Source organism: Vibrio sp. 10N.286.51.B11 (assembly GCF_041469245.1).
Lineage (GTDB): Bacteria > Pseudomonadota > Gammaproteobacteria > Enterobacterales > Vibrionaceae > Vibrio > Vibrio crassostreae_C.
In genome coordinates this window covers 100,862-158,532 of sequence record NZ_JBFRKI010000038.1, presented here as the reverse complement: position 1 = coordinate 158,532, position 57,671 = coordinate 100,862, and the positions used below count along the sequence as shown (strand labels likewise).

The window sequence follows — 57,671 nt, the reverse complement described above, 5'->3', positions numbered from 1 at the left end:
CGAGAAGCAAATGTCTCTGCTTTACATCACTCACGATATCGCAACCGCTCGTTACATCGCTGAAGACCTTTCGGTGATGTACGTGGGACACATGGTGGAATGGGGCGATACCGATGACGTGATTGCTAACCCTCAGCACCCATACACCCAATTGCTTGTTTCGGCCGTTCCAGATCCTAAGAAGTCGATCCACGAGCAACTTGCAGGCAACAAAGGTGAGATTCCTCTGTGGACACCAGTATCAGCAGGCTGCCCATTTGCAGGCCGATGTACTCACGCAATGGATAAGTGCAAAGAGCAGCTACCAGGGGTTACGCAGCTCGCTGATAACCACTTTGTGCGCTGTTACCTACACGAAAGCTAAGCAATAAAACCCAAGTTAGGGTCTTCGGACCCTAACTATTTATATCCAAAACATTCAAGTACCTAGCCAATAGAAACTAGGACTGTCGGAGAATATTGATGCTGTTATTGACCAACCATATTGGCTATGAGTCCACAGGCCCGAAGCAAGCTATCCTACAAACTAAGAAAGCTCGCCTATCAAGCACTACGGCTCTACTCGTCTGTGCTGACAACCATATGACTGTCGGAAATTTTGATGTGGTTAAACAAGGCCGCGTAGCAAATTGGCATCAAGGGCAATTCTTCACTATTGATTTCAGTTCAGTCACTGAATCTGGTCGCTACTACCTACGTTTTGACAACCTGCGTTCAGAAGTATTTGAGATTGGTAGCAACCTATTAATGAACCACACGTTTTCTGATGTGCTTCATTACTTTAAGTCACAACGCTGTGGCGGGATTTTCGACAAAAAAGATCGACAAGCACAAATTCTAGGTACCGACCGATACGTCGATGTCCACGGTGGATGGTATGACGCATCAGGTGATGTCAGTAAGTATTTTAGCCACCTGTCTTATGGTAACTACCTAAACCCACAACAAATTCCGATGGTCGTTTGGAACATGCTAAAAAGCGTACGCTTGACTGGCCATAACCCAGACTTCCCGAAATTCTCCATGACTCGTCTAACGGAAGAGGCTCTGTTCGGTGCCGACTTCTTAGTGCGTATGCAAGACGCTGACGGATACTTCTATATGACGGTATTCGACAAATGGAGCAAAGATATCAACCAACGCGATATCTGCGCTTATGCGACTCAAGAAGGTCATAAATCAACGGACTTACAAGCGGGCTACCGACAAGGTGCAGGTGTTGCTATCGCAGCATTAGCCGCAGCTTCTGAGCTTGAAATCTCTGGCAGCTACCCGAGCCACACATACCTTGAAACGGCTGTTAAGGGTTACTGGCATCTAAAAGAGTACAACCTCCAGTATCTAAACGATGGTGAAGAGAACATCATCGATGAGTATTGCGCCCTACTCGCAGCCAATGAGCTGTATCGCGTAACACAAGACCAGCAATACCTATCAGAAGCAAGAACTTGGGCGACTCGTTTAATCTCTCGTCAGCAATCCGATGATTCATTTGAGCACTTCTGGTCGGCAAACTCTGATGGCTCTCGTCCATACTTTCACGCAGCTGAAGCCGGTCTTCCGGTGATTGCACTATGTGAATACATCAACAACGAAACCGATGCTGAACTAAAAGAACAGGCTCGCACAGTTGTTGAACAAGCTTGTCAGTTCGAAATCAACATCACCGACAAAGTCACCAACCCATTTGGCTATCCAAGACAATACGTAAAATCTATCGATGGTGATAAACGTGATGCCTTCTTCGTCGCTCAACAGAACGAAACCGGTTACTGGTGGCAAGGCGAGAACGCACGCCTTGGCTCACTCGCAACCATGGCTTACCTAGTTCAACCGCACATTAAAGATAGCGAGCTTCAAGAGCGCTTAATCCAGCTTTCACAAAATAGCCTTGATTGGATCTTGGGCCTCAACCCATATCACATGTGCATGCTCGATGGTCATGGCCATAACAACCCAGACTACCTACCTCAGCTTGGTTTCTTCAATGCGAAAGGCGGTATCTGTAATGGCATCACGGCTGGTTTTGAAGATGAACAAGACATTGCGTTCAACCCTCCAGCACAAAAAGATGACATGCTTCAAAACTGGCGCTGGGGCGAACAATGGATCCCTCACGGCGCTTGGTTCCTATTAGCCACAGCGGCACAGTTCAGCTTCCTAGCTCAGCGTAAGGAGCAATAATAATGACTCTTTACTACGTAGGTATTGATGGTGGTGGTACTTCTTGTCGTGCTCGTATTCGTGACGACCAAGGCAAATTGATTGGTGAAGCGAAAAGTGGCAGTGCCAACATCCTTTTGGGTGTTGATGTTGCGATGAGCTCAATTATTGATGCCATTACAAAAGCAGCACAACAAGGGCAACTCAACTCAGACCATTTTTCAAATATGCATGTTGGCCTAGCACTGGCTGGCGCTGAGCAAAAATCAGCATGGTTCGACTTCATGGCTCAACCACACCCTTTCGCAAGCATGACACTAAATACCGACGCTTATGGCGCTTGCATTGGTGCTCACAATGGCCAAAACGGCGCAATCATGATCGGTGGTACGGGTTCTTGCGGTATCTTCCTAAAAGACGGTGAGCAATATGTGGTTGGCGGTCGTGAATTTCCGATTTCAGATCAAGGCGGCGGCGCAGTCATGGGCTTACGTTTGATTCAACAAGTCTTGCTTGCAGAAGACGGTATTCGCAACAAAACCCCGCTGACTCTACATGTGATGAATCACTTTAATAATGATGTGGATGCCATTGTCGAATGGTCAAAAGGTGCTATTCCAAAGGATTACGGTCAATTCTCACCAGTTATTTTTCAACTCGCTAATGAAGGTGACGAACTGGCTATCGAGATGCTCAAGCAAACCGCCGCTGATATCGAAATGTTTGTACTAGCACTGCATCACAAAGGTGCGGACAAGGTATGCCTGATGGGAAGTATCGCAGAGCGAATTCTCAACTGGCTATCACCACCAGTACAGCAATGGATCGTTAAACCTCAATTCGACGCTATCGAAGGCGCATTGATGTTTGCCGGGAAACCACAACACAACTTGTATCAACAGGCTTAGCAGGGAAGTTATATGAATTATCGCATCGACTTAGCTGTTCTTTCTGAACAAAAAAATAACTGCCGATTTGGCCTTACGGTACATAACTTAAGTGACCTCGACGTAACAGATTGGTCTCTGCACTTTGCATTTGATCGATTCATCCTTCCAGAAAGTTTATCGCAAGGTGAACTGACTCAAGTTGGAAGCTTTTGTTCGTTCAAACCAAGTTCGTCAGTGTTAAAGGCGAACAACCATTACTACCTTGAATTCAGCATTCAAAGCGCCCCATTCCGTTTTTATTCTGACGGTCTAAACGATGCCTTTATCCAAACGCATCACCAAGGCGAAACCTCGGTACTGCCAGTCGCGATATCACCTATTGTTCTGGCGTCACCATACCGTGAACGCAATCAGATACCTGAAGTGAACGCTGCTGAGGTGGCATTAATTCCTCAGCCTAATCAGATCGAATTTCAGCAAGGTAGTTTCGCGCTAAGTAACTTCGCGCTAAATAACGACTGCAAAATTGAGGTTCAATCTCACCTTGCAGAGAAGGCCAGCGCTTGGTTACAACAAGAGTTACTGATTACGTTCGAGCTAGCGATTTCAACAGAACTCTCACCAGAAGCGAGCGGAGACATTCTACTTCGTAGCAACCCAACTTTAGATGAAGCCGAGTACAAGCTAACAATCACAACTCAACAAGTGGTCGTAGAATCAGGCAGTCAATCAGGCTTCACTCATGCAGTAGCTAGCTTAATCCAATTAGTTCAACAACAAAATGCTGAACGCTTCTCTGTGCCATGTTGCAAAATCGCCGACCAACCTCGTTTCAAATACCGCGGCATGATGTTGGACTGTGCACGTCACTTCCACTCGGTGGAGCAAGTGAAACGTTTAATCAACCAGTTGGCGCACTACAAATTCAACGTTTTTCATTGGCACCTAACCGATGATGAAGGTTGGAGGATCGAGATAAAGAGCCTACCTCAACTCACTGAAATCGGTGCTTGGCGAGGTCCTGACCATGCATTAGAGCCACAATATACCCATATTGCTGAAAACTACGGCGGCTTCTACACCCAGCAACAGATTCGCGAAGTGATTGAATACGCAGAACAACGCAGCATCACGGTTATCCCTGAGATCGATATCCCGGGACACTGCCGTGCAGCAATCAAATCACTGCCTGATATGTTGGTAGAGCAAGCAGACACTACTCAATACAAGAGCATTCAGCACTACAACGACAATGTGTTAAATCCAGGTTTACCGGGCACTTACCAGTTCTTAGATGCGGTTATTGAAGAAGTCGCAGAGCTATTCCCTAGCGAATTGATTCACATGGGCGCAGACGAAGTACCACCGGACGTATGGACTAACAGCCCTGCAGCTCAAGCGCTGATGAAAGAACATCAATACCAAGACAGCAAAGATTTGCAAGGTCACCTATTCCGCTATGCCGAGAATAAGCTTAAGCAACTCGGCAAACGCATGGTGGGCTGGGAAGAAGCTCAGCACGGCGACAAGGTGAGCAAAGAGACCATCATCTATTCATGGCTCAGTGAAGAAGCGGCTGTGAACTGCGCTCGCCAAGGCTTTGATGTGGTATTGCAACCTGCACAATTTACCTATCTCGACATGACCCAAGATTATGCACCGGAAGAGCCGGGCGTAGATTGGGCTGCCGTTATCCCATTAGAACAAGCTTATACCTACGAAGCGCTTGCTGAGATATCCGACACCGACCCAATTCGTAAGCGGATCCGCGGAATTCAGTGTGCTCTATGGTGTGAGATCGTCACCAACCAAAAGCGTATGGATTACATGGTATTTCCAAGAATTAGCGCTTTAGCTGAAGGATGTTGGACACATAAAAACAACCGAAACTGGCTAGATTACCTGTCTCGCCTAAAGGGTCACTTGCCGCTACTCGACAGACTCAATGTTGACTATCGCAACCCTTGGAAAGCTCAATAAAACAAAACCAAAGCAACACTCACATCGAGCGCTTGCTAACTCAAATTAAGGTGCTCAGTCAGATAAGACTCAGCATCACTATTTAAAAATTAGCTGCATAGATGCAGTTTGTTAAAAAGGAAATGACAATGAAATACGGCTATTTCGATAACGACAATCGCGAATACGTCATCACTCGCCCTGATGTACCAGCACCTTGGACCAACTACCTAGGTACTGAAAAGTTTTGTACCGTGATTTCGCACAATGCGGGCGGTTACTCGTTCTACAACTCTCCGGAATACAACCGTGTTACTAAGTTCCGTCCAAACGGCACCTTTGACCGTCCTGGACACTATGTTTACTTGCGTGATGATGAGACGGGTGATTACTGGTCTATCTCTTGGCAACCAGTGGCCAAGAGCCTAGATGAAGCGAACTACGAGGTTCGTCACGGCCTGTCATACTCAAAGTTCAAATGTGAATACAGCGGCATTACCGCAACCAAGACGCTATTCGTACCTAAGGGTGAAGATGCAGAAGTTTGGGACGTTGTATTAAAGAACAACACTGACAAGCCACGTACTATCAGCACTTTCTCGTTTGTTGAGTTCTCTTTCAGCCATATTCAATCAGACAATCAAAACCATCAGATGTCTTTGTACTCTGCGGGCACGTCTTACCAAGAAGGTGTTCTGGAATACGACCTGTACTACAACACTAACGACTTTGAAGGCTTCTACTACCTAGCTTCAACTTTCTCACCAGACAGCTACGATGGCCAACGTGACAACTTCCTTGGTATGTACCGTGATGAAGCAAATCCAATTGCGGTTGAAAACGGTAAGTGTTCTAACAGCGCTCAAACTTGTTACAACCATTGTGGTTCTCTGCACAAGCAATTTACGATTCAACCCGGTGAAGAAGTTCGCTTTGCGTATGTACTCGGTATCGGTAAAGGCAACGGTGAACGCCTACGTGAGAAGTACCAAGACACAGCAAACGTAGACGCCGCTTTCCAAGGCATCAAAGATCACTGGGACGAGCGTTGCAACAAATTCCAAGTTAAGTCGCCAAACGAAGGCTTAGACACAATGATCAACACGTGGACGCTATACCAAGCGGAAACCTGTGTGGTTTGGTCACGCTTTGCATCATTCATCGAAGTTGGCGGTCGTACTGGTCTTGGTTACCGTGATACGGCTCAAGATGCTATTTCAGTACCCCATGCCAACCCACAAATGACCAAGAAACGTATTATCGACCTGCTTCGCGGCCAAGTGAAAGCGGGCTACGGTCTACACTTGTTCGATCCTGACTGGTTCGATCCAGAGAAAGCCGACGTTGAGCCATCAAAATCACCAACAGTTGTTCCAACACCGTCAGATGACGACAAGATCCACGGCATTGAAGATACATGTTCTGATGATCACCTATGGATCGTTCCAACCATCATCAAGTACGTGATGGAAACCGGTGAGCACGACTTCTTCGATGAAGTGATTCCATACGCAGACGGTGGCGAGGCGACAGTTTATGAACACATGAAAGCGGCACTGAACTTCTCTGCTGAATACGTGGGTCAAACGGGTATCTGTAAAGGCCTTCGTGCTGACTGGAATGACTGTTTGAACCTAGGTGGTGGTGAATCTTCAATGGTTTCATTCCTACACTTCTGGGCGCTACAAGAATTCCTAGATCTTGCTAAGTTCCGCAATAACGATGCTGACGTTGCGAAATACACTGAAATGGCTGCTAACGTTCGCGAGGCGTGTGAAACGCACCTTTGGGATGACGAGGGTGGCTGGTACATCCGTGGTCTGACTAAAAATGGCGACAAGATCGGTACCGCTCAACAAGCTGAAGGTCGTGTGCACCTTGAGTCAAACACGCTCGCGGTTTTATCTGGTGCTGTTTCTCAAGAACGTGGCGAGAAAGCGATGGACGCTGTTGATGAGAACCTTTTCTCTGAATACGGCCTACACCTAAACTCTCCTTCATTCGCAACACCAAACGATGATATCGGCTTCGTAACTCGCGTTTACCAAGGTGTAAAAGAGAACGGTGCAATCTTCTCTCACCCTAACCCATGGGCTTGGGTAGCAGAAGCGAAACTAGGTCGTGGTGACCGTGCTATGAAATTCTACGACGCACTGAACCCGTACAACCAAAACGACATGATTGAAACACGTTACGCAGAACCATACTCGTACGTGCAGTTCATCATGGGTAAAGATCACCAAGACCACGGCCGTGCAAACCACCCTTGGTTAACGGGTACGTCGGGTTGGGCTTACTTCGCGGTAACCAACTTCATTCTTGGTGTTCGTACAGGCTTTGAAGGCTTAACGGTTGATCCTTGTATCCCGACTGATTGGCCAAAGTTCGAGGTTACTCGTCAATGGCGTGGCGCAACTTACAACATCACAGTGCAAAACCCGAATGCAGTAAGCAAAGGCGTTGCCTCTATCACTATCAATGGTGAGTCAGTTGAAGGCGCAATCCCAGTACAAGCAGAAGGCAGCGTGAACGATGTTGTCGTTGTTCTAGGCTAGTCACGCAATTTAACGAACAGCTCTTGTCTCAAGTCTTTACGGGCTTGAGACAATGAGACTAAAAGGATTTTCTAATGATTAAATTTGGTACAGGTGGCTGGCGCGCTTTCATTGGTGAAGAGTTCACTAGAGAAAACGTCCGTTTGGTAGCGCAAGCGCTCGCTAACATCATTAACAACGAAGATGCAGCCAAGAATGGGTTTGTGATCGGCTATGACCGTCGTTTCCTTTCCGATAAAGCCGCATGTTGGTTTGCAGAAGTACTTGCGGCGAACAACATCAAAGTAAGCTTCATCGATAAGTTTGTTCCAACACCTATCGTGATGTTCCAAGCAAAAGAGATGGGATGCACCTACTCGGCGTGTATTACCGCCTCTCACAACCCAGCCGATTACAATGGCATCAAGGTATTCATTGAAGGTGGCCGTGATGCTGATGAGATCATCACAGAGAAGATCGAACAGCAAATCGCAACACTGACCAACGAAGATATTATTCGTGTCGATTTCGAGCAAGCGTTGAATGACAAAGAGATCGAAATCATCAACCCGATGAACGCCTTTGTTGATTCCATCATTAATGCCATCGATATTGAATCGATTAAGAAAGCGAATCTACGCGTGCTGATCGACCCAATGTTTGGTGTGGCGAAAAACGCTCTGCAAACGGTTCTTATCAACGGTCGTTGTGATGTCGACGTAATCAACGATGGTAAAAACCCAGACTTCGGTGGCCTAATGCCTTCTCCTAGCGCAGCAACGCTCTATCGCTTGAAGCACTTAGTTGCAGCAGAAGGCTATGACATTGGTATTGGTACTGATGGCGATGCCGACCGTTTGGGAATCATCGATGAGAAAGGTCACTTCATTCACCCTAACGAAGTACTACTCCTACTTTACTACTACTTGCTGGAATACAAAGGTTGGAAGGGCTCTGTCGTTCGTAACATCGCAACCACACATCTACTGGATAAAGTCGCGGCGGATCATGGTGAGAAGAGCTTTGAGGTTCCTGTAGGCTTTAAGCACATCAGCTCACAAATGGAGGCCGATGACTCTCTGATTGGCGGCGAAAGTTCGGGGGGTTTAACCATTCGTGGTCATATCAAAGGTAAGGATGGCGTATTTGCTTCAAGCTTACTGGTTGAGATGATCAGTGTGACAGGCAAGAAGCTGTCTGAATTACTTGATGAGATTTACTCTAAATATGGCTATGCCTACACCGCAGAAGGCGATTATAAGTTTAAACCTTCAGAGAAAGAAGCGCTCTACACTAAGATCTACGTCGAGAAGCAACTGCCTGAATTTGAATACGAAATTGAAAGAGTCAGCTATGAAGATGGTGCCAAGGTGTACTTCAAGAATGGCGGCTGGGTCATTGCTCGCTTCTCAGGAACAGAGCCGTTACTACGAATCTTCGCAGAAATGGAAGATAAAGACACTGCAGAACGTGTTCTTCAAAAAGTGAAAGACTTCCTCTCTCTATAGGCTTATAGAGTGCAGCAGTTTTGTATGGGACTTAACAAATCACTGCCTTGTTAAAGCCTATAAGTGAAGAACTCTTGCCCAGTACTTTGATTAAAGTGCTGGGCTTTTTTATCGCGATTCTTGTAACGATTAGTATCGCGTTATATCTCTTTAAAAAGCCAATACGCCTTTTGTATCGACTTTTACGTTGACCGGCATACCCACTTCAAGTGCTTCTGACGAGGTTGCTAATAACTTCTGACCATGCGCTTCGATTACATAACGACAGTGATCACCCATAAATTGCTGTTCTAGCACCGAAATAGCACTATCTTGCTCGTAACTTGCTTGGATATGCTGGGGCCTTAGCAGAAGCTCACATGTATTGCCGAACTCAATCTCCGTTTGCGGTTTGGCTTCAACCATACCCAAACTGGTTTCAAATTCATGCTCCGAAATACGCTGTGCCTTTAAGTAGCTACCGCCACCCAAGAAATCAGCAACGAACTTACTCGAAGGGTGGAAATACAACTCAGATGCCGAACCATACTGTTCAATCACACCATGGTTCATCACAGCCATCTTATCTGCAAAAGCAAATGCCTCTTCGCGACTGTGAGTCACAAAAATAGCGGTCACACCCTGCTTCTTAAAGATCTTACGAATTTGAGAAATCAGCTCATGACGAACTTGAGTGTCAATGTTCGAGAATGGTTCATCTAACAGCAGTAAGTCAGGCTTGTATGCCAAAGATCGGGCAATCGCAACACGCTGCTGTTGACCACCAGAAAGTTGATGCGGGTATCGTTCACCATACTCATCTAAATGAACCAACTCTAACATCTCTTGAACTTTCTCTTTCTTTTGCTGCTCTGAGAGTTCTTTTAGTCCAAAGCCAACGTTCTGGTTGACCGTCAAGTGCGGGAACAGAGCGTAGTCTTGGAAAATCATACCGATATTTCGTTGCTCCGGTGGCAACCAATTATCGCCATCATCGATGGTTTGACAGTTCAAACTCATTACGCCACTACTCAATGGAAGCAGGCCAGCAATCGCCTTAAGTAAGGTGGTTTTCCCGCAACCACTTGCACCAAGAAGACAAACAATTTCACCATGCTCAACTTCTAACGAGAGCGCTTCCAAGATGGTTTGCGACTCATACTTACAAGTCAGATCTTTAATTGATAATGCACAACTCATTAGTGTTTCTGCTCCAAAGAACGGTTTACGATGATCAGAGGAATTAAACCTACTAACACCAGTAATACAGCAGGCATCGCCGCCAATTCGAGGTGCTCATCTGAGGCATAGTTATAAACATAGGTCGCTAATGTTTCGAAGTTGAAAGGACGCAGCAGCAATGCCGCATTTAGCTCTTTCATTGATTCGATAAACACCAGTAAACCGGCGATCAGCGCGCCGCGTTTAATCAAAGGTAAATGAACACGACGTAACATCTGGTTGGTATTGCAACCCATGGTTTTAGAAGCCATATCCAATGAAGGAGATACTTTACTCAAGCTACTTTCAATACTGCCAATCGCCACTGCTGAAAAACGCACCACCATTGCAAAGATAAGCGCAAACATGGAACCAGAGAAAATCAGCCCCGGACGTCCCCACTCCATCACTTTGGCAATATCATTGACTAAGTGATCCATGAACAACACAGGCACCATCACACCAATCGCCAACACAGTGCCTGGAACAGCATAGCCCATCGAAGCAATACGCATGTAAGCCTGATTTTTCTTACTCGGGCTGACACGTTGATTAAAGTTCACAATCATCGCAATGATAACGCCAATAATCGCCGCGATTACTGACACATAAAGACTGTTAACAGCATACTCTCTGAATTCAGGCGTCCAACTTTGTGCAAAGTATTTGTAGGCATAGATCATCAACTGACCCAGAGGGAATAAGAATGCAACGCACACTAATCCCCAGCACCAAAACAGTGCCAACCACTTCTTCCAACCGGATAGGTCGTAACGAAAGTCTTCACGACTGCTGAATTGATTCTGGAACAGTTTCTGTTTACGACGACTGTAGCGCTCTGAACTCAACAGCAAGATCACGATGACTAGCATAATTGCCGATATTTTCGCAGCAGCCGTTAAACTTGAATAACCTAACCAGGTATCGTAAACCGCTGTCGTTAAAGTGTTGACTGCAAAGTAACTCACGGTACCAAAATCACCGATAGTTTCCATCGCAACAAGCGATAGACCTACCGCCATTGATGGGCGAACAAGTGGCAACGAGATACGACGAAAGCTTTCCCAAGGTGAGCATTTTAGCAACCGAGCGGATTGCAGTAAGGAGACGTTTTGCTCCATAAATGCGGCGCGGCACAGCAAGTAAACATAAGGATAGAGAACGAGAGACAGAACAATAATAGCACCAGATAAGGTTCTAATATCCGGGAACCAATACTCACCGGGTCCCCACCCAGTAAGATCTCGCAGTAGAACTTGAACAGGCCCAGCAAAGTCGAACCAATCGGTGAATATATACCCAACAATATAGCCTGGCATTGCTAATGGCAGTACTAGCGCCCATTGCAAAACCCGCTCTCCCGGAACACGGCACATTGCCATAATCCAAGCAGACGGAATACCAAAAACCAAAGACAGGAATAAGGTTCCCATGACTAAAACCACCGTATTGTAAGCATAGGTGGGCATTACTGTGGACATCAGATGAGAAAATAGCTCATCTGTTTCTCCAACAGCCGTCGTAAAAATCGCTAAGATCGGTAAAACCAGTAATACAGCAATAATGCCGCTACTGGTGTTCCATAAATAATTCTTTTCTTTCATCGCCTAACTACAAAGAGGCTTAATGAAACACAAATGCATTTGCAAATACATCTCATGTCCTTTTAATGGTGGGGTTATTTATACCCATATACTGTAATGACTTCAAGGTGAGATGCTAATAACTCAAGGGATCGACGGCGAGCTTTGTATCAAAAAGTGATTTTCCAAAACAAACAACCCCAAGTGACCGAAAATGGCGACTTGAGGTTGTCATTTTACTTGGGCCGAAGCCTACAGTAATAAATTAAAGATCGAACTTAACTTCGTCTAATAGTTTAATTGCTGCTGCGTGGTGGTCAGCAATTTGGTCTAGAGAAATTGTATCTGCTTTGAATTCACCCCATGAAGCAACAAGCTCAGAAGGTTTAACATCAGCTTTCACTGGGTATTCATAGTTCACTTCTGCATACATGCTTTGTGCTGTGTTACCCGATAGGAATTCCATTAGCTTAACGGCATTCTCTTCGTTTGGAGAGTATTTAGCCATTGCCATACCAGAGATATTCACGTGAGTACCCGTTGTCTCTTGGTTAGGGAAGTTAATGTAAACAGCGTCAGCCCAAGCTTTTTGCTCTTTATCGTTAACCATCTTGCCTAGGTAGTAGCTGTTACCAAGAGCAACATCACATAGGCCTTCTTTAATCGCTTTAACTTGTGCGCGATCGTTACCTTGAGGCTTGCGTGCTAGGTTAGCTTTTACGCCTTCTAGCCACTCTTTCGTTTCAGCTTCACCTTTGTGAGCAATCATCGAAGATACTAGAGAAACATTGTATGGGTGCTTACCGCTACGCGTACAGATCTTACCTTTAAATTCAGGCTTAGTTAGATCTTCGTAAGTAAACTCCTCACCTAGACGACCAACACGGTCACGTGAAGAATAAACGCTACGTGTACGTGTTGTTAGAGCGAACCACTCATTGTTTGTATCTTGGTATTGAGCAGGAATATTCTTTTCAAGAACTTCGCTTTCAACAGACTGAACTAAACCTTGTTTAGTTAGCTCAGATAGACGGCTGATGTCTACAGTTAACACTACGTCTGCAGGGCTGTATTCGCCTTCTTGAGCTAACTTTTCTGCTAAACCTTTTTTAGCAAACTTAACGTTTACTTTAATGCCAGTCTCTTTTGTGAATTCCTTGAACATTGGTTCAACTAGGAAAGGTTGACGGTAAGAGTATACGTTTACTTCTTCCGCAGCCATTGCTGTCGGGGCAATTACACCACACGCTAGAGCTGAAAGTGTTAGCAGTTTCTTCATTGTAAAATCCTTTATATCGAAATGATAATGTCTATCAGTTGGGTTATTATATTCATCATTAACATTATTACAATGACGACCAACAAAAAATCCGTCTACTCAGACCATTCAAACTCTCACTTTTGTAACAAACCATTTCAACTTTGTGTCTTGTCGTTCCTCTTAAACAATGAGCCTAACTTCAACGTTCGTGTTTATATATTGTGCAACCGTAAATACAACAAAGCCCCGCAACAAGAGTTGCGGGGCTTTCTTTGTCCAACCTAACCCATTCAGATTAGGCGACGACTGTTGATTATTTTACTGATACAAACTCAGGGTAAGCGCCGACACCACAATCGTGCATGTCCATACCTTCAAGTTCTTCATCTTCCGTTACTCGGATACCGATTGTTGCTTTAAGCACCGCCCATACTGCTAGGCTAGCACCGAATACCCATGCAAAGATGACTGCTGCACCCATTAGCTGAGCACCAAACGTTGCATCAGCGTTGCTTAGTGGCACAGCCATTAGACCGAAGAAACCACATACACCGTGTACAGAGATAGCACCTACTGGATCATCAATCTTAGCTTTGTCTAGAGCGATGATGCTGAATACAACCAATGCACCAGATACCGAACCAATCGCTACAGCAAATAGAGGTGATGGTGATAGAGGGTCTGCAGTGATTGCTACTAGGCCAGCTAACGCGCCGTTAAGAATCATTGTTAGGTCTGCTTTACCCCAAGTTGTTTTACATACTAGTAGTGCTGCAATTGCGCCTGCTGCTGCTGCTGCGTTGGTGTTAAGGAAGATTTGACCTACTGCTGTTGCGTTCTCAAAATCCGAAACCATCAGTTGAGAACCGCCGTTGAAACCGAACCAACCGAACCAAAGGATAAATGTACCTAGCGTTGCAAGTGGCATGTTTGAACCAGGAATCGGGTAGATTTCACCGTTCTTACCGTATTTACCTTTACGAGCACCGAGTAGTAGAACACCAGCTAACGCTGCTGCTGCACCAGCCATGTGTACGATACCTGAACCTGCGAAGTCACTGAAGCCCGCTTCTGATAGGAAACCACCGCCCCAAGTCCAATAACCTTCAACAGGGTAAATGAACGCTGTTAGTACTACAGAGAAGATTAGGAATGACCAAAGCTTCATACGCTCAGCAACCGCACCAGATACTACAGACATTGCTGTTGCAACGAATACTACCTGGAAGAAGAAGTCTGATTCTAGAGAGTGGTCTGCGCCTTCACCTTGTGTACCAATTAGAGTACCAAATGATGGCAACCAACCGCCTTCACCGTTGTCGACATACATGATGTTGTAACCAACCACTAAGAAAGCAGTACAAGCAATTGCGTACAAACAGATGTTCTTAGTTAAAATTTCTGTGGTGTTCTTTGAACGAACTAGGCCAGCTTCTAACATCGCGAAGCCTGCTGCCATCCACATTACCAACGCACCTGAAATGAGGAAGAAAAAAGTGTCTAGTGCGTAACGCAGTTCCGTTACTGTTGTTGTAAGTTCCATATTAAAGTCTCCAGTCCTTGTAATTCTTTAAAGTGCTTCAGCATCCATTTCACCAGTACGAATTCGTACGGCTTGGCTTAGGTCATACACAAAAATTTTGCCGTCGCCGATTTTTCCGGTGTGTGCCGCTTGGCTAATCGCTTCAACAACTCGGTCAACATTCTCAGCTTGGGTAGCAATCTCTAGCTTCACCTTTGGTAGGAAATCCACTTGGTACTCTGCACCACGATATAATTCAGTGTGTCCCTTCTGACGACCAAAGCCTTTCACTTCAGAAACAGTCATACCTTCAATACCCACATCAGAGAGCGCTTCGCGTACATCGTCTAATTTGAATGGCTTAACAATGGCATTTATTAATTTCATATTCGTTCCTTAAATTCTTACTTAATCCGTTAATTCTCTTATTACAATCCAAGTAGCGTGCCAAAAAGTTAAGTGCTTGATTTTAAATAAGATGAAGATAATAAGGTCGTAATAACGAAAAAGGCCGCACCAACATGGTGCAGCCTTTTCACTATCTTAATGCGCGATGCTCTTATTGCTCCAGTTTTGGGCAACGGAGCCTTCAAAGCTCTGAATGACTAACAAATAGGTCTTAGGACTAGTAACCTAAAAAATCCATCCAGCGTTCGATGAGCAGTTCGAAATCGTCGATTCCACAGCTTGCTTGGCTTTCACAGTTATAGAAGTCGAACTCACTGCCCTCTTCCATCTCTTGCTCATGCGCTAACACGTTTTCTTGAATCGTTACTTCGTCTTCATTAATCGCAAGGCTAATCTCTTTGCCAAGCAACGTCACTTCATTGCTCAAGTCCTGTCGAGATTGCTCAATCAACGCCATCACATGATCTAATTTTTGCTTATCTTTACCGATCTCTTCTTGAAGCCAACGGCCAACAATCTCATGGCCCATGCTGCATTTCACATAGTATTCACCCATTAGAGTGTTTCTAGTAAATTCAAACTCCATAACTCAACCTATACTGCATTAATACTCAAGCGATACTATTTCTGAGTATACCATTGTCTTGTCAGAAACGAGCGTATTGACGAATTTATCGTTACGATCCAACCTACACAGTCAATGAAGAGGAGGGCTCTATGCAGTTGAACGAAATGATTGCCAAACAAATTGTCGAACGAACCATGAAGATCATCCCACACTCGATTAATGTGATGGATAATAAAGGTCGCATTATTGGATCCAGTGATCCTACTCGCTTATACCAAAAACATGAAGGAGCGGTACTTGCCATCACCGAATCACGAGTCGTTAATATTGACGAAGCCACTGCCGAACACCTAAAAGGGGTTAAGCCTGGAGTTAATTTACCGATTCTATTTCAGGATAATGTCATTGGGGCGATTGGGGTTTCTGGGACACTGCAACAAGTTCATCATTTTGGTGAGCTGGTGAAGATGACCGCTGAGCTTATTGTTGAACAAGCTGTACTTATGTCTCAAGTAGAGTGGAATAAGAGGCATCGTGAAGAATTGGTATTGCAATTAATCCGAGGTAGCACGCTTAATGACATGCAACTGCAATCCATCGCACAGCGTCTGGATCTCGACCTTGCACAACCGCGGATTGCCGCCATCGTCAAGGTGTTACCGATAGGAGACACTGCGCCTTCATTGGAAAACTTACAGCAATTAGTACATTTACTTGAATATCCCGAGCGCGATAATTTAGTCGGTATCTTGTCTGTTTCACAAAACGAAGTGGTGGTACTCAAGCCTATAACCCTGATAGGGAACAGCTGGTCCAAGGATGCAGAAGCCAAGCGCGTGAAATTGCTACTCAAAAGAATAAAGAAAGAAGCTAAGTTTCAAATCAAGATTGCGCTTGGGGATTACTTTACCGGACTTTCTGGTTTAGCAAGCTCATATGATACCGCTGAGCTCACTATGCGCAGTGTCGGTAACCGCCCCGGAGACATGTTTTTCTATCAAGACTATCGACTGCCGGCCATTATGAGTAGCCTGTTACAAGATCCATGGATTCGTGAGCAACTGGAGCAGTCTTACCTACATCTTCAACAACAGGACAGTAAAGGGATACTGATCAAAACTTTGAAGACATATTTAAAGCAGAACTGTGATTCAGCTCTCACCTGTAACGAACTACATATCCATCGCAATACGCTACGCTATCGAACAGACAAGATAAACCAAATAACATCATTAAATATCAACAATATAGACGATCTATTTCAACTCTACATTGCAATAAATCTATTCCACTGGTCGAGCTAAAAAATGTGCAACTGCACAATTTAAAAGGACCGATTTGAGCACTTATTTGTAGAGAATGACAAAGACTTACCAACCCTATATCTTTATATTTGCCGAAAATGACACATCGTTATCTGGGAAATAGAACATGATTGAAGTTTCAACTCTTGGCGCACTTTCAGCATTGATTGTTGCTATCGCGCTCATTCTTAAAAAAGTGCCACCCACCTACGGCATGATCATCGGTGCTTTGGTTGGCGGCGTGGTTGGCGGCGTTTCTCTCACCGAAACCGTTGAGTTAATGATAGGTGGTGCCCAAGGGATCGTCACTTCAGTGATGCGAATTCTCGCCGCTGGTGTGTTGGCCGGCGTACTAATTGAATCAGGGGCGGCTACCTCGATTGCAGAATCCATCATCAAAAAAGTAGGCGAAACTCGCGCCTTACTTGCTCTTGCCATTGCGACCATGATTTTAACCGCTGTTGGCGTTTTCGTTGATGTGGCCGTTATCACGGTTTCTCCTATTGCACTGGCTATTGCTCGCCGCGCAGACCTTTCTAAAACCGCGATCCTTTTGGCGATGGTGGGCGGCGGTAAAGCAGGTAATGTCATGTCGCCTAACCCAAATGCCATTGCGGCGGCTGATGCGTTCAATGTTCCGTTAACCTCTGTGATGGCTGCAGGCGTGATTCCGGGTCTATTTGGGCTGCTTTTCGCCTACTTCTTGGCAAAGCGCCTCGTCAATAAAGGTTCAAAAGTAGCGGAAAGTGAAGTGGTCAAAGCGGATCAAAGTTCACTGCCAAGCTTTTCTTCTTCAATCGTTGCACCGTTAGTGGCTATTGCCCTACTCGCGCTGCGACCACTCGCTGATATCAATGTTGATCCTCTAATTGCATTACCCTTGGGTGGATTGCTGGGTGCACTGGCTATGGGTCGCTTCAAACAAGCCAATAGCTTTGCGGTTTCAGGCTTGTCACGTATGGCACCGGTTGCTGTAATGCTACTGGGCACAGGAACCATTGCAGGCATCATTGCTAACTCAGGACTAAAAGCTGATCTGATTGAAGTGCTGACGATGTCTGGGCTGCCTTCTTACTTACTTGCTCCGTTTTCTGGCGCACTGATGGCACTATCAACCGCATCGACAACTGCCGGAACAGTAGTGGCATCGAATGTATTTGCCAGCACCATTCTTGAGCTAGGTGTTCCAGCTCTCGCAGGCGCAGCAATGATCCACTCTGGTGCGACAGTACTTGACCATATGCCACATGGTAGCTTCTTCCATGCCACGGGTGGTGCGGTACATATGAGTATTCATGAACGTCTAAAACTCATCCCTTATGAGTCAGCGGTCGGTCTTGTTATCGCCTTCGTCTCAGTAATGATCTTCGGTGTATTTGGTCTGTTTGTTTAAGTTTAAAGGTATCAAAATGAAAATTGTAATTGCTCCTGACTCATATAAAGAAAGCCTATCAGCAATGGGCGTTGCTCAAGCGATTGAAGATGGCTTTAAACAGCTAATACCAAACGCCGAATACGTAAAATTACCAATGGCTGATGGTGGTGAAGGCACAGTACAATCTCTGGTGGATGCGACCAATGGCTCTATCATCCAACATCCAGTGATTGGTCCATTAGGTGAAATTGTCGAAGGCTTCTACGGTATGTTCGGTGACGGTAAAACTGCCATTATTGAAATGGCGGCCGCTTCCGGCCTAGATTTAGTCTCTCCAGAACAACGTAATCCACTAAAAACCACTACCTATGGTACGGGTGAGTTGATCAAAGCCGTATTAGATAAAGGTGTTGAGCATATTATTATTGGCATTGGTGGTAGTGCGACCAATGATGGTGGCTTAGGAATGGCTCAAGCGCTAGGCATTCGTATGCTAGATGCAGAGGGTCACGAGCTGGTGTTTGGTGGTGGTGAACTGTCAAAACTGACAACCATTGATCTCACCAACCTCGACCCACGCCTACAAAACGTACGCTTAGAGGTCGCTTGTGATGTCGATAATCCATTATGCGGACCAAAAGGGGCATCACAGGTATTCGGTCCGCAAAAAGGCGCAACACCAGAAATGGTTGAGCTGTTAGATGCTAACCTTGCTCATTATGCCAGTATCATGAAAAACCAGTTAGGCGTCGATGTCATTGATCTCCCTGGTGCTGGCGCGGCAGGCGGTCTAGGCGCGGCACTTGTTGGCCTGTTAAATGCGGAGCTTCGCCCTGGTATTAACATCGTAATGGACGCCGTCAATTTAGATGAAATAGTCTCAGATGCTGATCTTGTGATTACAGGAGAGGGGCGCATTGATAGCCAAACCATTCATGGCAAAACACCGATTGGTGTCGCTCGCACAGCCAAAAAACATAAACTGCCTGTCATCGGTATTGCCGGCTGTCTAGCCAGTGATTGTGGTGTGGTTCATGAGCATGGTATCGACGCGGTATTTGCGGTAGTGAACCGTTCAGTAGACTTGCCGACAGCTTTGGCTGAAGCGGCTGAAAATATTGAACTTACTGCTCGCAATGTTGCAGCAATGTATACGATTAAGCACTAATCGAGCTCTCTGTAAGCTAAAAGCAATTTTCGCTGTATGCTAAAAGCAATTAAGGCCGCTATTCACAGCGGCCTTAATTATATTTACAACAAAATCAGACGTTACGCAGGCTCTTGGAAGATAACCGTGTCTGCTTTTTCCGTGTACTGACCCATTTTATGGAAGTTCAGGTAACGGTATGTATCAGCAGCGGTTGCATTAATCTTCTCAGCGTACTCTAAGTACTCTTCTTTCGTTGGGATGCGACCTAGAATCGCGCCAACAGCAGAAAGCTCAGCAGAAGCCAGATAAACGTTCGCGCCATTACCTAAGCGGTTCGGGAAATTACGCGTTGACGTCGACATAACCGTCGAAGCATCAGCAACACGAGCTTGGTTACCCATACATAGTGAACAGCCAGGAGTTTCGATACGTACCCCAGCACGACCGAAGATGCCGTAGTAGCCTTCTTCTGTCAGTTGGTCTTTATCCATCTTCGTTGGCGGAGCCACCCATAGGCGAGTATTTAGCGAGCCGTTAAACTCTTCTAGCATCTTACCTGCAGCACGGAAGTGACCGATGTTCGTCATACAAGAACCGATGAACACTTCTTGAATCTCAGTACCTTGAACGTCCGAAAGAAGACGAGCATCATCTGGATCGTTTGGTGCACATAGGATTGGTTGATCGATGTCAGCAAGATCAATCTCGATAACGTGCGCGTATTCCGCATCTGAATCAGCAGATAGCAACTCAGGGTTCTCTAGCCACTCTTCCATTGCTGTAATACGACGCTCAATCGTACGAACATCACCGTAACCTTCAGCGATCATCCACTTCAGCATCACGATGTTCGAGTTCAAGTACTCAGAGATAGACTCTTCAGAAAGCTTAACGGTACAACCTGCAGCAGAACGCTCAGCAGATGCATCAGAAAGCTCAAATGCTTGCTCAACAGATAAGTGCTCAACACCTTCAATTTCTAGTACACGACCAGAGAATTCGTTGATCTTACCGGCTTTCTCTACCGTTAGTAGGCCTTGCTTGATGCCGTAAAGAGGAATGGCATGTACTAGGTCACGTAGCGTGATACCCGGTTGCATTTCACCTTTAAAGCGAACCAAGATAGATTCAGGCATATCAAGAGGCATAACGCCTGTTGCTGCAGCAAATGCTACCAAGCCAGAACCCGCAGGGAATGAAATACCTAGAGGGAAACGAGTATGCGAGTCACCACCTGTACCTACAGTATCAGGAAGAAGCATACGGTTTAGCCATGAGTGGATAACGCCATCACCCGGACGAAGTGAAACACCCGCACGATTCATGATGAAATCAGGTAGCGTATGGTGAGTGTTTACATCGACTGGTTTAGGGTATGCCGATGTGTGACAGAAAGACTGCATTACAAGGTCTGCAGAGAAACCAAGACACGCCAGATCTTTAAGCTCATCACGAGTCATAGGACCGGTCGTATCTTGAGAACCGACTGTCGTCATTTTAGGTTCACAGTACTGACCAGCACGAACACCTTCAACGCCACATGCTTTACCAACCATCTTCTGAGCTAGCGTGTAGCCTTTATCAGATGCAGATGGATCGATTGGTTTAGCAAACAGATCCGTTTCAGCTAGACCTAGAGCGTCACGAGCACGACCCGTTAGACCACGACCGATGATCAGTGGAATACGGCCACCAGCACGCACTTCATCAAGAAGTACTTTGCTTAGCTCAAAGTTTGAAATCACAGAACCGTTCTTGTGAACAACACCTTCGTACGGGTAGATATCAATGATATCGCCCATGTTCATGTCTTGTACGTTCAGTTCAATGGGTAGTGCGCCTGAATCTTCCATTGTGTTGTAGAAGATTGGTGCAATTTTACCACCAAGACAAACACCGCCAGTACGCTTGTTTGGTACGAATGGGATATCTTCACCCATGAACCAAAGTACTGAGTTTGTTGCCGATTTACGTGAAGAACCTGTACCAACAACATCACCAACGTAAGCCAGTGGAATGCCATCTTTTTGCATTTCTTCAATTTGTTTGATTGGACCAACGCTACCCTGTTCATCAGGAGTAATGCCATCACGTTCCATCTTCAGCATCGCTTTCGCGTGTACTGGGATGTCAGGACGTGACCATGCATCAGGCGCTGGAGATAGGTCATCGGTGTTCGTTTCACCAGTGACTTTAAATACTTTTACTGTGATTTTTTCTGCTACTTTATCTTTCGCTGTAAACCATTCAGCATCAGCCCAAGATTGAAGTACTTGTTGTGCAGCAGCATTGCCAGCTTTCGCTTTCTCTTCTACGTCATAGAACGCATCGAACATCAGTAGAGTATGAGATAGCGCTTTAACAGCGATTGGAGCAAGCTCAGCATCGTCTAGTAGAGATACTAGAGATTCGATGTTGTAACCGCCTTGCATGGTACCAAGCAGTTCTGCAGCTTTTGCTTTGCTTACTAGTGGCGAAGCTACTTCACCTTTAGTGATAGCCGTAAGGAAGCCAGCTTTTACGTAAGCAGCTTCATCTACACCCGGTGGAATGCGATTTTCTAGTAGGTCAAGAATGATTTCTTCTTCACCTTGAGGTGGATTCTTCAGAAGTTCAACTAGGCCAGCTACCTGCTCAGCATCTAGTGGTTTTGGAACAACTCCTTCGGCAGCACGTTCTTCGACGTGTTTACGGTAGGCTTCAAGCACGACTTTTTTCCTCTCATTGCGGTTCACTTCTTCCCTTCATAATTGTTAGTAAAATAAAGAAGTGAACATCCTTGGAAACTTGGCTCTCCATTGCCATTTTTGTCATTCAATTTGTATTGATGAGCGGCGTCATAGAGGCCAAACTGTGGGCGGTAGAATAGCAAATTTAACGTTAAATTAAAATCTTATCATTTTGACCAACATAGCAAGTTAAGACGAAAGTCCCACTATTTTTGCCTAATTACGCACTTAAATGGCGACTCTGCGCATGATTATTTGTAGGACGTACCTACAATCAGATACACCGAATCGAAATTATCTTCGGTTCGGCCATAAGCTAAAATGATCGGCCCGATTGGAGAATCAACACCCGCGAAAACAGAACCCGCGGTGTACATTGGCGCTTCATCAATACTCAAATCATTGTTCGACCAAACACCACCATGCTCAATGGATGCGCCCACGTAGAATGGTGATTTAAAAAGGCCGAAGTCATTTTCAAACCACTTATAACGATAAATAAGGCTGGTGTAAGCCAAGTTCTGACCAATCATACTATTCCTTGGAATACCTGACAGGTTTAAGAAGCCACCAAGCTCTTTGGGATCAATAGGGAAAATCGAATTTTTGCTCTCTACAATACCGTAATCCAGCTTTGCGACTAAAGTATGCTTCTCAATACTCTTTGCTGCCATGAAATTGGCCGAAAACTCATAAACCGTATCACTCTCAGACGTTAAATCCGATTCACCAAGAGAGCTGTCATTATCAAAATCATCATGAGAAACGAGGTACTCTAAATCGACAAAGTAACCCTTGGTCGGTAAGCTGAAATTATCCAAAGTATCCAGTCGGTAACCCATGAAGCCACCAATACGCTTGTAGCCACCACTGCCCAATGAAGGTAACGAAGAAACCTCAACATCCCCATCTGTATAACGAACACCAAATGTCAGCTCCTGCCACAAGGTTGGTTGATAGCCTAATGCCAATTCACCGACATATTCACTATACGTCATAGGGAGATAATCTTTCGTTACGTCCAGTGTCGGTTCTTCAATATCATCAATATCTGCGGGTAGGTTTCTGTTCTCTTTGCTGTAAACAACCGATGCCGAAGTAAACAGCTTTTGACTCGAAAAGAATGGCGAGTATAGTTCCGCTTCAATTCGCTTGTCCGTTCCCATCTCGATATTGGTTCTTAGCTCTGCACCATGCTTATTAATATCAGTAAAGTTGGCTGAGACACCGAGCGAGTATTGGCTTGTAGTAGAGAAATCATCTTCAAGAAAGAATCGAAAGTTGAGGTAGTTTGGCCCCCAAGATTTTTCGTTCACATCGACCAGCAGTTGCTCCTCGCCATCTACCGTGTCAAATTCATAAGTCACCAACTCGAATCTATCTAGCGCATAGAGGTCTTGTACTTTAGATTCAATTTCACTGGTCTTCAGAATCTCACCTGAATCAAGGTTTAAACGGTTTTCGATCAGCTTATCGGAATAGTGGGTATTGTTATTGATAACAACTCGGTCAACGACGGTCTTATCGCCGTGTTTTAGCTGTCTGCGCGCTTTTTGTTTGTCCTCGATATAATGCTGATAATCGGCATTTGAGAGCGATAGCTTAGAAAGTTCATCAGTATGCTGCTTAGCAGCTTCATAGCCCGCGAGGAAAGCCGATGGCATTTTATCAAATTCTGTCGTCTCCATTTCCCCAACATCTGGGCGCAGGAAGACATCATCGTCTGTTAAAGTTTCAGCTTGCTCTTGGGTGCTGCGTTGAACAAGATAATTAGAGAGTTGGTCAGCTGCGGCTAGAAAATTCGTGAAATCATCTTTGCCTTTGTAGTTGGTACTGATATCCACCGCAATGACGATGTCTGCACCCATCGCTCTGGCTACGTCGACGGGCATGTTATTGGTGACACCACCATCAACCAGCATTCGACCATCGAGGTCATAAGGGGGAAGCGCGCCGGGAACTGACATACTCGCCATCATGGCATCAACAAGGTGGCCATGATCGATGACCACCTCTTCAAGTTCGATAATGTCAGTTGCGACTGAACGGTATGGGATAGCAAGATGGTCGAAAGAATCGAATGAGGATAGATTACCCGTGGTCTCACGCAGAATACGCAACATATTCTGGCCTTGCACCACCCCTTTCCTTGCTTTGATTTCGCCCCAACCTAAGCCGAGATCGGTGTTCAGTTGGTAGCGGTCTTCATATTCTTTGTCACGTACACGGCGATCACTACGGTTAACGCGATCACGATAACCGCGATTCCAATCAACCGTATAAATAAAGCTCTCGATCTCGTCTGCGCTCATCCCTGTCGCATAAAGACCACCAACGTATGAGCCCATACTGGTACCGGTAATGTAATCAACCGGGATTTGCATCTCTTCTAGAGCTTTAAGCACACCAATGTGAGCTGCACCTTTTGCCCCACCACCAGCAAGAACGACAGCAACGGTTGGCCTTTTATGAGCTTGTTCAGCCTGCTGAGATTGATCAATCTGTGTCGCGGTGGATGCAAACAGCTGAAAACTGATCACAGTACCGACAACACCTAAGCCACTCACTAACCAACGAGAAATCATTATTTTAACTGTCCTTGTCATTCTTTCTTGTTACGACTTTACCACTGGAAAAGCTTCTTTAGCCACTGTTTTGGTTGACTTTCACAGCCCTTTTTAATGTTTCCACCCTCATCCCAAAGTGGCAGTTTAACTGCACCATCACAATCAAACTCTAAAGCCCCTTCAGAAGTTCGAGTAAAGTTAGCGGTGACAATTCCTGTCGGCCAAGGCAGTAATAACTGCTCGGGTGTTCTCTGTTTGAGATAATCGGCATAAACACGTAACGCACCACTCGAACCAGTAAGCTTAGTCGGCTTATTATCATCACGTCCTAGCCAGATGGTCGTCACTTCACGGCCATCTACGCCCACGAACCAACTGTCTCGGCTGTCATTACTAGTGCCAGTTTTACCAGCTAACCCTGCCCATGCAAACTGACCTTGTAGGAAACGGCCCGTGCCTTCCGACACGCCACGTTTCATTGCATAGGTTGTAAGCCAAGCGGCTTGCTGGTCAACGCTTTGTGATACACGAGGGATCGACTGATACAGAACCTCGCCATCGTTATCAACAACTGAGCGAAGCGCAGACAAAGGTGCTATACGCCCAGAATTGGTAATGGTTTGATACATCTGCGCAACTTGGAACGGAGTCAGTGAGAACGAACCCAAAAACATCGACGGCACTGGGCGAATCTCATTTTTATCGACCCCCAGTTTTCCAATCGTATCCGAGACACTATCAATGCCTAATTGCATGCCTAAACGAACAGTAGGTACGTTGTAAGACTTAGAAAGCGCCACATACAAAGGCACATCGCCACGGAACTTACGATCGAAGTTTCTCGGGCTCCACACGCTACCTTTACTGCCTTTCAAGCTCAGTGGCGTGTCTTTCAATGTTGTCGCCAACGTGTACTTCTGAGGCTGCTCTAGTGCGGTTAAGTAAATTGCAGGCTTGACCAAAGAACCAATTGGGCGACTCGCGTTCAAGGCACGGTTAAAGCCATCGTAGCCAGTACGCTTACCACCGACCATCGCCCGGATTTCACCGGTATTTCTATCCACGGCAATAGCTGCTGCTTCCAGCTTATTACCTGCGGTTTTCGATAAATCAGGCACCTTACGAGCAATCGACTTCTCTAACTTGTCTTGAGATACCGGATCCAGAGAGGTAAAGACTCGAATCCCTTTTTTCGCCTCAAATCGATCGCCGACATACTTCTTTAGCTCAATGTTTACTTGTTGGAAATAAGCGGGCTGACGGCTAGCAATGCGTGGGTTGTCTTGAATATCCAAATCACGACTCGCCGCCTCTTCGTATTGTCGCGGAGTTAAGATGTCTTGTTGCATCAATAAGCGAAGAACCAGATCGCGTCGAGTCTTAGCACGCTCAGGATAGCGAACCGGATTGTAATACGACGGTCCTTTCACCATACCCACCAGCAGTGCTAGCTGATCGATGCGCAGCTCTTGAATAGGTTGACCAAAATACAAACGAGACGCTAAACCGAAGCCATGAATCGCTTGCCCACCATTCTGTCCAAGATAAACCTCATTTAAGTAAGCCTCTAGGATACGGTCTTTGCTGTAACGATGGTCTAAGATAAGTGCAATGTAGGCTTCACGAACCTTACGCCACAATGTACGTTCACTGGACAGGAACAGGTTTTTTGCCAACTGTTGTGTCAGCGTACTACCACCTTGTACCGTTCGCCCAGCTTTGACGTTAACGACCATTGCACGAGCGATGGCCAGTGGCGACACACCATCGTGTTGATAGAAGTTTCGGTCTTCGGTTGCCAGTAAGGCATCAACCATCACTTCTGGGAACTGATTGCGTTTTAAGAACAGGCGCTGCTCATCGTTACTTTTCTCAAGCATGCCAAGCATTTTCGGTTCAACACGCAGGTAGCCCATGTCGCCTTTCTTCTCCAGCGACTGAATGCGAGTTAATTCGTTACCATTGAAGTGCAGCATCACATGACGATCCGCTTCCGGTCCATCAACAAACTCGAACGGACGACGAATCATTTCAATCTTGGTCGAAGAAGAAGAGTATTCGCCTGGGTGACGAGGCGCGTTCACCTTACGGTAATTAAGTACATCGAGCTCATTCTTAACCTGAACCAAACTCACCGGAGTTCCCGGAGACAGGTCTAGCACTCGCGCATAAACCACGGTTGGCAAATCAAACAGCTGACCTTCAAAGCGCTGTTTGACCACAGAATCAAGATAAATACCGACGAACAACAGCAATGCAGCAAGCGCTAAGCCCGCTTTCCAAGAAATGCCCCATAGGATCTTCAACCAACCTCTTTTGCCAGATTTCTTAGCCTTAGGTTTGGTCTTTTTCGCAGCCGCTCTTGGTTTTCTTGGCTTGGCTTTGGTCGCTGGTGACTTCTTTGCTGGCGCTTTTTTAGGTGGTGCCTTTTTTGGCGTTAACATTTTGGTCATCATCGATTCAACTGTCGTTTGGTTTTAGTGGTTGCTACATGGTTAGCAGGGTCATCCGGCCAAGGATGTTTTGGGTAACGGCCCTTCATCTCTTTTTGTACTTCTTTGTACGCGCCAGCCCAAAAGCCAGCTAAATCTTGAGTAATTTGTAGTGGTCGCTGTGCTGGAGAAAGGAGCTCAAGCACTACTTTTTTACGCCCTTGCGCGATCAATGGCGAGTCTTGTTCGCCAAAGACTTCCTGCATTCGCACTGAGATCACTGGTTCAGATTGATATTGATAACGAATGGCCTTCTTGCTGCCTGTTGGCATCAGATAGTGCGTTGGCAACCATTGGTCGATTTCTTGATTCAAAGGCCAACCAAGATAAGCCGACAATGCTTGCTCAATCGAAACACTAGACAGTCCTTTTGCCGACTTAATGCCATTCAGATAGGGAGATAGCCACTCATCAAGGTGTTCAATCAAACTCGCATCGTCCATCGCTGGCCAATCATGCTCAGGCATCCAAAGCTCTGCACTGCGTACACGCTCAACCAACTGCTTAGCCGAAGCTGTCCAATTTAAGCGATCCAACCCACATCGAGCGACATAATTGAGCAGCGCTTGGCTCGCCTGATTCGCATCGGGATCAGGTAAAGCTTTGGTGCTGATAATCAACTTGCCCAGAGATACACGCTGCTCAGCAACTAAACGGCCACGTTTCTCATCCCAATCGGCGTAATCGGAACGCACAAACAGTTTTGGAAATTCAGCTTCTAACTGTGCGATATCAACCGCGGTGGCTAAGAAAATCTGACTGGCTCGCCCTGTGCTGCGCATCAAATCAATCACTACGATATAGTTATTGTTCGCCAGTGGATCATCATCACGAACCTCAGCACCGTGGCCATTCGCCAAAAGGAAAGCACTGCTGGTCGCGCTTCTCACTTGTGCAATCCGGTCTGGGAAGGCAAAACAAAGCACTAATGGTAGCAATGATTCGTCAGCTTGTGACAAATCTAAGTGATGATTGAGTTTGCTCGCGAGACTTTTCGCTCGCTGCATCACAACGCTATTTTTGGAATGTTTTCTTTGCTTAAGTCGATGCAAAGAGTGTTGAATATCCGTCACATTGCGCTCCGGCTCTTCCAGCAAAGCAGCAGCAACAATCGCGACATTCAACAAAGCAGGACTACCTTGCTGCGCTTTAACCAACATGCTGGCAATACGAGGCTCTAGACCTAAACGTTGGACCTGTTTTCCTAATGCCGTAAATTGACCATTATCGTCTAACAATTCAAGAGTCTGTAAGAGTTGCTTGGCTTGCCCGATAGAAGCTTTGGGTGGAACGTCTAACCATTGCAGTTCATCAGCACTCGCAGCGCCCCATTGCGTCAATTCAGACACCAGCGAAGACAAATCAGAATGAAGAATTTCAGGTTCTGGTATAGCTGGTTGCTGCATCAGCTGCGTTTCGCTGTACAAACGAACGCACAAGCCCTCTTCAATTCGTCCCGCACGGCCCGCTCGTTGTTCAGCTGAAGATTGCGAGATTTTCACTTGCTCAAGCTTAGTAATACCGGTTTTCAGATCGAACTTCGCCACACGTTCAAGCCCGGAATCAACCACCAATCGAATACCTTCAATCGTCAAAGAAGTCTCAGCAATATTGGTCGCTAACACCACCTTTCGACGCCCTTTCTCTGATGGCGCGATCGCTTTCTGCTGTTGAGAAAAGCTGAGTTGCCCATACAGAGGACACACATCGATATCATTGGCGAATTGTTCTAGTTGAGATTCCACCTGCTTAATCGCAGAAACACCCGGCAAAAAGGCCAGAAGTGAGCCTAACTCTTTCTCCATCAGAGAGCGAATCACGTTAGCCATTTTAGGGGCTAGATATTCATTTGCGTTAAGAGGCTGATAACGGAAATCGACCGGAAAGGTGCGACCTTGTGATTCAACGTATTTGGCATTCGGCAGCAAAGTTTGCAGAGCTTGTTGATCTAAAGTTGCCGACATCACTACCACTTTCAGATCGTCACGCAACGCCTCTTGGATCTCTAAGCTAAACGCCAATGCGGTATCGGCGTGAATACTGCGCTCGTGAAATTCATCAAAGATCACCATATCAACCCCAGTTAATTCAGGGTCGGTTTGGATCATTCTTGTCATGATCCCTTCAGTAACAATCTCTAAGCGAGTCGCACTGCTGCTTTTAGATTCACCACGAACTCTAAAGCCAATGCTCTCTCCCACCTTTTCTCCCAATTGGCTCGCTAAGTAAGTAGCAATATTCCTTGCAGCCAAACGCCTCGGTTCAAGCATGATGATTTTGCCTTGAACGGCGTTGGTCTTAACTAACTGTAAAGGGAAGAATGTTGACTTACCCGCACCGGGAGCGGCCTTTAGAATAAGTTGAGTGTGTGTTTCTACGCCAGCGAGCAGATCTGGCATCACAGCTTCTATGGGCAGTTGTGGCAATGGGAGAACCTTGTGGTGTAATGTTGGCAACATTGTACATAAAAACCTACCTGTCTAAATAAGTAATATGCACTTCAATCCGCCATTAGAGCCTGCGACTCTTATTAAACGCTATAAACGTTTCCTCACTGACATCCAACTTCCTGACGGTAGCGAGCGTACTATTCACTGCGCTAACACTGGAGCGATGACAGGATGTGCGACTCCTGGCAATACGGTGTGGTACTCAACCTCCGATAATGCAAAGAGAAAGTACCCAAACAGCTGGGAGATCTCAGAAACAGACAAAGGTCATCGTATTTGTGTAAATACTGCGCGGGCAAACCAGCTAGCAGTGGAAGCAATTGAAAATGGGGCTATAGTTGAACTCTTAGGTTATAACGCGTTACGAACCGAAGTGAAATATGGCAGTGAGAATAGTCGCATTGATATTCTGCTTGAAGATAACGAAAAGCCGCCTTGCTATATCGAAGTGAAAAGCGTCACTTTGCTCGACGAGCAAGAAACGTCAACTAAAGGGCAAGGTTTTTTCCCTGATGCGGTCACAACCAGAGGCCAAAAACATCTGCGTGAACTCACAGAAATGGTCGAATCTGGAAATAGAGCCGTACTTTTATTCACTGTTTTACATTCAGGTATTGAAAAAGTGTCTGCGGCACACCATATAGACGCCAAATATTCGTTATTACTAAAACAAGCACAAGACGCTGGAGTTGAAGTGCTTTGCTATAAAGCAGAGCTCAGCAGTACTCAAATACAACTAAAACAAGCTGTTGAATTTATCAATAGCTAAGCAAAGATGCTGAACTAATCACATTGATTGCAAGTTTGAATAAGAGTATTTGCCACCATTCGTTCTTTCTGCTATAGATACCCGCCTTAAAATTAGCTGCTTTGCAGTTGACTAGGTGTAAATAGGAGATGCTGTATGCCAGAATCTAAGAAAAAAGCGCTAGGCATCCTAGCCATCGCAGGTGTTGAACCGTACCAAGAGAAGCCAGGTGAAGAGTACATGTCACTTGAGCAAACGGAACATTTTACAAAAATTTTAGCAGCTTGGCGCAACCAGCTCAGGGAAGAAGTTGATCGTACTGTGCACCACATGCAGGACGAAGCAGCGAATTTCCCAGACCCAGTTGACCGTGCTTCTCAAGAAGAAGAATTCAGCTTAGAGTTACGTAACCGTGACCGTGAGCGTCGTCTTATCAAAAAAATTGAGAAGACATTAGACAAGATCGAAGAAGACGATTTCGGCTTCTGTGATTCTTGCGGTATCGAGATTGGCATTCGTCGCCTTGAAGCTCGTCCAACTGCTGATCTTTGTATTGACTGTAAAACACTTGCAGAGATCAAAGAAAAACAGATGCAAGGTTAATTCTTGCAGATGTAAAGAAAGGGAGCCTTGGCTCCCTTTTTTGTTTGTTATCCAAGCGAAGTATTTCACACGCTTGATAGTAAATAGCAGCTTTAAGCCTTAGTTCTAGGCATTAAAGCTCTTGTCAAACGTCTTAAGAATCGGCTACTGCGGTACCATTTAGATTAGGTTGTTCACTCATGAATTATATCGGGCGCTTTGCACCATCACCGTCAGGTCCTCTTCATTTTGGCTCACTTGTTGCTGCTCTTGGTAGCTACTTTCAAGCGAAATCTAACCAAGGAAAATGGTTAGTTCGTATGGAAGACCTCGACCCACCAAGAGAAATGGCCGGCGCTGCAGACCTCATTCTTAAGACGCTTGAGGCTTACCATCTATTTTGGGATGGTGAAGTCGTCTATCAAAGCCAACGTCATGACTTGTATCAAGCTCAAATCGATCAATGGGTTGCTGACAATCAAGCCTACTACTGCCAATGCACCCGCAAGCAGATAAAGGCTTTGGGCGGCTTTTACAATGGTCACTGTCGAGATGTAGGCCTAATCGATTCAGGTGAACAGGCGGTGCGCTTGTGCATGGACTTTCCAGTGGAGTCCTTTGATGATGTTCGCCACGGCACCATTCAAATCCCTAAAGCACTAGCTGAAGAAGATTTTATTATTAAACGCAGAGATGGATTGTTTGCCTATAACTTGGCCGTTGTTCTTGATGACATCGACCAAGGAGTAACAGAAGTCGTAAGAGGCGCAGACCTGATAGAACCAACAGGTCGACAAATCAGTTTGTATAAGACGCTCAAGCAAAAAACAGTGAGCTACTTGCACTTACCATTGGCAACCGATGGCTTGGGGAATAAACTGTCAAAACAGAACCATGCCACCGCGATAGATCTAGACAACCCAAAACCAACGTTACTCAACGCGATGCGATTCTTAGGTTTTGATATCCCGACGGCCCTTTATGAGGCTTCAATGGATGAGATTTTATTGTGGGGCTGCCAACAATGGAACGTCAGTCAGTTACCTGATAGTTTACAAAAAGAGCACTGTAATTAGCTCGAAACTCACGGCAAATAGCAAAAACGACACATAAAAATGCCATAACCAACCACTGTGGTTAAGCAGACGATGTTCTCAAATGGCTCGCGCTAAGCTATTATTAGCCGCAATTAAACTCTGCACTACCACTTTGGACTAAGAGAAAAACAAAGTTGGCGATACCTACTTTGTTCTAAACTAATGAATACAAACGACAATACCCCAAGCGAACAACGCGGATTCCACGAATTAGCTCTGAATATTTATACTCGTCAAGAGCACAATATTTCACGCAAGCAGATCAGCGACAACGCACTAAAAGTGCTATATCGCCTGAATGGTGCGGGTTTTGACGCATTTCTAGTCGGTGGTGGTGTGCGCGATATCTTATTAGGCTCTCAGCCAAAAGATTTTGATATTGCGACCAACGCAACGCCAGAGCAAATCAAACACCTCTTCAGAAACTGTCGTCTTATCGGTCGCCGTTTCCGCTTGGCACATATAATGTTTGGTCGCGACATCATTGAAGTGGCAACTTTCCGTGGTCACCACCAAGAACCATCGAAGAACGTTTCTGCACAATCGAAAGAAGGCATGCTACTTCGCGATAACGTGTACGGCAGTGTTGATGAAGATGCAGAGCGTCGTGATTTCACAATCAACGCGATGTACTACAACATTGCAGACTACAGCATCCACGATTACGCGGGTGGTGTAGAAGATTTAGAAGATAAACTGATCCGCCTGATTGGCGATCCAGAAACGCGTTACCGCGAAGACCCAGTACGTATGCTACGTGCAATGCGCTTCGCCGCTAAACTGGATTTCGACATCGAAGAAGACACGGCTGACCCGATTGAAGAGTTAGCTCACCTTCTAAGAGATATCCCAGCAGCGCGCCTTTACGAAGAGTCTCTAAAATTACTGCAATCAGGTCACGGTTTAGAAACCTACCACCTGATGCGCGAGTACAATCTATTCCAACAGATGTTCCCAGCGGTAGCGGAGCACTTCACCGAAGATTACGACTCACACACAGAGCAGATGCTTGATTTGGTTCTCGATTCAACCGACCTTCGCATCGAAGATGGTAAGCGAGTAAACCCAGCATTCATGTTCGCAGCGATGCTTTGGTACCCAATGAACAAGCTGGCAGACAAACTTGTCGCTGAACAGGGTATGGCACACTACGATGCGATCATGGAAGCGAGTAACATCATTCTAGATCAGCAAGTAAAGTCTATTGCGATTCCTCGTCGTCACACAGCAACCATTCGCGAAGTTTGGCAACTGCAACTTCGACTGCCTCGTCGCAACGGTAAACGCGCTGTTCGTCTAATGGAATTAAACAAATTCCGTGCAGGCTACGATTTCCTAGAAATGCGTGGTGAGATTGAAGGTGGCGAAACCAAAGAGTTAGCAAAATGGTGGGAGCGTTATCAGACTGCAGGTCGTAACATGCGTCAAGCAATGGCTAACGACGTTGCAGCACCATCAAAGTCAGGCCATCGTCGCCGTAAGACTTACCGAAACAAAAAGAGTAAGCAATCAGAATGATAACTGCTTACATTGCGGTCGGCAGCAACCTTGCCGACCCAGTTAGCCAAGCAAATTTGGCTATCGAAACGCTAAAAAGCCTACCGCGATCAACGTTTATTGCGACCTCTCAGCTATATAGTAGCACTCCAATGGGACCGCAAAATCAACCAGACTACATCAACGCGGTAGTCGCTATCCAAACCGAATTAACGCCAATTGAACTGCTTGATTGCACTCAAAAGATCGAACTAGAGCAAGGGCGCGTCCGTAAAGACGAACGTTGGGGACCAAGAACCTTGGATCTCGACATTGTGCTATACGGCAATGAGGTGATCGATTCAGAGCGCTTAATCGTTCCTCATTATGGAATGAAAGAACGAGAGTTTGTACTCTACCCGCTTGCTGAAATCGCACCAAGTTTACAACTCCCTGATGGGACTGAGCTGACAGAACTACTGAAAATAGTAGATAAGAACGGGCTCAATGTTTGGCAGCAATAGCCAAGCGCATTAAGGAAAACCAATGAAAAAAGTAACCATTAACGACCTGATCAAATGCAAACGTGAAGGCCGTAAATTTGCGACTTCGACAGCTTATGATGCGAGCTTTGCTCAATTATTCGAAAGCCAAGAAATGCCAGTTCTGCTTGTCGGTGATTCACTGGGTATGGTTTTACAAGGCCATAACGATACATTACCAGTAACCGTTGAAGACATTGCTTACCATACTCGCTCAGTGCGTGCTGGTAGCCCAAATTGTCTTCTTATGGCTGACATGCCTTTCATGAGCTACGCGACGCCAGAACAAGCTTGTGAGAGCGCAGCGACTTTGATGCGTGCTGGTGCGAACATGGTAAAAATCGAAGGCGGAAGCTGGTTGGTTGATACTGTGAAGATGCTAACAGAACGTGCAGTACCAGTATGTGCACACTTAGGCTTGACGCCCCAGTCTGTGAACATTTTTGGTGGTTACAAGATTCAAGGTCGTGACGACGAGCAAGCCGACAAAATGGTTGCTGACGCGTTAGCACTGCAAAACGCAGGCGCTCAAATCGTTCTACTTGAATGTGTGCCAGCTTCATTGGCAAAACGAATTACAGAAGCTTGTGACGTACCGGTTATCGGTATCGGCGCAGGTAATGTTACCGATGGTCAGATCTTGGTTATGCATGACATGTTCGGTATTTCTGCGAACTACATGCCGAAGTTCTCTAAGAACTTCCTAGCAGAAACAGGTGATATGCGTAAGGCAGTAGCTCTATACAAAGAAGAAGTAGAGAGCGCGCGCTTCCCTGATGAAGCTCATACAATCGCTTAGGAGTAAGTATGCAAACTTTTGCTGAAATAGCGGCTCTTCGTGAGCAGATTAAACAATTTAAGCGTGATGGACGTACGGTTGCTTTTGTACCGACAATGGGAAACCTGCATGAAGGCCACCTGACTCTGGTAAAGAAAGCTCGTGAACTGGCCGACATCGTTGTGGTAAGCATCTTTGTAAACCCAATGCAGTTTGACCGTGCAGACGACCTAAACAACTACCCTCGAACGTTAGAAGCAGATTTAAGCAAACTAACAGGTGAAGGGGTTGAGCTAGTATTTACACCAACGCCAGAGGTGATGTACCCAGATGGATTAGACAAGCAGACGTTTGTTGAGGTCCCTGGCATATCTCACATGCTTGAAGGTGCCTCTCGTCCAGGTCACTTCCGTGGTGTATCAACCATTGTCACTAAACTGTTTAATATCGTTCAGCCAGACTTTGCATGCTTCGGCGAGAAAGACTTTCAGCAACTTGCTGTTATTCGCCAGATGACCACTGATTTAGCATTAGACATTGAAGTTGTCGGCGTTGCGACCGTTCGTGAAATGGATGGTTTGGCAATGAGCTCTCGCAATAGCAACCTAACGATTGACGAGCGCCAACGAGCGCCCGTTTTAGCGCGTACTATGCGCTGGATCAGCAGCGCTATTCGTGGTGGTCGCGATGATTACGCATCAGTGATTGAAGATGCTACTGACCAACTACGCGCTGCAGATCTTCAACCTGACGAAATCTTCATTTGTGATGCTAAAACTCTGCAAGCGATCACTTCAGAATCAACTCAAGCAGTGATTCTAATGTCGGCTTTCCTAGGTAAGACGCGTCTTATCGATAACCAAGTTCTCGATTTGGTAACGGAAACCAAAGAAGAAGTGAAAGAAGAAACGACTGAATAGTCGGCTTCTGCTCTTAACGCAAAACAAAAAAAGGTCGATGTTATATCGACCTTTTTCTTTACCTGTTACTTAGATGAACCAAAGGTTAGCTACGTAAGCCAATACCCTTTGCCACTAGGTAGTGTGCAATGCCATACAACAGCACGATAAACACACCTAGTACGCCAAACGACGTCACGATCCCCACATCAGACACACCCAAGAAGCCATATCTGAACGCGTTAACCATGTACACGATAGGGTTCAACTTCGATACACCTTGCCAGAATTCAGGCAATAGACTGATCGAGTAGAACACACCACCAAGGTACGTCAGCGGCGTTAAGATAAAGGTTGGGATAATAGAGATATCATCAAACGTGCGTGCGAATACCGCGTTAATCAAGCCACCCAAAGCGAATACTACCGACGTTAAAAATACCGTCGCAATGATCACGCCCCAATGGTCAACTTGTAAGTCGACAAAGAACAACGACACGAAGGTTACTATGGTACCCACTAACAATCCACGAACCACACCACCCATTACGAAGCCGGCGATAATCACGTAGTTAGGAACAGGCGCTACAAGCAGCTCTTCAATGTTCTTCTGGAACTTGGCACTAAAGAACGATGAAGCAACGTTGGAATATGAGTTGGTGATCACCGACATCATGATCAGACCGGGAACAATGTATTCCATGTAGCTAAAGCCGTTCATTTCACCAATACGCGCACCAATCAGGTTACCGAAGATGATGAAGTAAAGCGTCATGGTAATCGCTGGCGGCACCAGAGTCTGCACCCAGATACGAGTAAAGCGATTGATCTCTTTGGTCAACAAACTGCAGAAAGCGGTCCAATATAGGCTGTACATATTATTTACTCCCCTCACGGACGATACTCACAAATAGCTCTTCTAGACGGTTTGCTTTGTTACGCATAGAGAGGACTTTAACCTGTTGCTCGCTCAATTGAGCAAAGATGGTATTCAAACCTAGGTTCTTGTCGATTTCGATTTCTAGCGAGCCATTGACCATCACTTGGCTATTCACGCCTTCAAGCTTAGGTTCAGTCGTGCCCTCTTCCAGATCCAGAATAAAGGTCTCAGCACTCAATTTGCCCAACAGCGCTTTCATTGTTGTGTTCTCAATCAGCTCACCGCGATTGATGATACCAATGTTGCGACACAGCATTTCTGCTTCTTCTAGGTAGTGCGTGGTCAAGATAATGGTAATGCCCTGCTTCTCATTGATCTCTTTTAGGAATTCCCACATTGAACGACGTAGTTCAATATCAACGCCTGCTGTCGGTTCATCAAGGATCAACAAATGAGGTTCATGCATCAATGCACGCGCGATCATCAAACGACGCTTCATACCACCAGACAAGTTACGCGCGCGTTCGCCACGCTTTTCCCACAGATCGAGTTGAGATAGGTACTTTTTCGCTCGCTCTTTCGCTAATGCTTTTGGCACGCCGTAATAACCCGCTTGTTGCAGCACGATCTGTTCAACGGTTTCAAACGGGTTAAAGTTAAACTCTTGAGGCACAAGGCCTAAGTTCTGCTTCGCCAATTCCAGATCGGTATCAATGTCGTAGCCGAACACTTTAACCTTGCCTGACGTTTTATTTACCAGTGAAGAGATAACACCAATGGTGGTTGATTTACCCGCACCATTGGGACCAAGTAGTGCGTAAAAGTCGCCTTTTTCTACTTGTAAACTAACGCCCTTAAGAGCCTCGAAGCCCCCAGCATAAGTTTTTCTTAATTGCTCAATTTCTAATGCATACATAGAGATAGACTGCCATTTGCTATAGATAAGATGTAGACGACCGAGCTTGAGGAAGAGAGTAATGCTTAAAACGAGCTAGCAGAAAACTAACCCAAACTTGTTAACTCGGCCATTTTGCAAACAAGTTTATCGTTGATTGACGATGAATACAAATATCGTGTGAGAGTTTCTTTCGAAAACAAATAAGCGTCTTGGCTAGGTGAAGACTAAATCAACGTTCAATAAATATAAAAATGCCGCTAAGTGATTCACTTAACGGCATTAATGATCAGTCTTGAAGTGAGCGTCTATAGCTTATTCATATTAGATTATTCATATCAGGTCATTAATATCAGCTTATTACTGAAAAATTAAACTGACTCAAATTGATGCTCATCTCTGTCGACATAGCTTGTTGCTGCCGTCAGGGCTTCATATCTGAATCGATAAGTGTTGGATTCAGGTACTAGGTCAATCACGTGGAACTTCTCTAGTTGTTGACGAGTATTCTCATTAGGACACAGCAGATACACCTCACACTGCGCATCCAATGCATCTTTAATCGCATTCTCTAGCGCTAGGCCAACAGTGACATCAATCATAGGTACATCTGTCAGGTCTAGAATCATCGCTTCATAGTCAGAGATACTTGAGTGCTGACGTGAAATCGCCTTTGAAACGCTGAATATCATCGGCCCTGATAGGTAGAAGAATAGCACCTTACCATTGGCACTATCGAGTAACTGACGTTCGCTATCAGTCAATGGGATATCGTCTTCATCATCACCATCACTGATCGCCTTAACTTGTCTGGCTTGCTCTCGGCTTAATCTTTCAATAATCAGAATATTCGAGATAAACACACCCAGTCCAACGGCAATAATCAAGTCAACAAACACAGTCAATAGCATCACGCCGTACATCACGCCCATGCCGGCATAGCTAACCTTGTGCGCGCGCTGGATAAAGCTCCAATCTAGGATATTGAAACCAACATACATCGCGATACCAGCCAGCACTGCCATAGGAATCGGTTCTGTTAAACCACCTGCAACCAATACCACGAGCGCAAGTACTAAAGCTCGAATAACACCTGAAAGCGGAGAACGCGCTCCCACCTGAATATTGGTTACAGTCCCCATAGTGGCACCCGCGCCAGGTAGTGCACCAAACAGGCCAGAGATCATATTGGCAATGCCTTGGCCACGAAGCTCTTTGTCTGAGTCATGCTCTTTACGAGTCAATGAATCTCCGATAACCGCGGTCAAAAGCGTATCAATACAACCTAATGTACCAAGCACCAAGGCATCGATAACCATAGTAGTAAACTGTTCAGCGCTGATCGTAGGGATAACGAGGGAAGGTAAACCAGCTGGGATTTCACCAATACGGCGAATAGAGTCGGTATCAAAAATAATGACGGACAAGAGCGTTACAGCCACTAACGCGACCAGTTGAGCAGGCACATACTTACGATACTTAGCGGGGAAGCCAAAAAGAATACCGAGTGTCAGAGCACCTAGAAATAGCTCACTCACTTTTAAGTTTGCTAGCGTATCAGGTAAAGCAGAGAGCGTGCCCATTACACCACCGGATGGAGCGGCATGCCCTAACAATGGAGACAGCTGCAAGATAATCAGAATAACGCCAATGCCCGACATGAATCCGGAGATCACGCTATATGGCATCAAAGTGACGTATTTTCCTAGCTTTAACGTACCAAGTAATATCTGGAATGCACCGGCCATCATCACGACAGTAAAGGTCATTGCCATACCCGTTTCAGGATATTTAGCAACCATACTCGTCATTACGGCAGTCATGATCACCGTCATAGGGCCGGTAGGTTCAGAAATCAAACTACTCGAACCGCCAAACAATGCTGCAAATAGGCCAACCATAATGGCGCCCCACAAGCCAGCTTCAGCTCCCGCGCCAGAAGCAACACCAAATGCCAATGCTAAAGGTAACGAGATGATGGCTGTAGTTACACCGCCAAACATATCCCCTTTGAGATTGATATCCGTAAAACGACTTCCAAACAAAACACACCTTCCTGATGATGAAATGACAAACCTTATAACTTTAGCAAATGTATCAAGTGTTCAGAAAGTGTTAATTCAATCACATTATTCATGTCTTATAACCGGATTATTGATAGTGGGCTAAGTTTATGATTTTCCGTACTAGAACACGTCAGATGAGTACATTTTGACGCAGTTTTTACGAGATTGAATTTGTAACATTGTGTATAGTTAAGCATCTTAATTGAGGGATGTAAGAAGCAAGATGCCAGAAATAAAACAGCTTTTTGAGAACAATTCCAAATGGTCTGAAGAAATTCGCTCTGAAAGACCTGAGTATTTTACAACGCTTGAAGAGGGTCAAAGCCCTGGTTTTCTATGGATAGGTTGTTCAGATAGCCGAGTTCCAGCCGAGCGCCTGACTGGCTTATATTCTGGAGAACTGTTTGTTCACCGAAACGTGGCCAACCAAGTGGTTCATACAGACCTAAACTGTCTATCTGTTGTTCAGTACGCAGTAGATGTGCTTAAAGTGAAACACATTATTGTCTGTGGTCACTACGGTTGTGGCGGTGTTAACGCGGCGATTGATAACCCGAAACTTGGTCTTATCAACAACTGGTTACTGCACATCCGTGACAATTACCTAAAATACCGCAAGCAAATCGAGGGGCTTCCTCGTGAACAATGGGGTGACAAGTTATGCGAAATTAACGTCGCAGAACAGGTTTATAACCTAGGTAACTCAACCATTATGCAAAATGCGTGGGAGCGTGGCCAAGACGTTGAAATCCATGGTGTGGTTTATGGTATTGGCGATGGCAAGCTACAGGACCTTGGCGTACGTTGCTCAAGTAACGATACTTTAGAGAACAGTCACTTAGATGCATTAAACAAGATCTTAACGACGCCTCTTCTTAGTCAACAAAGCTAACCCATTCCGTCATATATACAAAAAGCCCGCATCAAGCGGGCTTTTTAATGACTTCTAAACCACAAGCGTAATGATTACTCTTGAGGTACTACCTTACCGATGTACGGTAGGTGACGATATTTTTGTGCGTAGTCGATACCAACACCAACAACAAACTCGTCTGGGATCTCAAAACCAATCCACTTAGTATCTACCGTCACTTCACGACGAGAAGGCTTGTCTAGTAGCGTACAGATTTCGATAGACTTAGGACCACGAAGGCTCAGGATCTCTTTTACCTTAGTCAGTGTATTACCAGTATCGATAATATCTTCTACAAGCAGAACGTCTTTACCTTGGATGTCGTCATCTAGGTCTTTCAAAATACGAACATCACGTGAGCTTTCCATGCTGTTGCCGTAGCTAGACGCAGTCATGAAATCAACTTGGTGAGTTAAATCGATAGCACGAGCAAGATCCGCCATAAAGACAAACGATCCACGTAATAAGCCAACTAAAACCAGATCTTCACTGCCTTGGTAGTGTTCCGTGATCTGTTTGCCTAGTTCGTTCACTCGATCCTGAACTTCTTGCTCAGAGATCATGACTTCAACTGTATGCTTCATACTGCTCTCATTTTGTTTGGTGATTGCGACAAGTGTAGACAGTTATGCCATGGGTGCCGCTCAATTTGTGCGTAAGTCTAGCACTGCTCAAATACCCACACCACCTTATGGTTCCAATTTACTGTGAGATTATTAATGAAATGTGCGCTGGTGCCTTGTCTGATAGTCGCCTCCTTTCACATCAATGTGGATCACGCTTTATGTATCAAGTTTGATGTAACTGTCTATTAAATAAGCTCAAAGGATTGACCATTCGCATATGCACCATTACACTCATCTTGGCTTAAATAATAATAAAATCATTAATATAAAAATTTCGTTGGCAAGGAAAATAAAATGGACTCAATATCTAAGAGACCTAGAACTAGGCTTTCACCTTTAAAAAGAAAACTTCAATTGATGGAAATCGCTCTTGAGGTATTCTCTCGCCGCGGTATCGGTCGTGGTGGACACGCTGATATTGCAGACATCGCTCAGGTGTCTGTCGCAACTGTATTTAACTACTTCCCTACCCGTGAAGATCTGGTTGATGAAGTACTAAATCACGTTGTACGCCAATTCTCTAACTTCCTTTCAGACAATATCGATCTGGATATTCACGCAAAACAAAACCTACATAATATTGCGACTGAAATGGTGACGTTAGTGGCTCAAGATAGCCATTGGTTAAATGTGTGGTTCGAATGGAGCGCTTCGACTCGTGATGAAGTATGGCCGCTATTCGTAACAACGAACCGCACTAACCAAATGTTAGTACAAAACATGTTTAGCAAAGCGATTGAACGTGGCGAAGTTTGTGACGATCACGATCCTAAACATCTAGCCAATCTATTCCACGGCATTTGCTACTCGCTATTCATCCAAGCGAAACGTGTAGAAACGCCAGAAGAGCTTTCAAGCTTAACGGATAGCTACTTGAACATGCTGTGCATTTATAAATAGATTTGAAATTCGGTCTTCGAAAAAAACTTAGGGATTGGCGTATTGCGTCAATCCTTTTTTGTTTTTAGCACTCGCTCTTCGTATCCCGGAGCGCAGCGTACTCGCATCTCGGAGTGAAACGTTCCTGCGCCTTACTTCAGACATAAAAAAGCCGCTGACAAATCAGCGGCTTTTAAAAACATTAGCGAGTGACTAAGAAAGAATTACTTCTTCTTTTTCACTGCTTTTTTGTTTGGAAGGTCAGTGATTGAACCTTCGAATACTTCCGCAGCTAGACCAACAGACTCGTGTAGAGTTGGGTGAGCGTGGATAGTAAGTGCGATATCTTCTGCATCACAACCCATTTCGATCGCTAGGCCGATTTCGCCAAGAAGTTCACCACCGTTAGTACCAACAACAGCACCACCGATTACGCGATGAGTATCTTTATCGAAGATCATCTTAGTCACGCCGTCTGCACAGTCAGAAGCGATTGCACGACCAGAAGCAGCCCAAGGGAAAGTAGCAACTTCGTAATTGATGCCTTCAGCTTTCGCTTCTTTCTCAGTCTTACCTACCCAAGCAACTTCTGGCTCAGTGTACGCAATTGATGGGATTACTTTAGGGTCGAAGTAGTGCTTCTTACCAGAGATAACTTCAGCAGCTACGTGACCTTCATGCACACCTTTGTGAGCAAGCATTGGTTGACCAACAACATCACCGATCGCGTGGATGTGAGGAACGTTAGTACGCATTTGCTTATCAACATTGATGAAACCACGCTCATCAACTTCGATACCCGCTTTTTCAGCGTCGATAAGTGCACCGTTTGGAACACGACCGATAGCAACAAGAACAGCATCGTAGCGTTCAGCTTCAGCTGGTGCTTTTTTGCCTTCCATTGAAACGTAGATACCGTCTTCTTTTGCTTCAACAGCAGTCACTTTAGTTTCAAGCATTAGCTTGAACTTGTTCTTAATGCGCTTAGTGAAAACTTTAACGATGTCTTTATCCGCAGCAGGGATAACTTGATCGAACATCTCTACAACTTCAACTTTAGAACCTAGAGAGTGGTAAACCGTACCCATCTCAAGACCGATGATACCGCCGCCCATGATAAGCAGTTTTTCAGGTACTTCGTTTAGTTCTAGTGCATCCGTAGAATCCCAAATACGTGGGTCTTCATGTGGGATGAAAGGAAGTTTGATTGGGCGAGAACCCGCAGCAATGATTGCGTTGTCGAAGTTAACAGTTGTTGCTTCGCCTTCGCCTTCAACAAGAATGCTGTTAGGACCAGTGAACTTACCGAAACCGTTAACAACAGTAACGTTACGCATCTTAGCCATACCGCCAAGACCGCCAGTTAGTTGATCAACTACTTTTTCTTTCCAGATACGGATCTTGTTGATGTCCGTTTGTGGCTCGCCGAATACAACGCCGTGCTCTGCCATCGCTTTAGCTTCTTCGATTACTTTAGAAACGTGAAGAAGTGCTTTTGATGGAATACAACCAACGTTTAGACATACACCACCAAGAGTGCTGTAACGTTCAACTAGTACTGTTTCTAGACCTAAATCCGCACAACGGAATGCCGCTGAGTAACCAGCAGGACCTGAACCAAGTACAACAACTTGGGCTTTAATTTCTTTGCTCATTGTGACCTCTTGTAGTCATTATCCCTAACAGGCTGAGTAGATGTTCTTAAAATTATTGGGCTTTCAAACAGGAAACATTTTACAGAGATGTTAACAGTGTGAAAGTAGCTTTAAGTTAGCCTGTGAGCTAGACAACAATTCCCCATCAGATTATGAGAAATGCAGGAAACTGTTGTCTAAAAATAGTCTTTATATAAAGAATTAAGGTGACCCGAAAGTCACCTTAATAATTACTTTCTCAATTACAGTACTAGACGACGAATGTCAGATAGTGCGCTGTTTAGGAAAGTAATGAAGCGTGCACCTTCAGCACCATCGATCACACGGTGGTCGTATGATAGAGACAGTGGAAGCTGTAGACGTGGTTGGAACTCTTTACCATTCCAAACTGGCTTAATTTCAGACTTAGATACACCTAGGATACCTACTTCTGGAGCATTTACGATTGGAGTAAATGCAGTGCCGCCAATACCACCAAGGCTAGAGATTGTGAAACAACCGCCTTGCATGTCTGCCGCTGTTAGCTTACCAGAACGTGCTTTCTTAGAAACAGCCATTAGCTCTTCAGATAGCTCGTAAATGCCTTTCTTGTTCACGTCTTTGAAGACAGGAACAACTAGACCGTTTGGTGTATCAACAGCGATACCCACGTTTACGTACTTCTTAAGAATGATGCTTTCGCCATCTTCAGAAAGAGAAGAGTTAAACGCTGGGAATGCTTCTAGCGCTTTAGCAACAGCTTTCATGATGAACACAAGTGGAGTGATCTTCATGCCAGTGTCTTTCTTCGCTTCGATTGCGTTCTGTTCTTTACGGAATGCTTCTAGCTCAGTGATGTCTGCGTTGTCCCATTGTGTAACGTGAGGGATCATTACCCAGTTACGGTGCAGGTTAGCACCAGAGATCTTCTTAATCTTAGAAAGCTTCTGAACTTCAGTTTCGCCGAACTTGCTGAAGTCAACTTTTGGCCATGGTAGTAGACCAAGAGCAGAACCGTCGCCGCCTTTGCCAGATGCAGCTGCACCAGACTCAAGACGCTTAAGTGCATCTTTAACGTAAGACTGAACGTCTTCTTTAAGGATACGGCTCTTACGACCAGTACCTTTAACCTTAGAAAGGTTAACGCCAAATTCACGAGCTAGACGACGAACTACTGGAGAAGCGTGCGCGTAGTCACCGTTCTCTTGGAAGTCGCCAGCTGCTGCTGGAGCCGCTGCAGGTGCTTCTGCTTTAGGAGCAGGTGCCGCCGCTGGAGCTGCTGCTTGTGCAGGTGCTGCAACAGGAGCAGGCGCTGCGCCTTCAACCGGAGTGCCGGCCACGACGAAAGTCATGATTAGAGAGCCAGTTGACACTTTGTCGCCAGCTGCAATCTTGATCTCTTTTACTGTACCAGCGAATGGTGCAGGAACTTCCATTGAAGCTTTGTCGCCTTCAACAGTAATTAGAGATTGCTCTTCTTCTACTGTATCGCCAACCGCTACCATGATTTCAGTAACTTCTACTTCGTCACCGCCGATGTCAGGAACGTTTACTTCTTTCTCAGCAGATGCTGCTGGAGCCGCTGCAACTGGTGGTGCTGCCGCAGGAGCCGGAGCTTCTGCAGGTGATGAACCAGCTACTTCGAATACCATTACTAGAGAACCAGTAGAAACTGAATCACCAGAAGCGATCTTGATTTCTTTAACGATACCAGCGAATGGTGCAGGAACTTCCATTGAAGCCTTGTCGCCTTCAACAGTAAGAAGAGATTGCTCTTCTTCTACTGCGTCACCGATAGCAACCATAATTTCAGTTACTTCAACTTCATCACCGCCGATATCTGGTACGTGAACTTCTTTAAGCTCAGCTGCCGCTGCAGGAGCTGCAGCAACTGGTGCCGCCGCTTCAACTGCTGGCGCAGCCGGTGCTGCTGCAGCACCTTCCGCAGGAGAGCCTGCCTCTTCAAAGATCATGATAAGAGAACCAGTAGAAACAGAATCGCCTTCCGCTACTTTGATTTCTTTAACGATACCCGCTTGAGACGCAGGAACTTCCATTGAAGCTTTGTCGCCTTCAACAGTGATCAGTGACTGCTCTTCTTCAACCTTGTCGCCAACGTTTACAAGAATCTCAGTTACTTCAACCTCGTCAGCACCGATGTCTGGTACATTAATTTCGATTGTCATTGTATTTACCTACCTTAATGCCAGTCTTATGCGTATTGCGGGTTAGTTTTTTCAGTGTCGATATCGAATTTAGCAATTGCTTCAACAACTACAGATTTCTCGATGTCACCACGTTTAGCCAGTTCAGTTAGAGCTGCAACTACGATGTAGCCAGCGTTAACTTCGAAGTGACGACGTAGGTTTGCACGGCTGTCAGAACGGCCGAAACCATCTGTACCAAGTACTTTGTAAGACTCAGTTGGCATGTACGCACGTACTTGCTCAGCGTAGTTCTTCATGTAGTCAGTCACTGCGATTGCAGGTTCTTTACCAAGAACAGTCGTGATGTACGGTACTTTCTCTTCAGCTTCTGGGTGAAGCATGTTGTCACGCTCTACCGCTTGGCCGTCACGAGTTAGTTCGTTGAACGACGTTACAGAGAATACGTCAGATGCTACGCCGTACTCTTCGCTTAGAATTTCAGCTGCTTTACGCGCTTCGTTCATGATAGTACCAGAGCTCATTAGTTGAACTTTACCCTTAGCACCAGCGTGAGATTCAAGCTTGTAGATACCTTTACGGATGCCTTCTTCAGCGCCTTCTGGCATTGCTGGCATTGCGTAGTTCTCGTTCATTACTGTTAGGTAGTAGTAAACGTTCTCTTGCTCAGGACCGTACATGCGACGGATACCGTCTTGCATGATTACCGCTAGCTCGTAAGCAAACGTTGGGTCGTAAGAGATACAGTTCGGGATAGTGTTCGCTTGGATGTGCGAGTGACCATCTTCGTGCTGTAGACCTTCACCGTTCAGTGTTGTACGACCTGCAGTAGCACCTAGTAGGAAGCCACGAGCTTGTTGGTCGCCTGCTAGCCATGCCATGTCACCAATACGTTGGAAACCGAACATTGAGTAGTAGATGTAGAACGGGATCATCGGTAGATCGTTTGTGCTGTATGAAGTTGCAGCAGCAACCCATGAAGCCATAGAACCTAGTTCGTTGATACCTTCTTGAAGAACTTGACCAGACGTTGCTTCTTTGTAGTAAGAAACGATGCCTTTATCTTCAGGTGTGTATTCTTGACCGTGTGGGTTGTAGATACCAACCTGACGGAATAGACCTTCCATACCAAATGTACGAGCTTCATCACAGATGATAGGAACGATGTTCTTACCAATGTTCTTATCTTTAAGAAGGATGTTTAGCGTACGTACATAAGCCATAGTTGTAGAGATATCACGCTTCTGTTCACCTAGTAGAGGTGCGAATGCGTCTAGCTCAGGAACCTTGAACTCTTGAGTAAACTTAGGAAGACGTGCAGGTGTGTAACCGTGTAGAGCGTTACGACGAGCGTGCATGTATTCGTACTCAGGCGTACCTTCTTCCAGTTTCAGGTAAGGAAGTTCAGCGATCTTCTCATCTGAAAGGATGTCTTCTAGGCCTAGGCGATCACGTAGGTGTTGAACATGAGTCATGTCCATTTTCTTAACACCGTGTGCAATGTTCTTACCTTCAGCTGCATCACCCATGCCGTAACCTTTAACAGTCTTAGCTAGGATTACAGTTGGCTTGCCGTTTGTCTCTTTTGCATTGTTGAATGCAGCAAACAGTTTAGAAGAATCGTGACCACCACGCTTAAGAGCGAAGATTTCGTCATCAGTCATGTCTGCAACTAGTGCAGCTGTTTCTGGGTACTTACCAAAGAAGTGCTCACGTACGTATGCGCCATCTTTAGATTTGAATGTTTGGTAGTCACCATCGATAGTTTCATTCATTAGTTGAAGAAGCTTACCAGTAGTGTCTTTAGCTAGTAGAGAATCCCAGTTGCTACCCCAGATAACTTTAACAACGTTCCAACCTGCGCCTTTGAATAGGCCTTCAAGTTCTTGGATGATGCTACCGTTACCCATTACAGGGCCGTCTAGACGCTGTAGGTTACAGTTGATTAGGAAACATAGGTTGTCTAGCTTCTCACGCGCAGCGAAAGAGATAGCACCACGTGATTCTGGCTCATCCATCTCACCGTCACCTAGGAACGCGTATACGCGTTGCGCTGAAGTTTCTTTCAGGCCACGGCCGTCAAGGTACTTAAGGAAGCGCGCTTGGTAGATAGCAGAGATAGGGCCAAGACCCATAGATACTGTCGGGAACTGCCAGAACTCAGGCATCAGTTTCGGGTGCGGGTAAGAAGGGATACCTTTACCATCAACTTCTTGACGGAAGTTATCTAGCTGTTCTTCAGTTAGACGACCTTCAACGAATGCACGAGAGTAGATACCTGGAGAGATGTGACCTTGGTAGTAAACTAGATCGCCACCGTCTGTCTCGTTTGGAGCACGGAAGAAGTGGTTGAAACATACTTCGTAGAACGCTGCTGCTGACTGGTAAGAAGCCATGTGACCACCAAGGTCTAGGTCTTTCTTAGAAGCACGCAATACGATCATGATTGCGTTCCAGCGAATAATCGAACGAATACGACGCTCAAGAGTTACGTCACCAGGGTAAGCTGGCTCTTGTGCTGCTGGAATTGTGTTGATGTAGTTTGTGTTGATGCCTGTAGCCATATCAACACCATCTAAACGCGCTTTATCTAGAACTTGTTCTAGTAAAAACTGTGCACGTTCTACACCTTCTTCACGTACTACTGACTCAAGAGCTTCTAACCAATCTTGAGTTTCCAGAGCATCAACGTCATGCTTCATGTCAGACATGGCGATCTATCCTTTTTGTTAGTTGGATTCTACTAAACACGTAAAAAGCCGAAGTATTACGGCTATTTACCCTGTTGAATTCGACGTAGAGAACGTTCGCGGCGCGATTCTTCCTTCGTCAAATCCAGCAATGTTTCTTCGATGTAAGCTAAATGAGAGTGTGACATTTCACGCGCCTGTTCTGGCTGTCCTGAAACGATCGCATCCACAATATTAGCTCGATGTATACTCACTTTCTCCACAACGTCTTTACGACGATGCAACAGCTTTAAATTTTCTAAGACGTTTTGTTCGAGTAACGGAGCCAAGCTACGAACAATGTGCAATAACACCACATTGTGCGCTGCCTCTGTTAAAGCAATAAGAAAAGCCATCACCGCTGCAGATTCGGCTTCAATATCACCCTTTTCTTGCGCGCCGTGAATTTTTTCTTGGCAGGCTTGAATACGAGCAAAGTCTTCATCGGTTCCACGCAATGCCGCGAAGTAAGCCGAAATCCCTTCCATCGCATGACGCGATTCCAACAAGTCTAGTTGGGTTTCAGAATGGGACGACAACAAATTAAGCAAAGGATCTGAAAAGCTTTTCCAGATATTTTCGCTAACAAACGTACCTCCACCTTGACGGCGAGTAAGCAAGCGTTTTGCTTCTAAACGTTGTATCGCTTCTCGGATCGAAGGACGAGACACATCGAACTGTTTCGCCAGTTCGCGCTCAGGCGGCAGCTGCTGCCCTGGAGCCAGTGTTCCTTCCACTATCAACCTTTCTAACTCTTGTTCGATAACATCGGAGAGTTTTGGCTGACGAATCCTTTGATAAGCCATAGTTTGTTGTTCTTCTTTTTCTTCGCTGACAATTGGTAATACCAATTTTAAGTTGGGCAGAAATTAACATAATTAAAACGCCACTGTCCAGCCTAAAATTGACCTGCATCATAGAATACAGCATGAATTAACCATGATTTAACAAATGGAATTTAAAACAGCAACCAAATTGGTCTTACCATTTACAGGGGCAATACTTTTGGGGAGTGTTCGTGCTAGAAAGTTTCAGGATAAAAATGAATTGTTTCAGAAAGATTAGCGTCACTCGTTTAAAAATCGAACCAAGCGCACATTTAGGGTGGAAATTCTGTTCATAAGTTTTAATAAATGAGTGTTTGATAAGCTCGTCACACTCTCGATTTATTGATGCTCCCCGTCCGACCACTTCCTTTACAAAAGCACAACAAAAATTCACAAACAATTATGCTCATCGTTGATTATCTAGAGCCCTTCAATGAGCAGAGTCTTGTTGTGAATTCGGATTTAGAAACTCAGTTGGCCTTGATATTTCTTCCAATCAAAAACCAAACCGGGGTCAGTCTTTCGTAGCGGAGCGATGTATTGATGGCCAGTGATACGCTGACGCGTAATCTGCGGGAAGTTCGACACCAATGTCTCCGTTAATTGAGCCAAAGATTGGTATTGCTGCTCGGTATAAGCAACAAAGTCACTGCCTTCCAGTTCAATGCCAATAGAGTAGTCATTACATCTTTCACGGCCAGCGAAGCTCGATTGACCCGCATGCCAAGCTCGGTCTAAGAAAGAAACGAACTGCACCACTTCCCCATCACGACGAATCAAGCAATGCGCCGAAACGCCCATTTGGTGAATCACCTTAAAAAACGGATGTTCGACAGGGTCGAGTTTTCCCGTAAAAAACTGTTCAATGTAAGGCCCACCAAATTGACCCGGAGGCAAGCTAATGTTGTGAACCACCAGCAGAGAGATATCGTCGGCACTAGGCCTTGCATCAAAATACGGGGAAGGAACATGCCGAGCGTTGTCGTACCATCCGTTGGAGCTGATCGTCATCTTGGTCTCACTTTCTTTTCTGCTAGCACAATAAGATGTGACCTTGCCCATAGAGCAGTCGCGCTAGCCTCTTTAATTTGAAGTTAAGCAAGAGTATCATTCCATTCCCACTCCCTTTCAAGATTAGATTTGCGATGAAAAACACACATAACAGCCACCAACGCCTTGACTACTTAAAAGAGCAACTGCCTCTAGAGATCACTCGTGCAGTAGCCGAGACTATCAAAGAAGACCTAGGTGGCACGTTAGATCCAGCGGCTGATATTACGGCAAGTCTAATCCCTGCAGACGCAATCAACAGTGCAACCATTATTACCCGTGAGCACGGCGTGTTCTGCGGTAAAGCTTGGGCTGATGAAGTGTTTAAGCAACTTGGCGGTGAAGTGACTATCGAGTGGAATGTAGAAGATGGCGACAAGGTTGAACCAAACCAAACACTTTGTACCTTAACAGGTCCAGCACGCGCGCTATTAACGGGTGAGCGCAACGCAATGAACTTCATTCAAACGCTATCTGGTTGTGCGACTACGACGGCTACCTACGCGGACAAAATCAAACACACAGAGTGCCGCCTGTTAGATACTCGTAAAACGATACCTGGCCTGCGCAGCGCACTAAAATACGCAGTCGCTTGTGGCGGCGGTTTCAACCACCGTATTGGGGTTTTCGATGCTTACCTAATCAAAGAAAACCACATCATCGCTTGTGGTGGCATTGAGAAGGCTATCTCTACTGCAAAAGAGCTGAACCCAGGAAAGCCAGTAGAAGTGGAAACCGAAAGCCTAGAAGAGCTAGAGCAAGCGATCAGCGCTGGCGCAGACATCATCATGCTAGATAACTTCACCACAGACATGATGCGTGAAGCGGTTAAAATCAATGCGGGCCGCGCTGCATTAGAAAACTCAGGTAACGTCACATTAGACACTATCGCAGAGTTCGCTGAAACAGGCGTTGATTACATCTCGGTAGGCGCATTAACTAAGCACCTAAAAGCAATGGACCTATCAATGAGATTCAAAGCGTAATTGACTGAATAATAAATAATTTCCGTAAAGGCACTGTTGATAACGGTGCCTTTTTATTGCCTGAATTATCAATATTTCAAGCAGTTATTTAAGTTGATCGCATAATTTTGCGCGCTATATGAAACACTACACCAATAAATACCAAACCACTCGCGACCACACCTGAACACCATTCCACAACCCCATATCAACTTCTATTCTTTCCATCAACCAGTGCCTGCACTGAAACAAACTAAAGAATGGAATTAGACAATGAATAACAAGAACAAAAGAACGAACCAAAAAGGCTTTACGCTGATTGAATTGATGATTGTAGTGGCGATTATTGGTGTGTTATCTGCGATTGCAGTGCCTGCGTATAAAGATTATGTATCTAAGAGTGAAGCATCATCTGCCCTTGCAACTTTAAAGTCTCTGCAAACACCAGCAGAGCTTACTTTCCAAGAAGAAGGCGAACTTAGTACTGCTCTTTCAACTTTAGGTATATCTGCTGGTTCAAATACCCTCGGTACGTTAAGAGTTTCAGCGCAAGGCTCGACAGGAGCAAACCCTACATCACCAGCAATTGAGTTTAAATTTGTTGGAGGTTCATTGGATCAACAAACCCTCACACTATCACGAGATGCAGCAACAGGTTGGGCATGTGCAAAATCTGCGAATATCCCAGAATTAGATGGCTGCTCATAAGTGCTAACCAACCTCCCGACCGTTCTTCGTCAGGCTGACTTGCTTAGCCTGACTCAAGAACAAGCTGTTGCGGAACATATACAAGCTTCAGGTGTTTCTACACCTGAAGCTTTGCTCGTTCTGGATTTCTTCAGCGGCGATTCCTTAGCAAACAACATTAAAACCATCTTCGGCTTACCGTTAGTACAACTTGCCAATGTTGATTATGAAATCTTATGTGACCAATTAGGGCTTCGTGAACTGATAACCAAGTATCGTGCTCTCCCGATTTCAGTCTCTAGCTCGACTCTCACGCTCGCCTCTGCTGACCCTACCGACTTGCAAGCGGAAGATGACTTTCGATTTGCGACCGGATTACAGATTGAATTGGTTGTCGCCAACTACTCAGAACTAGAAGGCGCAATACGAAAGCTGTATGGCCGTTCGATTTCCGGGCAAGACTCCAAACGCAAAGAGATCACTCAAGATGAACTCGCCAATCTTGTTGAGGTGTCTGACGACGAGATAGCGTCGATTGAAGATCTCAGCCAAGACGACTCCCCTGTCAGCCGCTTTATCAATCAGATACTGGTTGATGCGGTTCGTAAGGGTGCATCAGATATCCACTTCGAGCCTTATGAAGAGCACTACCGAGTACGCCTGCGTTGTGATGGTATCCTTGTTGAAATACAGCAACCCGCCTCTCACTTAAGTCGTCGTCTATCAGCTCGCTTAAAGATCCTCGCCAAGCTTGATATCGCTGAACGCCGCTTGCCTCAAGACGGTCGTATTAAACTGCGTCTAAATGACGACTTAGCGATTGATATGCGTGTATCAACGCTGCCGACCTTGTGGGGTGAAAAGATCGTTCTTCGACTGCTTGATAGTAGTGCGGCCAATCTAGATATCGATAAGTTAGGTTACACCGAAGATCAAAAAGCACTCTACCTCGATGCCCTGAAACGCCCACAAGGTATGATCTTAATGACAGGACCTACCGGCAGCGGAAAAACCGTATCTCTTTATACTGGGCTTCGAGTACTGAATACCACTGAACGCAATATCTCTACGGCGGAGGACCCCGTCGAGATTAACCTGTGTGGCATCAATCAAGTACAAGTAACACCTAAGATCGGCTTTGGATTTGCGGAAGCACTGAGGTCGTTTTTACGACAAGATCCCGATGTGGTCATGGTCGGTGAGATCCGAGATTTAGAAACTGCAGAGATCGCGATCAAAGCATCGCAAACCGGTCACTTGGTGCTTTCTACACTGCACACCAACTCCGCAGCTGAAACCGTAACTCGACTCGCTCACATGGGTATTGAACCTTTTAATCTTGCTTCGTCCTTAAGTTTGATTATTGCTCAGCGTCTTGCAAGACGCTTATGTAACCACTGCAAAGCTACGGACGACTCACCAGATATTTATCTGCGTCATTCAATCCCAAATAGCCAAACCATCTACAAAGCCAACACTCAAGGCTGTAATGAGTGCAATCAAGGGTACTCTGGTCGCGTTGGTATCTACGAAGTGATGCCATTTACCGACAAACTTAAAAACAGCCTAATTAACAAACCCAATGCGTTAGCGATTGAAGATCTCGCTCGCCGAGAAGGCATGCGAACACTGCAAGAATCTGGTTTAGACAAACTGCTTGAAGGCACCACCAGCTATCAAGAGCTACAACGTGTTCTGTACATATAATTCAATGGAGCACCAATGAGCAATAAGTCCAAGCAATCACAATTAAAAAGCTATCATTGGAAAGGCATTAATAGCTCAGGCAAGAAAGTGTCTGGGCAAACCTTAGCGCTCACCGAATTGGAAGTACGACAAAAGCTCAAAGAACAGCATATTCAGATTAAGAAAATCAAAAAGAAAAGTATTTCAGCCGTCACTCGTTTAACCCATAGAGTCAAAGCCAAAGACATCACAATTTTAACTCGGCAACTTGCGACGATGCTGGCTACTGGTGTGCCTATCGTACAAGCGATAAAGTTGGTATCAGACAATCACCGTAAAGCAGAAATGAAATCAATTTTATCGCACATCTGCAAAGGTGTAGAAGCCGGAACTCCGATCTCAAAAGCGATGCGAACCGCAAGCCGTCACTTTGATGATCTCTACACCGACTTAGTCGCGACGGGCGAACTTTCCGGTAATCTAGCGCAAGTATTCGAACGCTTGGCAACTTATCGAGAAAAGAGTGAACAGTTAAAGTCTAAGGTTATAAAAGCACTGATCTACCCAGCGATGGTGGTCATTGTTGCACTAACTGTCTCCTACCTAATGCTAACCATGGTAATCCCCGAATTTGAATCTATGTTTTCAGGCTTTGGTGCAGACTTACCTTGGTTTACTCAGCAGGTACTCCACCTTTCCCATTGGATGCAGGCTTACAGTTTTTATACGGCTGTAGGCATCGGGCTTGTTGTTCTGATTATTTACCAACTATGCCAGCGCTCCCACTCGTTCAGACTGTCTGTCAGTCGGCTAGGATTGCGTTTCCCTGTTCTCGGTGGCGTATTAGCGAAAGCCTCAATAGCCAAATTCAGCCGAACCTTATCAACAAGCTTTAGTTCCGGTATTCCTATTTTAATGAGCCTAAAAACCACAGCCAAAACCGCAGGCAACCTACATTATGAATCAGCAATCATTGAGGTTCACCGAGAAACCGCAGCAGGCATGCCTATGTATATCGCGATGCGCAATACCAATGCCTTCCCTGAAATGGTGTTGCAGATGGTGATGATTGGTGAAGAGTCGGGCAACCTTGATGATATGCTCAATAAAGTCGCTTCCATTTACGAGTTTGAAGTAGACAACACAGTCGACAATTTAGGCAAAATTTTAGAACCATTGATCATCGTATTTTTGGGAACGGTTGTTGGCGGGCTTGTGGTTGCGATGTACTTACCGATCTTTAATCTTATGAGTGTGTTAGGATAGCCAAAAGCAACTTAACACCCATGAGTAGCAAACTTCTGCTCATATAGATCAAGTGGTAAAGGACACTATGGAAGTATTTCACTACTATCCTTGGCTATTCCCCGTATTAGCTTTCATTTTTAGCCTTCTTATCGGCAGCTTCCTCAATGTAGTCATACACCGCTTACCGATTATGATGGAGCGAGAGTGGCAACAAGAGTGCTCGGAGTATTTCTCTCAATATAAAATCCCAGCACCTGAAGGGAAATTTAACCTAAGCATTCCACGTTCGACTTGCCCGAAATGTGAAACCCAATTAAGAATCATCGACAATATCCCAGTATTGAGCTGGTTGTTCTTAAAGGGCAAATGTCACAGTTGTGCGAATCCAATCAGCGCTCGCTACCCTTTGGTCGAACTGCTTACCGCAATACTTTGCACAATGGTTGCTAGCCACTTTGGTTTCAGTTACTACGCCATTGCTTCGATTTTTTTCACCTTCGCACTGATTACCGCGACCTTTATCGATCTCGATACCATGTTGTTACCTGATCAAATCACCTTGCCTTTGGTATGGTCCGGTATCGCTTTAGCACTATTTAATATCAGCCCTGTATCGCTGCAAGATTCTGTGATTGGCGTAATGGCTGGCTACCTCGCTTTATGGTCTGTTTATTGGCTGTTCAAATTGCTAACAGGTAAAGAAGGCATGGGTTACGGTGACTTCAAACTCCTAGCTGCACTTGGTGCATGGCTTGGTTGGCAACACCTACCGATGATCATCCTTTTATCTTCGCTGGTCGGCCTTGTGTTTGGTTTAATTCAACTTCGCCTGAAACAGCAAGGCATCGATAAAGCCTTTCCATTTGGCCCTTACCTTGCAATTGCGGGTTGGGTAAGCTTGATGTGGGGTAACGACATCATGGGTTGGTATTTCACTTCTGTACTAGGAATTTAACCATGGCAATCATTATCGGATTAAGCGGCGGTATCGCCAGTGGCAAAACCACGGTCGCTAACCTGTTCAATGAGCATTTTAATATTGATATTGTTGATGCTGATATCGTGGCACGTGAAGTGGTTGCGCTGGGCAGTGACGGTTTAAAACAGATTACAGAACACTTTGGTGAGTCTATCTTGCTTGAAGATGGAACTCTCAACCGAAGTCGACTGCGTGAGCTGATCTTCTCTGATCCTAAAGAGAAGCAGTGGCTCAATGATCTTCTTCATCCCATGATCCGTGACAAAATTGACAGTGACCTGTCTAAAATCACATCCCCGTATGGTTTATTAGTTGCACCGCTATTGGTGGAAAACCAAATGCAAGGCATGACCGATCGCGTATTAATTGTTGATGTGCCAGCAGAAGTTCAAATAGAACGTACGATGAGTCGTGACAATGTTTCTAGGGAACAAGTTGCATCAATTTTAAAATCACAGGCTTCAAGAGAACAACGCTTAGCAGTTGCAGATGACGTGATTAAAAACCATACTAAAAACCAAGAACTTTTGCCTCAAATCACAGATTTACATCAAAAGTATCTGGCAATCAGTGCTGTAGATGGGTCAGAATAGAACAATGTTGAATGAAGGTTTGCTCGATGATCACCCATAAATTTGAACATCCTCTAAATGAGAAAACACGCATCTACTTAAGAGTCGAATCACTCTTGAGGCAGCTACACTTGTCTTCTACATTTTCTGATGCTCAACAGTATCAACTCTTTTTCCGTTCCATCTTTGATCTGATTGAAATCTTCGAACAGATCCAACTCAAGAGCGAACTCGCAAAAGATATTGAGAAGCAACGTGTAACCTACAAAAGTTGGTTGGATGTTGAAGGTGTCGATCAAGAGATGCTGACATCACTACTTAATGACATTGGTAACATCTATCGTGATCTGATGCAGGCAGAGCGTTTTGGCCAGTCACTTAAAGAAGACCGCTTCCTAAGTGCAATTCGCCAACGCTTTAATCTTCCAGGTGGTTCATGCTGCTTTGATCTGCCCGCACTGCATTATTGGCTGCACCTTCCTCTCGATAAGAGAATGCGAGATGCCAAAGCTTGGATGGATAGCCTACAGCCTCTGTATGAAGCGCTAACACTGTGGTTGAAGCTCACCAGAGAGACGGGTCACTTCAAAGAGCAAATCGCTCGTGCTGGCTTCTTCCAGAGCGATGCCGATGAAGCGAATATCCTTCGTCTTTCTATTCCGATGCAATACGGTGCCTACCCGATGATCTCCGGTCACAAGAACCGCTTTGCTGTTAAGTTCATGAGCTTTGAAACTGGGCAAGCCTGTACTCAAGACATCGAATTTGAATTGGCAATCTGCACCTAATTAATTTCCTTTTATAGTTTGGCTTGAGTCCTCACTCGAGCCTAAACTCACTATTATTACACCTTCAAATTAAGAATCACTATGTCGAAGAAAATCACCATCGTTAAATGCCCTCAATGTAATGCTGACGTTGAATGGGGCGAACAAAGCCCGCACCGCCCGTTTTGCAGCAAGCAATGTCAGATGATTGATTTCGGTGAATGGGCAGACGAAGAGAACAGCATCGCTGGCGCACCAGATATGTCAGATAGCGATGGTTGGTCGGAAGATCCGCACTAAGCGAGTAGCGAGTAGCGA

45 protein-coding genes (1 of these 45 cut by a window edge) are annotated in these 57,671 nt (G+C 45.4%); 26 read left to right on the top strand and 19 right to left on the bottom strand.

The features are described from left to right. From AB4154_RS18620 to AB4154_RS18595, 6 genes are all read left to right on the top strand, one after another. Positions 1–364, top strand: the end of a protein-coding gene (locus AB4154_RS18620) for an ABC transporter ATP-binding protein (protein WP_017059411.1). Its footprint begins 632 nt before the window's first position; the window shows 364 of its 996 coding nt (coding positions 633–996); its start codon lies off the left edge, out of view; its stop codon occupies positions 362–364. Positions 365–462: 98 nt separating this feature from the next. Further along, the gene (locus AB4154_RS18615; protein ID WP_372123787.1) at positions 463–2,184 is read left to right on the top strand and encodes a glycoside hydrolase family 9 protein; all 1,722 of its coding nucleotides are present in this window, start codon (positions 463–465) and stop codon (positions 2,182–2,184) included. A gap of 2 nt (positions 2,185–2,186) precedes the next feature. After that, positions 2,187–3,071 carry a BadF/BadG/BcrA/BcrD ATPase family protein gene (locus tag AB4154_RS18610; RefSeq protein WP_372123784.1) on the top strand — a complete coding sequence of 295 codons (885 nt, stop codon included), beginning with the start codon at positions 2,187–2,189 and terminating at the stop codon, positions 3,069–3,071. A gap of 12 nt (positions 3,072–3,083) precedes the next feature. Beyond that, positions 3,084–5,033 (top strand): beta-N-acetylhexosaminidase, encoded by a 1,950-nt coding sequence (locus AB4154_RS18605; protein WP_372123781.1) that lies wholly within the window; start codon positions 3,084–3,086, stop codon positions 5,031–5,033. 128 nt (positions 5,034–5,161) lie between these two features. Continuing rightward, on the top strand, positions 5,162–7,567 hold the full coding sequence (locus tag AB4154_RS18600) for a GH36-type glycosyl hydrolase domain-containing protein (RefSeq protein ID WP_136973782.1): 2,406 nt from the start codon (positions 5,162–5,164) through the stop codon (positions 7,565–7,567). Positions 7,568–7,641: 74 nt separating this feature from the next. Continuing rightward, on the top strand, positions 7,642–9,054 hold the full coding sequence (locus tag AB4154_RS18595) for a phosphoglucomutase/phosphomannomutase family protein (RefSeq protein WP_017072023.1): 1,413 nt from the start codon (positions 7,642–7,644) through the stop codon (positions 9,052–9,054). A gap of 150 nt (positions 9,055–9,204) precedes the next feature. Here the strand turns inward: AB4154_RS18595 and AB4154_RS18590 are convergent, their stop codons facing one another. The 6 genes from AB4154_RS18590 to AB4154_RS18565 form a co-directional block, all read right to left on the bottom strand. Next, positions 9,205–10,233 carry an ABC transporter ATP-binding protein gene (locus tag AB4154_RS18590; RefSeq protein WP_102394603.1) on the bottom strand — a complete coding sequence of 343 codons (1,029 nt, stop codon included), beginning with the start codon at positions 10,231–10,233 and terminating at the stop codon, positions 9,205–9,207. After that, entirely contained in the window at positions 10,233–11,858 is a 1,626-nt protein-coding gene (locus AB4154_RS18585) for an iron ABC transporter permease (RefSeq protein ID WP_017068890.1), read from the bottom strand. The genes AB4154_RS18590 and AB4154_RS18585 overlap by 1 nt, the downstream gene beginning before the upstream one ends. A 244-nt stretch (positions 11,859–12,102) precedes the next feature. Next, positions 12,103–13,116, bottom strand: a complete 1,014-nt coding sequence (locus tag AB4154_RS18580; RefSeq protein ID WP_017068889.1) for a Fe(3+) ABC transporter substrate-binding protein — start codon at positions 13,114–13,116, stop codon at positions 12,103–12,105. Between the two features lie 295 nt (positions 13,117–13,411). Further along, entirely contained in the window at positions 13,412–14,641 is a 1,230-nt protein-coding gene (locus tag AB4154_RS18575; protein ID WP_017059420.1) for an ammonium transporter, read from the bottom strand. Positions 14,642–14,668: 27 nt separating this feature from the next. Beyond that, the gene (glnK, locus tag AB4154_RS18570) at positions 14,669–15,007 is read right to left on the bottom strand and encodes a P-II family nitrogen regulator (RefSeq protein ID WP_004738200.1); all 339 of its coding nucleotides are present in this window, start codon (positions 15,005–15,007) and stop codon (positions 14,669–14,671) included. Positions 15,008–15,245: 238 nt separating this feature from the next. Next, entirely contained in the window at positions 15,246–15,614 is a 369-nt protein-coding gene (locus tag AB4154_RS18565; RefSeq protein WP_019824378.1) for a YacL family protein, read from the bottom strand. Positions 15,615–15,745: 131 nt separating this feature from the next. Between AB4154_RS18565 and AB4154_RS18560 the strand changes: the two genes are divergently transcribed. The 3 genes from AB4154_RS18560 to AB4154_RS18550 all read left to right on the top strand — a co-directional run bounded on the left by AB4154_RS18560 (position 15,746) and on the right by AB4154_RS18550 (position 19,443). Then, positions 15,746–16,900 carry a sugar diacid recognition domain-containing protein gene (locus tag AB4154_RS18560; RefSeq protein WP_017068888.1) on the top strand — a complete coding sequence of 385 codons (1,155 nt, stop codon included), beginning with the start codon at positions 15,746–15,748 and terminating at the stop codon, positions 16,898–16,900. 127 nt (positions 16,901–17,027) lie between these two features. Then, positions 17,028–18,293 carry a GntP family permease gene (locus AB4154_RS18555; RefSeq protein WP_017059423.1) on the top strand — a complete coding sequence of 422 codons (1,266 nt, stop codon included), beginning with the start codon at positions 17,028–17,030 and terminating at the stop codon, positions 18,291–18,293. Positions 18,294–18,309: 16 nt separating this feature from the next. After that, entirely contained in the window at positions 18,310–19,443 is a 1,134-nt protein-coding gene (locus AB4154_RS18550; protein ID WP_017059424.1) for a glycerate kinase, read from the top strand. A gap of 101 nt (positions 19,444–19,544) precedes the next feature. Here the strand turns inward: AB4154_RS18550 and acnB are convergent, their stop codons facing one another. The 4 genes from acnB to hrpB all read right to left on the bottom strand — a co-directional run bounded on the left by acnB (position 19,545) and on the right by hrpB (position 29,672). Then, entirely contained in the window at positions 19,545–22,133 is a 2,589-nt protein-coding gene (gene acnB / locus AB4154_RS18545) for a bifunctional aconitate hydratase 2/2-methylisocitrate dehydratase (RefSeq protein ID WP_017072021.1), read from the bottom strand. A gap of 272 nt (positions 22,134–22,405) precedes the next feature. Next, positions 22,406–24,739: a patatin-like phospholipase family protein gene (locus tag AB4154_RS18540; RefSeq protein ID WP_017059426.1), complete on the bottom strand. Its 2,334-nt coding sequence runs from the start codon at positions 24,737–24,739 to the stop codon at positions 22,406–22,408. A gap of 38 nt (positions 24,740–24,777) precedes the next feature. Then, complete coding sequence (gene mrcB, locus AB4154_RS18535) at positions 24,778–27,177, bottom strand: penicillin-binding protein 1B (RefSeq protein WP_017063253.1); 2,400 nt, start codon at positions 27,175–27,177, stop codon at positions 24,778–24,780. Further along, the gene (hrpB, locus tag AB4154_RS18530) at positions 27,174–29,672 is read right to left on the bottom strand and encodes an ATP-dependent helicase HrpB (RefSeq protein ID WP_372123778.1); all 2,499 of its coding nucleotides are present in this window, start codon (positions 29,670–29,672) and stop codon (positions 27,174–27,176) included. The genes mrcB and hrpB overlap by 4 nt, the downstream gene beginning before the upstream one ends. A gap of 34 nt (positions 29,673–29,706) precedes the next feature. Between hrpB and sfsA the strand changes: the two genes are divergently transcribed. The 7 genes from sfsA (at position 29,707) to panC (ending at position 35,806) form a co-directional block, all read left to right on the top strand. Further along, positions 29,707–30,432: a DNA/RNA nuclease SfsA gene (sfsA, locus tag AB4154_RS18525; protein ID WP_017059429.1), complete on the top strand. Its 726-nt coding sequence runs from the start codon at positions 29,707–29,709 to the stop codon at positions 30,430–30,432. Between the two features lie 135 nt (positions 30,433–30,567). Then, a complete protein-coding gene (gene dksA / locus AB4154_RS18520) occupies positions 30,568–31,014 on the top strand; it encodes an RNA polymerase-binding protein DksA (protein WP_017059430.1) in 447 nt (148 codons plus the stop codon). Positions 31,015–31,193: 179 nt separating this feature from the next. After that, positions 31,194–32,069, top strand: a complete 876-nt coding sequence (gene gluQRS / locus AB4154_RS18515) for a tRNA glutamyl-Q(34) synthetase GluQRS (RefSeq protein ID WP_017059431.1) — start codon at positions 31,194–31,196, stop codon at positions 32,067–32,069. Between the two features lie 183 nt (positions 32,070–32,252). Next, the gene (gene pcnB / locus AB4154_RS18510; protein WP_017059432.1) at positions 32,253–33,608 is read left to right on the top strand and encodes a polynucleotide adenylyltransferase PcnB; all 1,356 of its coding nucleotides are present in this window, start codon (positions 32,253–32,255) and stop codon (positions 33,606–33,608) included. Further along, a complete protein-coding gene (folK, locus tag AB4154_RS18505; RefSeq protein WP_004735459.1) occupies positions 33,605–34,090 on the top strand; it encodes a 2-amino-4-hydroxy-6-hydroxymethyldihydropteridine diphosphokinase in 486 nt (161 codons plus the stop codon). Before pcnB ends, folK begins: the two co-directional genes overlap by 4 nt. Before the next feature lie 22 nt (positions 34,091–34,112). Then, a complete protein-coding gene (panB, locus tag AB4154_RS18500; RefSeq protein ID WP_017059433.1) occupies positions 34,113–34,907 on the top strand; it encodes a 3-methyl-2-oxobutanoate hydroxymethyltransferase in 795 nt (264 codons plus the stop codon). 8 nt (positions 34,908–34,915) lie between these two features. Continuing rightward, positions 34,916–35,806, top strand: a complete 891-nt coding sequence (panC, locus tag AB4154_RS18495) for a pantoate--beta-alanine ligase (protein ID WP_017059434.1) — start codon at positions 34,916–34,918, stop codon at positions 35,804–35,806. A gap of 85 nt (positions 35,807–35,891) precedes the next feature. On the opposite strand, the gene AB4154_RS18490 is transcribed toward panC, so the two are convergent. The 3 genes from AB4154_RS18490 to AB4154_RS18480 all read right to left on the bottom strand — a co-directional run bounded on the left by AB4154_RS18490 (position 35,892) and on the right by AB4154_RS18480 (position 39,563). Continuing rightward, positions 35,892–36,662 (bottom strand): ABC transporter permease, encoded by a 771-nt coding sequence (locus AB4154_RS18490; protein ID WP_372123774.1) that lies wholly within the window; start codon positions 36,660–36,662, stop codon positions 35,892–35,894. Position 36,663: 1 nt separating this feature from the next. Then, a complete protein-coding gene (locus tag AB4154_RS18485) occupies positions 36,664–37,581 on the bottom strand; it encodes an ABC transporter ATP-binding protein (protein WP_017059435.1) in 918 nt (305 codons plus the stop codon). A 350-nt stretch (positions 37,582–37,931) separates the two neighbouring features. After that, positions 37,932–39,563, bottom strand: coding sequence for a SulP family inorganic anion transporter (locus AB4154_RS18480; RefSeq protein WP_017063247.1), 1,632 nt, complete (start codon positions 39,561–39,563; stop codon positions 37,932–37,934). Positions 39,564–39,849: 286 nt separating this feature from the next. Here AB4154_RS18480 and can point away from each other — a divergent pair, with 286 nt between their 5' ends. Continuing rightward, entirely contained in the window at positions 39,850–40,518 is a 669-nt protein-coding gene (can, locus tag AB4154_RS18475; protein WP_017063246.1) for a carbonate dehydratase, read from the top strand. Between the two features lie 74 nt (positions 40,519–40,592). On the opposite strand, the gene hpt is transcribed toward can, so the two are convergent. After that, positions 40,593–41,123: a hypoxanthine phosphoribosyltransferase gene (hpt, locus tag AB4154_RS18470; RefSeq protein ID WP_102319889.1), complete on the bottom strand. Its 531-nt coding sequence runs from the start codon at positions 41,121–41,123 to the stop codon at positions 40,593–40,595. A 336-nt stretch (positions 41,124–41,459) separates the two neighbouring features. Between hpt and AB4154_RS18465 the strand changes: the two genes are divergently transcribed. Then, positions 41,460–42,065: a LuxR/HapR/OpaR family quorum-sensing transcriptional regulator gene (locus AB4154_RS18465; protein ID WP_019824386.1), complete on the top strand. Its 606-nt coding sequence runs from the start codon at positions 41,460–41,462 to the stop codon at positions 42,063–42,065. Positions 42,066–42,268: 203 nt separating this feature from the next. Here the strand turns inward: AB4154_RS18465 and lpdA are convergent, their stop codons facing one another. From lpdA to ampD, 5 genes are all read right to left on the bottom strand, one after another. Continuing rightward, positions 42,269–43,699, bottom strand: a complete 1,431-nt coding sequence (lpdA, locus tag AB4154_RS18460; RefSeq protein ID WP_017059440.1) for a dihydrolipoyl dehydrogenase — start codon at positions 43,697–43,699, stop codon at positions 42,269–42,271. A gap of 242 nt (positions 43,700–43,941) precedes the next feature. Then, positions 43,942–45,864 carry a pyruvate dehydrogenase complex dihydrolipoyllysine-residue acetyltransferase gene (gene aceF, locus AB4154_RS18455; RefSeq protein ID WP_372123772.1) on the bottom strand — a complete coding sequence of 641 codons (1,923 nt, stop codon included), beginning with the start codon at positions 45,862–45,864 and terminating at the stop codon, positions 43,942–43,944. Positions 45,865–45,890: 26 nt separating this feature from the next. Next, a complete protein-coding gene (aceE, locus tag AB4154_RS18450) occupies positions 45,891–48,554 on the bottom strand; it encodes a pyruvate dehydrogenase (acetyl-transferring), homodimeric type (RefSeq protein ID WP_017059442.1) in 2,664 nt (887 codons plus the stop codon). Positions 48,555–48,616: 62 nt separating this feature from the next. Further along, entirely contained in the window at positions 48,617–49,378 is a 762-nt protein-coding gene (gene pdhR / locus AB4154_RS18445; RefSeq protein ID WP_017059443.1) for a pyruvate dehydrogenase complex transcriptional repressor PdhR, read from the bottom strand. 483 nt (positions 49,379–49,861) lie between these two features. Continuing rightward, the gene (gene ampD / locus AB4154_RS18440) at positions 49,862–50,461 is read right to left on the bottom strand and encodes a 1,6-anhydro-N-acetylmuramyl-L-alanine amidase AmpD (RefSeq protein WP_017068879.1); all 600 of its coding nucleotides are present in this window, start codon (positions 50,459–50,461) and stop codon (positions 49,862–49,864) included. Positions 50,462–50,544: 83 nt separating this feature from the next. Between ampD and nadC the strand changes: the two genes are divergently transcribed. The 8 genes from nadC to yacG all read left to right on the top strand — a co-directional run bounded on the left by nadC (position 50,545) and on the right by yacG (position 57,653). After that, positions 50,545–51,435, top strand: coding sequence for a carboxylating nicotinate-nucleotide diphosphorylase (gene nadC / locus AB4154_RS18435; protein ID WP_372056204.1), 891 nt, complete (start codon positions 50,545–50,547; stop codon positions 51,433–51,435). Positions 51,436–51,687: 252 nt separating this feature from the next. After that, positions 51,688–52,122, top strand: a complete 435-nt coding sequence (locus tag AB4154_RS18430; RefSeq protein WP_372123769.1) for a pilin — start codon at positions 51,688–51,690, stop codon at positions 52,120–52,122. After that, positions 52,123–53,808 carry a type IV-A pilus assembly ATPase PilB gene (gene pilB / locus AB4154_RS18425; protein ID WP_372123766.1) on the top strand — a complete coding sequence of 562 codons (1,686 nt, stop codon included), beginning with the start codon at positions 52,123–52,125 and terminating at the stop codon, positions 53,806–53,808. Between the two features lie 15 nt (positions 53,809–53,823). Continuing rightward, the gene (locus tag AB4154_RS18420; RefSeq protein WP_372123763.1) at positions 53,824–55,053 is read left to right on the top strand and encodes a type II secretion system F family protein; all 1,230 of its coding nucleotides are present in this window, start codon (positions 53,824–53,826) and stop codon (positions 55,051–55,053) included. Positions 55,054–55,120: 67 nt separating this feature from the next. Further along, the gene (locus tag AB4154_RS18415) at positions 55,121–55,990 is read left to right on the top strand and encodes an A24 family peptidase (RefSeq protein ID WP_372123761.1); all 870 of its coding nucleotides are present in this window, start codon (positions 55,121–55,123) and stop codon (positions 55,988–55,990) included. 2 nt (positions 55,991–55,992) lie between these two features. Continuing rightward, positions 55,993–56,607 carry a dephospho-CoA kinase gene (gene coaE, locus AB4154_RS18410; protein WP_372123758.1) on the top strand — a complete coding sequence of 205 codons (615 nt, stop codon included), beginning with the start codon at positions 55,993–55,995 and terminating at the stop codon, positions 56,605–56,607. Between the two features lie 26 nt (positions 56,608–56,633). Continuing rightward, entirely contained in the window at positions 56,634–57,374 is a 741-nt protein-coding gene (gene zapD, locus AB4154_RS18405; protein WP_017063237.1) for a cell division protein ZapD, read from the top strand. Between the two features lie 81 nt (positions 57,375–57,455). Further along, on the top strand, positions 57,456–57,653 hold the full coding sequence (yacG, locus tag AB4154_RS18400) for a DNA gyrase inhibitor YacG (protein ID WP_004735515.1): 198 nt from the start codon (positions 57,456–57,458) through the stop codon (positions 57,651–57,653). Positions 57,654–57,671 lie beyond the last annotated feature (18 nt).

Excerpts from the sequence above, each read along its gene's own strand:
- sfsA (WP_017059429.1), top strand. The coding sequence starts at position 29,707 with ATGCACTTCAATCCGCCATTAGAGCCTGCGACTCTTATTAAACGCTAT.
- panB (WP_017059433.1), top strand. The coding sequence starts at position 34,113 with ATGAAAAAAGTAACCATTAACGACCTGATCAAATGCAAACGTGAAGGC.
- AB4154_RS18540 (WP_017059426.1), bottom strand. The coding sequence starts at position 24,739 with ATGATTTCTCGTTGGTTAGTGAGTGGCTTAGGTGTTGTCGGTACTGTG.
- pcnB (WP_017059432.1), top strand. The coding sequence starts at position 32,253 with ATGAATACAAACGACAATACCCCAAGCGAACAACGCGGATTCCACGAA.
- AB4154_RS18480 (WP_017063247.1), bottom strand. The coding sequence starts at position 39,563 with ATGTTTGGCGGTGTAACTACAGCCATCATCTCGTTACCTTTAGCATTG.
- AB4154_RS18580 (WP_017068889.1), bottom strand. The coding sequence starts at position 13,116 with ATGAAGAAACTGCTAACACTTTCAGCTCTAGCGTGTGGTGTAATTGCC.
- AB4154_RS18550 (WP_017059424.1), top strand. The coding sequence starts at position 18,310 with ATGAAAATTGTAATTGCTCCTGACTCATATAAAGAAAGCCTATCAGCA.
- pdhR (WP_017059443.1), bottom strand. The coding sequence starts at position 49,378 with ATGGCTTATCAAAGGATTCGTCAGCCAAAACTCTCCGATGTTATCGAA.
- coaE (WP_372123758.1), top strand. The coding sequence starts at position 55,993 with ATGGCAATCATTATCGGATTAAGCGGCGGTATCGCCAGTGGCAAAACC.
- nadC (WP_372056204.1), top strand. The coding sequence starts at position 50,545 with ATGAAAAACACACATAACAGCCACCAACGCCTTGACTACTTAAAAGAG.
- dksA (WP_017059430.1), top strand. The coding sequence starts at position 30,568 with ATGCCAGAATCTAAGAAAAAAGCGCTAGGCATCCTAGCCATCGCAGGT.
- AB4154_RS18415 (WP_372123761.1), top strand. The coding sequence starts at position 55,121 with ATGGAAGTATTTCACTACTATCCTTGGCTATTCCCCGTATTAGCTTTC.
- AB4154_RS18560 (WP_017068888.1), top strand. The coding sequence starts at position 15,746 with ATGCAGTTGAACGAAATGATTGCCAAACAAATTGTCGAACGAACCATG.
- AB4154_RS18615 (WP_372123787.1), top strand. The coding sequence starts at position 463 with ATGCTGTTATTGACCAACCATATTGGCTATGAGTCCACAGGCCCGAAG.
- AB4154_RS18420 (WP_372123763.1), top strand. The coding sequence starts at position 53,824 with ATGAGCAATAAGTCCAAGCAATCACAATTAAAAAGCTATCATTGGAAA.
- AB4154_RS18590 (WP_102394603.1), bottom strand. The coding sequence starts at position 10,233 with ATGAGTTGTGCATTATCAATTAAAGATCTGACTTGTAAGTATGAGTCG.
- AB4154_RS18490 (WP_372123774.1), bottom strand. The coding sequence starts at position 36,662 with ATGTACAGCCTATATTGGACCGCTTTCTGCAGTTTGTTGACCAAAGAG.
- panC (WP_017059434.1), top strand. The coding sequence starts at position 34,916 with ATGCAAACTTTTGCTGAAATAGCGGCTCTTCGTGAGCAGATTAAACAA.
- zapD (WP_017063237.1), top strand. The coding sequence starts at position 56,634 with ATGATCACCCATAAATTTGAACATCCTCTAAATGAGAAAACACGCATC.
- ampD (WP_017068879.1), bottom strand. The coding sequence starts at position 50,461 with ATGGGCAAGGTCACATCTTATTGTGCTAGCAGAAAAGAAAGTGAGACC.
- AB4154_RS18555 (WP_017059423.1), top strand. The coding sequence starts at position 17,028 with ATGATTGAAGTTTCAACTCTTGGCGCACTTTCAGCATTGATTGTTGCT.
- can (WP_017063246.1), top strand. The coding sequence starts at position 39,850 with ATGCCAGAAATAAAACAGCTTTTTGAGAACAATTCCAAATGGTCTGAA.
- AB4154_RS18600 (WP_136973782.1), top strand. The coding sequence starts at position 5,162 with ATGAAATACGGCTATTTCGATAACGACAATCGCGAATACGTCATCACT.
- AB4154_RS18575 (WP_017059420.1), bottom strand. The coding sequence starts at position 14,641 with ATGGAACTTACAACAACAGTAACGGAACTGCGTTACGCACTAGACACT.
- glnK (WP_004738200.1), bottom strand. The coding sequence starts at position 15,007 with ATGAAATTAATAAATGCCATTGTTAAGCCATTCAAATTAGACGATGTA.
- mrcB (WP_017063253.1), bottom strand. The coding sequence starts at position 27,177 with ATGATGACCAAAATGTTAACGCCAAAAAAGGCACCACCTAAAAAAGCG.
- aceE (WP_017059442.1), bottom strand. The coding sequence starts at position 48,554 with ATGTCTGACATGAAGCATGACGTTGATGCTCTGGAAACTCAAGATTGG.
- AB4154_RS18565 (WP_019824378.1), bottom strand. The coding sequence starts at position 15,614 with ATGGAGTTTGAATTTACTAGAAACACTCTAATGGGTGAATACTATGTG.
- AB4154_RS18430 (WP_372123769.1), top strand. The coding sequence starts at position 51,688 with ATGAATAACAAGAACAAAAGAACGAACCAAAAAGGCTTTACGCTGATT.
- hrpB (WP_372123778.1), bottom strand. The coding sequence starts at position 29,672 with ATGTTGCCAACATTACACCACAAGGTTCTCCCATTGCCACAACTGCCC.
- yacG (WP_004735515.1), top strand. The coding sequence starts at position 57,456 with ATGTCGAAGAAAATCACCATCGTTAAATGCCCTCAATGTAATGCTGAC.
- folK (WP_004735459.1), top strand. The coding sequence starts at position 33,605 with ATGATAACTGCTTACATTGCGGTCGGCAGCAACCTTGCCGACCCAGTT.
- AB4154_RS18610 (WP_372123784.1), top strand. The coding sequence starts at position 2,187 with ATGACTCTTTACTACGTAGGTATTGATGGTGGTGGTACTTCTTGTCGT.
- AB4154_RS18465 (WP_019824386.1), top strand. The coding sequence starts at position 41,460 with ATGGACTCAATATCTAAGAGACCTAGAACTAGGCTTTCACCTTTAAAA.
- AB4154_RS18605 (WP_372123781.1), top strand. The coding sequence starts at position 3,084 with ATGAATTATCGCATCGACTTAGCTGTTCTTTCTGAACAAAAAAATAAC.
- aceF (WP_372123772.1), bottom strand. The coding sequence starts at position 45,864 with ATGACAATCGAAATTAATGTACCAGACATCGGTGCTGACGAGGTTGAA.
- lpdA (WP_017059440.1), bottom strand. The coding sequence starts at position 43,699 with ATGAGCAAAGAAATTAAAGCCCAAGTTGTTGTACTTGGTTCAGGTCCT.
- AB4154_RS18485 (WP_017059435.1), bottom strand. The coding sequence starts at position 37,581 with ATGTATGCATTAGAAATTGAGCAATTAAGAAAAACTTATGCTGGGGGC.
- gluQRS (WP_017059431.1), top strand. The coding sequence starts at position 31,194 with ATGAATTATATCGGGCGCTTTGCACCATCACCGTCAGGTCCTCTTCAT.
- AB4154_RS18595 (WP_017072023.1), top strand. The coding sequence starts at position 7,642 with ATGATTAAATTTGGTACAGGTGGCTGGCGCGCTTTCATTGGTGAAGAG.
- hpt (WP_102319889.1), bottom strand. The coding sequence starts at position 41,123 with ATGAAGCATACAGTTGAAGTCATGATCTCTGAGCAAGAAGTTCAGGAT.
- AB4154_RS18585 (WP_017068890.1), bottom strand. The coding sequence starts at position 11,858 with ATGAAAGAAAAGAATTATTTATGGAACACCAGTAGCGGCATTATTGCT.